The 57,671-nt window shown below is 32.9% G+C and carries 66 protein-coding genes and 1 pseudogene (1 of these 67 running past the window's edge); 2 read left to right on the top strand and 65 right to left on the bottom strand.

Translation table 11 applies throughout. The features are described 5' to 3' along the window. The 52 genes and pseudogenes from M663_RS0111925 to dprA form a co-directional block, all read right to left on the bottom strand. Positions 1-1,840, bottom strand: the 5' portion of a protein-coding gene (locus tag M663_RS0111925; protein ID WP_029689067.1) for a PolC-type DNA polymerase III. The gene continues 2,384 nt to the left of window position 1, outside the view; 1,840 of the gene's 4,224 nt are visible here — the first part of the coding sequence; the start codon lies at positions 1,838-1,840; the stop codon falls past the left edge of the window. Positions 1,841-1,853: 13 nt separating this feature from the next. Beyond that, positions 1,854-2,474 (bottom strand): glycosyltransferase family 2 protein, encoded by a 621-nt coding sequence (locus tag M663_RS0111920; RefSeq protein WP_029689066.1) that lies wholly within the window; start codon positions 2,472-2,474, stop codon positions 1,854-1,856. Then, positions 2,474-3,535 (bottom strand): flavodoxin-dependent (E)-4-hydroxy-3-methylbut-2-enyl-diphosphate synthase, encoded by a 1,062-nt coding sequence (gene ispG / locus M663_RS0111915; RefSeq protein WP_029689065.1) that lies wholly within the window; start codon positions 3,533-3,535, stop codon positions 2,474-2,476. The genes M663_RS0111920 and ispG overlap by 1 nt, the downstream gene beginning before the upstream one ends. A gap of 12 nt (positions 3,536-3,547) precedes the next feature. Continuing rightward, positions 3,548-4,546 carry an RIP metalloprotease RseP gene (rseP, locus tag M663_RS0111910; protein ID WP_029689064.1) on the bottom strand — a complete coding sequence of 333 codons (999 nt, stop codon included), beginning with the start codon at positions 4,544-4,546 and terminating at the stop codon, positions 3,548-3,550. 6 nt (positions 4,547-4,552) lie between these two features. After that, positions 4,553-5,701, bottom strand: a complete 1,149-nt coding sequence (locus tag M663_RS0111905) for a 1-deoxy-D-xylulose-5-phosphate reductoisomerase (RefSeq protein WP_004396209.1) — start codon at positions 5,699-5,701, stop codon at positions 4,553-4,555. Positions 5,702-5,716: 15 nt separating this feature from the next. Further along, positions 5,717-6,496: a phosphatidate cytidylyltransferase gene (locus tag M663_RS0111900; RefSeq protein ID WP_029689063.1), complete on the bottom strand. Its 780-nt coding sequence runs from the start codon at positions 6,494-6,496 to the stop codon at positions 5,717-5,719. A 19-nt stretch (positions 6,497-6,515) separates the two neighbouring features. After that, complete coding sequence (locus M663_RS0111895) at positions 6,516-7,265, bottom strand: isoprenyl transferase (protein ID WP_003866738.1); 750 nt, start codon at positions 7,263-7,265, stop codon at positions 6,516-6,518. Positions 7,266-7,312: 47 nt separating this feature from the next. Next, positions 7,313-7,498 carry a hypothetical protein gene (locus tag M663_RS0111890; RefSeq protein WP_003866737.1) on the bottom strand — a complete coding sequence of 62 codons (186 nt, stop codon included), beginning with the start codon at positions 7,496-7,498 and terminating at the stop codon, positions 7,313-7,315. Continuing rightward, a complete protein-coding gene (gene frr, locus M663_RS0111885; protein ID WP_003866736.1) occupies positions 7,495-8,049 on the bottom strand; it encodes a ribosome recycling factor in 555 nt (184 codons plus the stop codon). The genes M663_RS0111890 and frr overlap by 4 nt, the downstream gene beginning before the upstream one ends. Positions 8,050-8,051: 2 nt before the next feature. After that, positions 8,052-8,765 (bottom strand): UMP kinase, encoded by a 714-nt coding sequence (gene pyrH / locus M663_RS0111880; protein ID WP_004396202.1) that lies wholly within the window; start codon positions 8,763-8,765, stop codon positions 8,052-8,054. A gap of 117 nt (positions 8,766-8,882) precedes the next feature. Continuing rightward, entirely contained in the window at positions 8,883-9,497 is a 615-nt protein-coding gene (gene tsf, locus M663_RS0111875; RefSeq protein WP_003866734.1) for a translation elongation factor Ts, read from the bottom strand. Positions 9,498-9,582: 85 nt separating this feature from the next. Further along, positions 9,583-10,290: a 30S ribosomal protein S2 gene (gene rpsB, locus M663_RS0111870; RefSeq protein ID WP_003869145.1), complete on the bottom strand. Its 708-nt coding sequence runs from the start codon at positions 10,288-10,290 to the stop codon at positions 9,583-9,585. Positions 10,291-10,433: 143 nt separating this feature from the next. Beyond that, the gene (locus tag M663_RS0111865; protein WP_004396200.1) at positions 10,434-10,718 is read right to left on the bottom strand and encodes a hypothetical protein; all 285 of its coding nucleotides are present in this window, start codon (positions 10,716-10,718) and stop codon (positions 10,434-10,436) included. Between the two features lie 13 nt (positions 10,719-10,731). After that, positions 10,732-12,096 (bottom strand): FapA family protein, encoded by a 1,365-nt coding sequence (locus tag M663_RS0111860; RefSeq protein WP_029689061.1) that lies wholly within the window; start codon positions 12,094-12,096, stop codon positions 10,732-10,734. 15 nt (positions 12,097-12,111) lie between these two features. Next, positions 12,112-12,852, bottom strand: coding sequence for a FliA/WhiG family RNA polymerase sigma factor (locus M663_RS0111855; protein WP_029689060.1), 741 nt, complete (start codon positions 12,850-12,852; stop codon positions 12,112-12,114). Positions 12,853-12,870: 18 nt separating this feature from the next. Beyond that, positions 12,871-13,359 (bottom strand): chemotaxis protein CheD, encoded by a 489-nt coding sequence (locus tag M663_RS0111850; protein ID WP_029689059.1) that lies wholly within the window; start codon positions 13,357-13,359, stop codon positions 12,871-12,873. Then, the gene (locus M663_RS0111845) at positions 13,349-13,966 is read right to left on the bottom strand and encodes a chemotaxis protein CheC (RefSeq protein WP_042805366.1); all 618 of its coding nucleotides are present in this window, start codon (positions 13,964-13,966) and stop codon (positions 13,349-13,351) included. Before M663_RS0111845 ends, M663_RS0111850 begins: the two co-directional genes overlap by 11 nt. Before the next feature lie 5 nt (positions 13,967-13,971). After that, complete coding sequence (locus M663_RS0111840) at positions 13,972-14,397, bottom strand: chemotaxis protein CheW (RefSeq protein WP_029689057.1); 426 nt, start codon at positions 14,395-14,397, stop codon at positions 13,972-13,974. 15 nt (positions 14,398-14,412) lie between these two features. Then, entirely contained in the window at positions 14,413-16,395 is a 1,983-nt protein-coding gene (locus M663_RS0111835; RefSeq protein WP_029689056.1) for a chemotaxis protein CheA, read from the bottom strand. Further along, a complete protein-coding gene (locus M663_RS0111830; RefSeq protein ID WP_029689055.1) occupies positions 16,385-16,969 on the bottom strand; it encodes a CheB methylesterase domain-containing protein in 585 nt (194 codons plus the stop codon). Before M663_RS0111830 ends, M663_RS0111835 begins: the two co-directional genes overlap by 11 nt. Positions 16,970-16,972: 3 nt before the next feature. Then, the gene (locus M663_RS0111825; RefSeq protein WP_029689054.1) at positions 16,973-17,599 is read right to left on the bottom strand and encodes a PilZ domain-containing protein; all 627 of its coding nucleotides are present in this window, start codon (positions 17,597-17,599) and stop codon (positions 16,973-16,975) included. Further along, positions 17,596-18,450 (bottom strand): AAA family ATPase, encoded by an 855-nt coding sequence (locus tag M663_RS0111820; RefSeq protein ID WP_029689053.1) that lies wholly within the window; start codon positions 18,448-18,450, stop codon positions 17,596-17,598. Before M663_RS0111820 ends, M663_RS0111825 begins: the two co-directional genes overlap by 4 nt. Positions 18,451-18,453: 3 nt before the next feature. Continuing rightward, positions 18,454-19,479 carry an AAA family ATPase gene (locus M663_RS0111815; RefSeq protein WP_029689052.1) on the bottom strand — a complete coding sequence of 342 codons (1,026 nt, stop codon included), beginning with the start codon at positions 19,477-19,479 and terminating at the stop codon, positions 18,454-18,456. Beyond that, positions 19,469-21,491, bottom strand: a pseudogene (flhA, locus tag M663_RS14860) (flagellar biosynthesis protein FlhA). The gene M663_RS0111815 and the pseudogene flhA overlap by 11 nt, the downstream one beginning before the upstream one ends. 10 nt (positions 21,492-21,501) lie before the next feature. Further along, positions 21,502-22,593 (bottom strand): flagellar biosynthesis protein FlhB, encoded by a 1,092-nt coding sequence (gene flhB / locus M663_RS0111805; RefSeq protein ID WP_029689051.1) that lies wholly within the window; start codon positions 22,591-22,593, stop codon positions 21,502-21,504. Continuing rightward, positions 22,590-23,372, bottom strand: coding sequence for a flagellar biosynthetic protein FliR (gene fliR, locus M663_RS0111800; RefSeq protein ID WP_029689049.1), 783 nt, complete (start codon positions 23,370-23,372; stop codon positions 22,590-22,592). The genes flhB and fliR overlap by 4 nt, the downstream gene beginning before the upstream one ends. Positions 23,373-23,378: 6 nt before the next feature. Beyond that, positions 23,379-23,648, bottom strand: coding sequence for a flagellar biosynthesis protein FliQ (gene fliQ, locus M663_RS0111795; protein ID WP_029689048.1), 270 nt, complete (start codon positions 23,646-23,648; stop codon positions 23,379-23,381). 13 nt (positions 23,649-23,661) lie between these two features. Continuing rightward, positions 23,662-24,327 (bottom strand): flagellar type III secretion system pore protein FliP, encoded by a 666-nt coding sequence (fliP, locus tag M663_RS0111790; protein ID WP_029689047.1) that lies wholly within the window; start codon positions 24,325-24,327, stop codon positions 23,662-23,664. After that, positions 24,324-24,701 (bottom strand): flagellar biosynthetic protein FliO, encoded by a 378-nt coding sequence (gene fliO, locus M663_RS0111785; RefSeq protein WP_029689046.1) that lies wholly within the window; start codon positions 24,699-24,701, stop codon positions 24,324-24,326. Before fliO ends, fliP begins: the two co-directional genes overlap by 4 nt. 10 nt (positions 24,702-24,711) lie before the next feature. Beyond that, positions 24,712-25,071: a response regulator gene (locus tag M663_RS0111780; RefSeq protein ID WP_029689045.1), complete on the bottom strand. Its 360-nt coding sequence runs from the start codon at positions 25,069-25,071 to the stop codon at positions 24,712-24,714. A 22-nt stretch (positions 25,072-25,093) separates the two neighbouring features. Next, positions 25,094-26,218, bottom strand: coding sequence for a flagellar motor switch phosphatase FliY (gene fliY, locus M663_RS0111775; protein WP_029689044.1), 1,125 nt, complete (start codon positions 26,216-26,218; stop codon positions 25,094-25,096). Then, positions 26,211-27,209, bottom strand: coding sequence for a flagellar motor switch protein FliM (gene fliM, locus M663_RS0111770; RefSeq protein WP_029689043.1), 999 nt, complete (start codon positions 27,207-27,209; stop codon positions 26,211-26,213). Before fliM ends, fliY begins: the two co-directional genes overlap by 8 nt. A 15-nt stretch (positions 27,210-27,224) precedes the next feature. Continuing rightward, on the bottom strand, positions 27,225-27,632 hold the full coding sequence (locus tag M663_RS0111765) for a flagellar basal body-associated protein FliL (RefSeq protein ID WP_029689041.1): 408 nt from the start codon (positions 27,630-27,632) through the stop codon (positions 27,225-27,227). Continuing rightward, complete coding sequence (locus tag M663_RS0111760) at positions 27,629-27,838, bottom strand: flagellar FlbD family protein (RefSeq protein WP_029689040.1); 210 nt, start codon at positions 27,836-27,838, stop codon at positions 27,629-27,631. The genes M663_RS0111765 and M663_RS0111760 overlap by 4 nt, the downstream gene beginning before the upstream one ends. 47 nt (positions 27,839-27,885) lie before the next feature. Beyond that, the gene (locus tag M663_RS0111755; protein WP_029689039.1) at positions 27,886-29,127 is read right to left on the bottom strand and encodes a flagellar hook protein FlgE; all 1,242 of its coding nucleotides are present in this window, start codon (positions 29,125-29,127) and stop codon (positions 27,886-27,888) included. Between the two features lie 79 nt (positions 29,128-29,206). Beyond that, positions 29,207-29,575 carry a TIGR02530 family flagellar biosynthesis protein gene (locus M663_RS0111750; RefSeq protein ID WP_029689038.1) on the bottom strand — a complete coding sequence of 123 codons (369 nt, stop codon included), beginning with the start codon at positions 29,573-29,575 and terminating at the stop codon, positions 29,207-29,209. 9 nt (positions 29,576-29,584) lie between these two features. Further along, positions 29,585-29,977, bottom strand: a complete 393-nt coding sequence (locus M663_RS0111745) for a flagellar hook capping FlgD N-terminal domain-containing protein (RefSeq protein ID WP_029689036.1) — start codon at positions 29,975-29,977, stop codon at positions 29,585-29,587. 15 nt (positions 29,978-29,992) lie between these two features. Then, positions 29,993-31,366: a flagellar hook-length control protein FliK gene (locus tag M663_RS0111740; protein ID WP_029689035.1), complete on the bottom strand. Its 1,374-nt coding sequence runs from the start codon at positions 31,364-31,366 to the stop codon at positions 29,993-29,995. Positions 31,367-31,382: 16 nt separating this feature from the next. After that, a complete protein-coding gene (locus tag M663_RS0111735; protein ID WP_009052412.1) occupies positions 31,383-31,961 on the bottom strand; it encodes an MgtE intracellular region in 579 nt (192 codons plus the stop codon). A 10-nt stretch (positions 31,962-31,971) separates the two neighbouring features. Beyond that, positions 31,972-32,415: a flagellar export protein FliJ gene (gene fliJ, locus M663_RS0111730; protein WP_009052413.1), complete on the bottom strand. Its 444-nt coding sequence runs from the start codon at positions 32,413-32,415 to the stop codon at positions 31,972-31,974. A gap of 6 nt (positions 32,416-32,421) precedes the next feature. Next, complete coding sequence (gene fliI, locus M663_RS0111725; RefSeq protein WP_012268725.1) at positions 32,422-33,735, bottom strand: flagellar protein export ATPase FliI; 1,314 nt, start codon at positions 33,733-33,735, stop codon at positions 32,422-32,424. Then, a complete protein-coding gene (locus tag M663_RS0111720; protein WP_003866703.1) occupies positions 33,728-34,498 on the bottom strand; it encodes a FliH/SctL family protein in 771 nt (256 codons plus the stop codon). Before M663_RS0111720 ends, fliI begins: the two co-directional genes overlap by 8 nt. Continuing rightward, positions 34,491-35,498, bottom strand: coding sequence for a flagellar motor switch protein FliG (fliG, locus tag M663_RS0111715; RefSeq protein ID WP_003866702.1), 1,008 nt, complete (start codon positions 35,496-35,498; stop codon positions 34,491-34,493). The genes M663_RS0111720 and fliG overlap by 8 nt, the downstream gene beginning before the upstream one ends. A gap of 11 nt (positions 35,499-35,509) precedes the next feature. Continuing rightward, positions 35,510-37,021, bottom strand: a complete 1,512-nt coding sequence (fliF, locus tag M663_RS0111710; protein WP_029689034.1) for a flagellar basal-body MS-ring/collar protein FliF — start codon at positions 37,019-37,021, stop codon at positions 35,510-35,512. 27 nt (positions 37,022-37,048) lie between these two features. Then, complete coding sequence (gene fliE / locus M663_RS0111705) at positions 37,049-37,345, bottom strand: flagellar hook-basal body complex protein FliE (RefSeq protein WP_029689033.1); 297 nt, start codon at positions 37,343-37,345, stop codon at positions 37,049-37,051. Positions 37,346-37,351: 6 nt separating this feature from the next. Beyond that, entirely contained in the window at positions 37,352-37,795 is a 444-nt protein-coding gene (flgC, locus tag M663_RS0111700; protein ID WP_029689032.1) for a flagellar basal body rod protein FlgC, read from the bottom strand. Positions 37,796-37,800: 5 nt separating this feature from the next. Next, the gene (gene flgB, locus M663_RS0111695; RefSeq protein ID WP_029689031.1) at positions 37,801-38,208 is read right to left on the bottom strand and encodes a flagellar basal body rod protein FlgB; all 408 of its coding nucleotides are present in this window, start codon (positions 38,206-38,208) and stop codon (positions 37,801-37,803) included. A gap of 297 nt (positions 38,209-38,505) precedes the next feature. Next, on the bottom strand, positions 38,506-39,258 hold the full coding sequence (gene codY / locus M663_RS0111690) for a GTP-sensing pleiotropic transcriptional regulator CodY (protein WP_009052418.1): 753 nt from the start codon (positions 39,256-39,258) through the stop codon (positions 38,506-38,508). A gap of 29 nt (positions 39,259-39,287) precedes the next feature. Continuing rightward, positions 39,288-40,667, bottom strand: a complete 1,380-nt coding sequence (gene hslU, locus M663_RS0111685) for an ATP-dependent protease ATPase subunit HslU (protein WP_009052419.1) — start codon at positions 40,665-40,667, stop codon at positions 39,288-39,290. Positions 40,668-40,679: 12 nt separating this feature from the next. Next, complete coding sequence (gene hslV / locus M663_RS0111680; protein ID WP_003869177.1) at positions 40,680-41,210, bottom strand: ATP-dependent protease subunit HslV; 531 nt, start codon at positions 41,208-41,210, stop codon at positions 40,680-40,682. A 79-nt stretch (positions 41,211-41,289) separates the two neighbouring features. Then, positions 41,290-43,371: a type I DNA topoisomerase gene (gene topA, locus M663_RS0111675; RefSeq protein WP_029689028.1), complete on the bottom strand. Its 2,082-nt coding sequence runs from the start codon at positions 43,369-43,371 to the stop codon at positions 41,290-41,292. Positions 43,372-43,421: 50 nt separating this feature from the next. Beyond that, positions 43,422-44,510: a DNA-processing protein DprA gene (gene dprA, locus M663_RS0111670; protein ID WP_029689027.1), complete on the bottom strand. Its 1,089-nt coding sequence runs from the start codon at positions 44,508-44,510 to the stop codon at positions 43,422-43,424. A gap of 89 nt (positions 44,511-44,599) precedes the next feature. Here dprA and M663_RS0111665 point away from each other — a divergent pair, with 89 nt between their 5' ends. Both M663_RS0111665 and M663_RS0111660 read left to right on the top strand, forming a co-directional pair. Then, complete coding sequence (locus tag M663_RS0111665; protein ID WP_029689026.1) at positions 44,600-45,328, top strand: ribonuclease HII; 729 nt, start codon at positions 44,600-44,602, stop codon at positions 45,326-45,328. A 6-nt stretch (positions 45,329-45,334) separates the two neighbouring features. Continuing rightward, positions 45,335-45,706 carry a YraN family protein gene (locus tag M663_RS0111660; RefSeq protein WP_003866688.1) on the top strand — a complete coding sequence of 124 codons (372 nt, stop codon included), beginning with the start codon at positions 45,335-45,337 and terminating at the stop codon, positions 45,704-45,706. Here the strand turns inward: M663_RS0111660 and trpS are convergent. The 13 genes from trpS to smc form a co-directional block, all read right to left on the bottom strand. Then, positions 45,695-46,678, bottom strand: a complete 984-nt coding sequence (trpS, locus tag M663_RS0111655; protein WP_003866687.1) for a tryptophan--tRNA ligase — start codon at positions 46,676-46,678, stop codon at positions 45,695-45,697. The two genes, M663_RS0111660 and trpS, sit on opposite strands and share 12 nt — an antisense overlap. 81 nt (positions 46,679-46,759) lie before the next feature. Then, positions 46,760-47,626 carry a YitT family protein gene (locus tag M663_RS0111650; RefSeq protein WP_003866686.1) on the bottom strand — a complete coding sequence of 289 codons (867 nt, stop codon included), beginning with the start codon at positions 47,624-47,626 and terminating at the stop codon, positions 46,760-46,762. Between the two features lie 62 nt (positions 47,627-47,688). Further along, a complete protein-coding gene (locus M663_RS0111645; protein ID WP_029689025.1) occupies positions 47,689-49,221 on the bottom strand; it encodes a YifB family Mg chelatase-like AAA ATPase in 1,533 nt (510 codons plus the stop codon). 11 nt (positions 49,222-49,232) lie between these two features. Beyond that, positions 49,233-50,066, bottom strand: coding sequence for a ribosome biogenesis GTPase YlqF (ylqF, locus tag M663_RS0111640; RefSeq protein WP_003869185.1), 834 nt, complete (start codon positions 50,064-50,066; stop codon positions 49,233-49,235). A gap of 44 nt (positions 50,067-50,110) precedes the next feature. Beyond that, a complete protein-coding gene (gene rplS / locus M663_RS0111635) occupies positions 50,111-50,455 on the bottom strand; it encodes a 50S ribosomal protein L19 (protein ID WP_003866683.1) in 345 nt (114 codons plus the stop codon). A 22-nt stretch (positions 50,456-50,477) separates the two neighbouring features. Beyond that, positions 50,478-51,203: a tRNA (guanosine(37)-N1)-methyltransferase TrmD gene (gene trmD / locus M663_RS0111630; RefSeq protein ID WP_003869186.1), complete on the bottom strand. Its 726-nt coding sequence runs from the start codon at positions 51,201-51,203 to the stop codon at positions 50,478-50,480. Continuing rightward, complete coding sequence (gene rimM / locus M663_RS0111625) at positions 51,203-51,706, bottom strand: ribosome maturation factor RimM (RefSeq protein ID WP_003866681.1); 504 nt, start codon at positions 51,704-51,706, stop codon at positions 51,203-51,205. The genes trmD and rimM overlap by 1 nt, the downstream gene beginning before the upstream one ends. Positions 51,707-51,714: 8 nt before the next feature. Beyond that, the gene (locus tag M663_RS0111620) at positions 51,715-51,942 is read right to left on the bottom strand and encodes a KH domain-containing protein (protein ID WP_003866680.1); all 228 of its coding nucleotides are present in this window, start codon (positions 51,940-51,942) and stop codon (positions 51,715-51,717) included. 25 nt (positions 51,943-51,967) lie between these two features. Beyond that, on the bottom strand, positions 51,968-52,228 hold the full coding sequence (gene rpsP, locus M663_RS0111615) for a 30S ribosomal protein S16 (RefSeq protein ID WP_003866679.1): 261 nt from the start codon (positions 52,226-52,228) through the stop codon (positions 51,968-51,970). Positions 52,229-52,265: 37 nt separating this feature from the next. Next, positions 52,266-53,606: a signal recognition particle protein gene (ffh, locus tag M663_RS0111610; RefSeq protein WP_003866678.1), complete on the bottom strand. Its 1,341-nt coding sequence runs from the start codon at positions 53,604-53,606 to the stop codon at positions 52,266-52,268. Positions 53,607-53,619: 13 nt separating this feature from the next. Then, entirely contained in the window at positions 53,620-53,973 is a 354-nt protein-coding gene (locus M663_RS0111605; protein ID WP_003866677.1) for a putative DNA-binding protein, read from the bottom strand. A gap of 99 nt (positions 53,974-54,072) precedes the next feature. After that, positions 54,073-55,029 (bottom strand): signal recognition particle-docking protein FtsY, encoded by a 957-nt coding sequence (ftsY, locus tag M663_RS0111600; protein WP_004396174.1) that lies wholly within the window; start codon positions 55,027-55,029, stop codon positions 54,073-54,075. Then, positions 55,022-57,671 (bottom strand): chromosome segregation protein SMC (gene smc / locus M663_RS0111595; RefSeq protein WP_042805364.1); only part of this gene is annotated, 2,650 nt, incomplete at its 5' end. The genes ftsY and smc, both read right to left, overlap by 8 nt.

Below are 57,671 nucleotides of genomic sequence, written 5' to 3'. Positions count from 1 at the left end.
TCCTATGGAAATATTCCAAATTAGACTTAGAAATTATTTCATATAAATTTCTCAGTCCTTTTTGATCTTTTACCAAAATTGTAACATGATAGGCAGGAAGTTTTCGTATGTCAACTTCACTTTCTCTTAATATGGCATTTATATCTTTTGCTTTTTTTACTCCTAATTCTTTTAATCTATCAATAGTTTTTATAAATATTTCAGCTGTAGCTCTAGCATCGTCTACTGCTCTGTGGTGATGTTCCAATTTTACCTGCAAGTGTTCAGACAGTGTATCTAGTTTGTAATTTTTCAAATCTTTATATAAATGCCTACTTAGTTCTAAGGTATCTAAAACCGCATTGTTTACATTTAAATTAAATTTTTTAGCTTTAGATTTTATAAAAGACACATCAAAATTTGCATTATGAGCTACTAAAACACTGTTAGAAGCAAACTCTAAAAATTTAGGTAATATTTCTTCTATAGAAGGAGCATCTTTAACCATAGATTCGTCAATTCCAGTAAGTTTTGTAATAAAAGAAGAAATAGGGATTTGTGGATTAACAAAAGTTTCAAAAGTATCTATTATTTTGCCTTCTTTTATTTTTACTGCACCAATTTCAATTATTTCATCATTTATATTGGAAAGACCCGTCGTCTCTATATCAAAAACAGTAAATTCATCTTCTAAAGTAGCTTCTGTATCTCCTGTTACAATAGGTACACCATCATCCACCAAATAACCTTCTACACCGTATATGACTTTTACACCGTATTTAGAAGATGCTTCCATTGCTTCTGGAAATGCCTGTACAACTGCATGGTCTGTTATAGCAATGGCTTTGTGTCCCCATTTTGCCGCTCTTTTAATCACTTCTGTTGCAGAGGCTACTGCATCCATACTGCTCATTTGCGTGTGTAAGTGAAGTTCCACTCTTTTTTCTTCACTTAAGTCCTTTCTTTCTTTTGGAGATGTTAGCTGAAGGTCTTTTAAACTTATTACTAAGTCTCCTTCATATTTATCGTAGAAAACTTTCCCTCCTAATTTTACAAAACTGCCTACTTGGATATTCTCTTTTAAATAATTATACTTTTCCTCAGTTAAAAAAGCTTTTACAAGTATTGATGAAGTATAATCAGTTATATCAAAAGTCATTAAAATTTTGGACTTTAATTCCTTAAACTCGAGAGAAAAGATTTCACCTTCTATTATTGCTTCTTCTGTTTCTGCAGTGATATTTTTAATGGATATCGCTTCAGCTTTTATTTCCTTTCCTAAAAGTACTTGGGAATCTTCTTTATCCTCAATTTTTTCTGTTGTTTTGCTAGTTTCTTGCTTCTGCCCGCTTTTAGCGATTTCTTCAATATTTTTTATATCTTCTTCCATTATTATTTTTTCCATTGTATCTTCAAACTCTTCTAAAAGGACTAAATTTATTTCTGCTTCAAACCCATATTTATCACTTAAAAATTTCTTAAGAACAAAATCAATTTTATTGCTTTTTATAAATTGATAGACTACTTCGTTTGGAGCTTTAATTATTATCTTTTGATTTTCTGTTACTACATCACAGGTTTTTAAAAAACTAAGAGAAGTGGGATATTCTTCGCTTATTTTTAAAATTATTTCTTCAAAATTATCTACTATGTCTTGAAGATTATTAAATTTTTCTTTTTGTTCTATTACGACTTCTACTTCTTTAATTAAAGGAAATTTATTAAGCAAAAAATCCCGGAAGTTCTTTATTTGAGAACTTGCTTGATTGTTGGAGGATACACTTACAATTAGTTTTCTCTCTTTTTTTAACAGTTTTACTTTTTTTATTTCAATTTCCTGCAGGAAAAATGCTGGAATCATCAAATCCCTCTTTCTAAATCCACATTTTTAGAATATCAAAATACATTTTTAATCGTGCATAAAAGCCTTTAACTAATCCCAGCTTTTCTTCTTTCATGACATGACTCATATTCTCAAGAGGCACATTTACCACTCTTAACTTATTCTTTTCAGCATGTCTATTTAAAGCAATTTCTACTCCGAATCTACTGATTTCCATCTCTTCAATGTTTTCTAAAAATTGCCTCTTTATTGCCCTTTGTCCTGACAAAAAAGGTGCTATTTTTTGTGCAAAATCTGTAGATTTTCTTCCACCAGAAAAAATTCCAATTGTCATATCTGCTTCATTTTTTAATACAGGAGATACGAGATTTACAAAATGTTTTTCAGTAAGTCCAATCAAATCGGCATCTAACATAACAATAATATCACCTTTAGAATTATCTATTCCTGCTTTTAATGCTTTTCCTTTTCCTTGATTTTTTTCTAAATTGACAAGCTTCACATTGTATTTTGATGCTTGTTCTTTTGTATCATCAGTAGAACCATCATTTACAACTATGATTTCATCAATCAGGTCTATTGTTTCTAAGACTGACAAAACTCTCCCAATATTTTTTCCTTCATTAAAAGCTGGGATTACAACAGAAATCATTAAGAATCCTCCTCAAGTAATTTTTCAATTTCTTTCATCAATTCTTCTACTAACTCTTCTTCTTTAACTTTTTTATAAACTTTTCCTTTTTTAAAAACGATTCCTTCTCCATCTCCCCCTGCTATTCCTATATCTGCTTCTTTTGCTTCCCCCGGCCCATTTACAACACATCCCATAACAGCGACCTTTAAAGGCTTTTTAATATTCTTCGTCCTTTTTTCTACTTCTTCTGCTAACTTTATTAAGTTAATTTTTGTTCTGCCGCAGGTAGGACAGGAAATGACTTCGACTCCTTCTTTTAAAAGACCTAAAGAACGTAAAATCTGCTTTCCTACTCTCACCTCATGAACTGGGTCACCCGTTAAAGAAACTCTTATTGTGTCTCCTATTCCTAAATAAAGCAATGTTCCTATTCCTATAGCAGATTTTATAGTACCGGCTTCAATAGTACCCGCTTCCGTTATACCCACGTGCAATGGATAATCCACTTTTGAAGAAGCGAGTTTATAAGCCTCTATAGTAAGGGGTACATTTGTAGTTTTAAGCGAAATAACTATATCATAAAAGCCTAACTTTTCTAAAATTAAAACATTTTTTAAAGCGCTTTCCACAACTGCTTCGGCAGTTACTCCCTTGTATTTATGTAATATTTCTTTTTCTAAAGAACCAGAATTTACACCTATTCTAATAGGAATACCTTTTTCTTTTGCTATTTCTACCACTTTTTTGATATTTTCTTCTCTTCCTATGTTTCCGGGATTAATTCTTATCTTGTCTGCTCCATTTTCAATTGATTTTATAGCTAATCGATAATCAAAATGAATATCTGCTACCAAAGGAATATTTATATTTTTCTTTATTTCTTTTATTGCTTCAGCTGCTTCCATATCCGGAACAGCAACTCTTATAATATCACAGCCTTCAGCTTCTAGTCTTTTTATCTGCTCTATTGTTTTTTCAATATCGTGGGTATCCGTGTTAGTCATAGACTGAACTAAAATTGGATTATTTCCTCCAATTTTTTTATTGCCTATTTTGACTTCGCGAGTAATTTTTCTCATTTTTATCACCTTTTAAAAAATGCGTAGAATATCCCTATAGGTTGCAAAAATCAACAAAGCAATCAACAGTAAAAAACCTAAATAATGAATATAGCCTTCTTTTTCAGGTGGCAATGGTTTACCTCTTACTGCCTCTGCTAACACAAACAAAATCCTTCCACCGTCTAAAGCCGGTAGTGGCAATAGATTAAAAAGGCCTAAATTTACGCTTATAAGAGCGGAAAAAGCTAGTAAATTTATAACACCTGTTTTAGCGACTGTTCCAACAGCTTGAACAATTCCCACAGGTCCCATAATATCATTGACAGAGACTTTTCCGGTTACTAACATTACAAGAGACAAAATAATAAGTTTCGAAAAATATATTGTCTGATTGATGGCAGTTTTAAAGGCAAGAGAGATAGAACGCTCATAGTCTGGAACAATTCCTATCATTACCTTTGAAGCGTTTTTATCAAAAATTGGTTTTACTTGTTTTTGTAAAATTTGATTTCCCCTTTGAATTTCAATTGTCAATACTCGCTCTCCATTAGAACTTATGGCTTTCTCTAACTCCTCCCATGTATTTATTTTTGTATTATTTACCATTACAATTTTGTCCCCCGGCACAATTCCTGCTTTTTCAGCGGGATAGCCTTCCATTACGGATTTTACCTGTGGTATCGGACTTCCTATATTAAAAAATACAATAAAAAGCAATAAAAAAGCTAATAATATATTCATTAAAGGACCTGCAGCAAAGACAGCTAACCTTACAGGCCAAGGCTTATTTACTATAGCCCGCGGGTCATTAGATTTTTCATCTTCACCTTCTAAAGCAACATAACCACCGAATAGCAATGCTCTAAAAGAATACTCTGTTTCTCCGTATTTCTTCTTAAAAAGTCGTGGACCAAAGCCAATAGAAAATTCATTTACTCTAGCTCCAGAAAGTTTTGCAACGATAAAATGTCCAAATTCGTGAAACATTACTAAAACGCTTAAAACAATTATACTTATCAATATTGTCAAAATGTATCACCTCATATATTTTTTTGCTATTTTTTCCTTAACCTCTTTATCCACATTTATTATATCATCTAAAGTGGGATTTTGTATATTATTATGTTCTTTCATACTCTCCTCTATGATTTCAGCTATTTGTAAAAATTCTATTTTTTTATTTAAAAACAGTGACACAGCTATTTCATCAGCCGCATTTAACACTGTAGTCATCGTGCCGCCAATTTTTAAAGCCTCATATGCCAACGACAAACATCTAAAAGTTTCTAAATCGGGTTTTTCAAAAGTTAGTTGAGTTGTAAGAGAAAAATCTAAAAAATTTATTCCATTTATGTAATTGCGAGTAGGATAATTTAATGCATACTGAATAGGTATCCTCATATCGGCAGCAGCCAATTGTGCAATTACACTACCATCTATATATTCTACCATTGAGTGAATTATACTCTGGGGATGCACAATCACATCAATTTTATCTTCAGAAATGTCAAAAAGCCATTTTGCTTCTATTACTTCAAACCCTTTATTCATTAAAGTGGCAGAATCTATCGTGATTTTTTTCCCCATTTTCCAATTAGGATGATTTAGAGCCTCATTTACAGTTACTTTTCTCAAATCTTCTTTTTTCTTCCCCCTAAAAGGACCTCCAGAGGCTGTTAAAATCAATCGAGATACTTCTTTTTTGTCATTTCCTCTTAAACATTGGAGTATAGCAGAGTGTTCACTATCTACAGGTAAAAGAGTTATATCCTTCTTTTTTACCAAATCCATCACAATTTGTCCAGCTGTTACAAGTACTTCTTTATTCGCTAAAGCGATATCTTTTCCCCTCTGGATAGCTGTAACTGTTGGAATAAGGCCAGCAATCCCTTCTACAGCTACCACCACTAAATCGGCATCGTACTTCACAATTTCTTGAAGCCCTTTGCTGCCAGTTAGAATTTCGACATTTTTTTTTAGATTCTCCCTTAATTGGTTAGCTTTATCTTCATCTTTTACTGCTACAACTTTAGGATTAAATTCTCTAATTTGTTTCGATAAAAGTTCTACATTGTTATAAGCTGTAAGTCCTACTATTTCAAAATTTTCTCTAAAATTTTTTATTACGTCTAATGTTTGTGTACCTATAGAACCAGTTGAGCCGAGAATTATTACCTTTTTCATGAAGTACATCCCTTTCTAAATTAAGTACTGAAAAATAAAGTATATGAAAGGAGAAACAAATAAAATACTATCAAATCTATCTAAAATTCCTCCATGGCCAGGAATTGTATTCCCAAAATCTTTAATGTAACAATTTCTTTTTATAAAGGAAGCAATTAAATCTCCACATTGAGCGATTATACTTCCCAATAAGCCTATAATTACAGAAAGATATATACTGACATTCGATTGAGGAAATAGCCAAGCAAATACAGCACAGCTGATGGTAGAGCCTATGATTCCTCCAATCCCTCCTTCTATCGTCTTTTTGGGACTGATTGTAGGAGCAAGTTTGTGCTTTCCAAAAAATCTACCGGTAAAATAGGCAAAAGTATCCGTCATCCAAGAGACTATAAAAACAAACCATACTATGTACATTCCTTCAGGCATTTCTCTAAGTTTTTGTATGTACAAAAAGAAAAGAGGTATATAAATGATTCCCATCAAAGTCAAAGCGTAATCTTTGAGATTATATTTTTTATTAGTTAAAAACAGCAAAAAAAGCATCATTGTGATTATAACTAATACATCTACTTTTGCGATTTTACTTTCTAAAAAATATAAAAGGATTGCTGACAAATATCCAAAAATTTTTACAGGCCGTACCCCAATATTTTTTATAGCATTATAAAATTCATTAAGTCCTAATATGCTTACTAAAACTAATGCAATTTTAAGCATATTCCCCCCTTTTATTAAAATGAAAAATAAAATTGGCAAGCCTACTATCGCACTTATAACTCTTGTTTTTAGCATATTTATTTACCACTCCTTACTATACTCCCCCAAATCTTCTTTGGCGAGTTTGGTAATACAATATTGCTTCAATAAGATGTTCTTTGCCAAAATCCGGCCACAGTACCTCTGTAAACCAAAGCTCAGAATAAGCAGATTGCCATAATAAGAAATTGCTCAATCTTTTTTCTCCACTTGTTCTTATTATAAGATCTGGATCTGGCTGGTTTTTAGTATACAAATTTTCACTTATAGTTTGTTCTGTAATTTCCTCAATGGACAATTCTTTATTTAAAATCTTTGTGCAAATTTTTTTCACAGCCTTTACTATTTCATCTCTTCCGCCATAATTTAACGCTATATTAAGTACAAGTCCAGAGTTGTTTTTTGTTACATTTTGCGCCCTCTCTATTTCAATTTTACACTTCTGTGGTAAAACGGAAATATCCCCTATAAAGTTAATCAATACATTATTTTTGTTCAATTCGTCTATTTCTTTAGAAAGAAATTCAACGAGTAAATCCATTAAAAAATTTACTTCTTCTTTAGGTCTTTTCCAGTTTTCGGTTGAAAAAGCGTACAAAGTTAAATATTTTATCCCTAATTCTCTAGAGGCTTTTACAACCTCTCTTACAGCATTAACACCAGCTTTATGGCCATAAAATCTCATCATCCCTCTTTTTTGAGCCCATCTTCCATTTCCGTCCATGATAATCCCTATGTGAATAGGCAATTTATTTTTATCAATCTTGTCACTCAAATCTCTATTTTTTTGTCTAAAAAACACCATTTATTTTCCTCCTCATTTTATAAGGGCGCCCCCTCGTCAGAGGGGGATTAAATTCTAATAACAGTAATTTCAAGAATGTTATTTTGTTCTTTTATCCTGGCAACTTTTAAACGAGAACCCTCATATTTAAAAATAGATTTTGTCTCTACAACGTTAAATTTTAAGTCCTTAGGTAATTTTTCTATTATTTTATGTAAATCCATCCCTATAAAATTATTATAATAATCTGTCAAATTTCCATTATCTCCTTTTCTTTAGCTTCCACCACTTTGTCTATCTCTTTAATATATTTGTCGGTTAATTTTTGAATTTCTTCTTCTCTCTTTTTTCTTTCATCTTCCGAAATTTCGCCGTTTTTTTCCATCTTTTTTACAGCATCATTAGCATCTCTTCTTATTTGCCTTACTGCTACTTTTGCCTCTTCTGCTTTTTTATGAACTAACTTTACCAATTCTTTTCTTCTTTCTTCAGTCAATTCAGGAAAAACTAATCTTAACACTTTACCGTCAGAAACTGGATTAATTCCTAAATCTGATTTCTGTATTGCTTTTTCAATATCGCTTATTTTTGAAACATCCCACGGTTGTACAACTAGTACTCTTGGCTCCGGAGCTGTAATGGTGGCTAATCTGTTAAGAGGAGTTGGAGTACCATAATAATCTACCATAATTCGGTCAAGTAGTGCAGGATTTGCTCTACCTGCTCTTATAGCAGCTAATTCGTTTTTTAAAACGCTCAAAGATTTTTGCATTTTTTCTTCGCTAGCTTTTAAATAATCACTCATACTTAAACCTCCTTCACTATTGTACCAATATCTTTTCCTGTTACTACTTTCTTTATATTTCCGTAGGTAGTAAGGTCAAAAACTATGATTGGTATTTTATTGTCCATGCATAAAGAAGTTGCTGTTGAATCCATTACTCCTAAACCTTTGTTTAAAACATCTAAATAAGATAATTCTTTAAATTTTACAGCGTCTTTGTATTTATTTGGGTCTTTGTCATAGACTCCATCTACTTTTTTAGCTAATAGTATGACCTCCGCATCTATTTCTGCTGCTCTTAATGAAGCAGCAGTATCAGTTGAAAAGAAGGGATTCCCTGTCCCAGCAGCAAATATAACAACTCGTCCTTTTTCTAAGTGTCTTATTGCTCTTCTGCGTATATAGGGTTCTGCAATTGCTCTCATCTCAATAGCAGTCTGAACTCTTGTAGGAACTCCCCGTTGCTCTAAAGCATCTTGCAGTGCAAGAGCATTAATTACAGTCGCAAGCATTCCCATGTGGTCTGCAGTAGTTCTGTCCATCCCAATACCTTCTCTTCCACGCCATATATTTCCTCCGCCAACTACAAGACCAATTTGAACTCCCATTTCTTTCACTTCTTTTATCTCGTCTGCTATTCGATTAACTGTGTCAAAATCGATTCCAAATCCTTTATTTCCTGCCAAAGCTTCTCCTGAGATTTTCAGAACTACTCGCTTGTAAACAACTGACGACACAATAACACCCCATTCTTATAAGTTCTATAAAAATTTTGAAAATCCTTCTTAATCTTTTAAGTAATTTATAAAAATGGGACACAACCGTGTCCCTATGTGGTTGCCTATTTAATTTTATTACTCATTTGAGGAAGTTTCAATACCTTCTCCTCTTTCAAATCTGACAAATCTTCTTATTACAATGTTTTCTCCTAATTTTGCAATCGTCTCATTTAACAAATCTTTCACTGTTTTTTCTGGGTCTCTAATGTATTCTTGTTCTAACAAGCAATTCTCTTTATAAAATTTTTCAATACGTCCTTCAACTATTCTATCTACGACATTTTGTGGTTTCCCTTCATTTAACGCCTGTGCTTTTAAAATTTCTCTTTCTTTTTCCAAAACAGCTTGTGGCACATCTTCACGAGAAATATACTTTGGATTTGCGGCAGCAATTTGCATGCATATTTCTTTAACAAAATTTTTAAATTCATCAGTATTTGCAACAAAATCTGTCTCACAATTTACTTCTACTAAAACCCCTATTCTTCCACCACTGTGTATGTAGGCATCAACTAAGCCTTCATTAGCAACTCTACCTGCTTTTTTAGCAGCAGCAGCCAATCCTTTCTCTCTTAAAATATCTATGGCCTTTTCCATATCTCCATTTGCTTCCATTAAAGCTTTTTTACAATCCATCATTCCAGCGCCAGTTCGTTCTCTTAATTCTTTAACAGCTTGTGCTGATATCATTAGAAAAACCTCCTTAGATAATGATAAATGATATACAATAGTGGTAAGGAGCTTTGCCTTTTTCCTTACCACTAGACCAAAATTTTCACTCTTCTGAAGCAGCAAATTGTTCGCCTTGATTGCCTTCAATCACTGCATCTGCAATCTTTGAAGTAATAAGCTTGACAGCTCTTATAGCATCATCATTTCCTGGAATAGGATAATCGATTAGCTCAGGATCGCAATTGGTATCTACAATAGCTACAATTGGTATTTCCAAGCTTCGAGCTTCTGCCACAGCGATAGCTTCTTTTTTGGGGTCAACTATGAATAAAGCAGAAGGCAGAGACTGCATATTCTCTATTCCACCCAAAAATTTCTGCAATCTTTCCTTTTCTTTCCTAAGTTTTATTACCTCTTTTTTAGGAAGAACATCAAAAGTTCCATCTTCCTCCATTTTTTTGAGTTCTTTTAATCGTTGAATTCTTCCTCTAATTGTTTTAAAATTAGTTAGGGTTCCACCTAACCATCTTTGATTTACATAAAACATACCACATCTTTCTGCTTCTTCCTTAATAGAATCCTGAGCCTGTTTCTTGGTCCCAACAAAAAGAATAGTGCCTCCTTCCATGGCCAACTTTTTGACAAATTCATAAGCTTGTTCCAGTTTTTCTACCGTTTGTTGTAAATCAATGATGTAAATTCCATTTCTTTCTGTAAAAATATAAGGAGCCATTTTAGGGTTCCATCTTCTTGTTTGATGACCAAAATGTACCCCTGCCTCTAATAACTGCTTCATTGAAATTACCGACATACATCCACCTCCTATGGTTATTCCTCCGCCTAAATCCTCTTGCAAAAAGACCTTTTCAGGCACCCTTTTTGCAATCATTAGGCGTGTGTTATTGACTGACAATGAATACTATATTATATATTTTGCTAAATGTCAATATATTATCACACTTTTATGTCTAGATGGCCTATGTTTTTTTTACGTTTTTTATCCTTATCTTTTTCCTGCTTATTTTTTTGTTCAGAGTTTCGACGATCTTTTATAAGAGTTTTTTCTGTTTTCTCGAGTTCATTAGGCTTTGTCTTCTTTATTTCATTTTCTCTATTAGAAAGGGTTGTTATTTGCTGAGAATAAATGACAGGCTTTTGAAGGTCAATTTGTTTCAAATTTCCTACCTCTACAGTACGGGGTAGAATAGATTTTAAATCAATAGGGGCATTGGAGGACATAAAATTCATCTCCTTATTTTAGAGGAAAAAATTTTATTTCTTCCTCATTTTTTATAAACATAGCATATTTAATAGGTTCTTGTATTTTTAAAGTCACGTCATCAATGACGAGTTTAGTTCCTGGAAATATTGTATCAAAAACTTTTATAATTCCAATACTAGAACTTTTTATTTCCTCCTTTAAAGAATTTAATTCCTCACTTAGACGATGATTTAGAGAAATTAAATCTTGGAAAGATTTTTTAGCTTTATGATAAATCTCTTCTTTATCAGGAGGTAAGTTTTCGATTTTTTCTATGTACTTAAGAATTTTTCCTATTTTTTCTAATTGGGCATTGTTTTGTTCTATTTGACAAGTTAATTCCGCTATTTTCAGTCTCTTTTGAGGCAGTATACCTACTTGTAATTCTGTATACGTTCCCATTTTTGAACCAATATTTGCCGCTGAAATTTCTCTTGCAGCTACAATTTTACTGCCAATAATTTGGCTTTTATTTCCTAAAAGTTTTACACTTCCTCCTGCTTTTACATCGCAATAAATTATCGCTTCACTGTATATATCTTCTCCGGCTTCTACACTGCAGTTTTGTAAATACTTTGCTGTAATATTTCCTTCTGCAATAATTTTTGCCCTTCCAGCGCCCTGTACTCCTTTATGAATACTGATATTCCCTTTTGCTATTATAGTCGCTGCTTCCACTACTCCAAAAATTTCTATATTACCTTCACTTTCAACAGTAAAACCTGATTTAACATTTCCGGTAATTTTTACACTTGCTACCGTTTTTATGTTTCCTACAGAAGTGTCGACTTCTTTTACTTCCAAAAGAGTATGTACTTCTATTTTGTTGTTTAAAACCACGATATGACCATCTACAGAAGCTACAAGCTTATCATCATCAATATAAGTATTTTTCCCAAGAGGAAGTCTTACATCTTTCCCGCCTAGAGCATCAACTTTTTGTCCAAAAACATTAATTCCTGGTTGTCCTGCGGTAGGATTTATTTTTCGAGCTATTATTTGGCCTTTTTTAACGTTTTTAAACAAGTCTAAATTTTTATAATCTACACTTCCATCCTCCAAAATTTTTGGGGTTGCAGCCTTTTCTACGTCTATCTCAAAAATTATCTTTCCATCTTCTCCATTTATAGGCTTTTTACCTTCTGCAATTAATACACCTTTTGCATTTTTCAAATCTTTACAAATATTATCTATAACATCAAATTTTACTCCATATACTATATTATGTTTCGAGATTTCTTGTAATAAAACCTCTTTATTAATACTAATACCATTGGGGTCTTCAATTAAAGTCAAATAGGCTTGTTGTTTATCTCTCGATACGTCAATAAGTACTTTGTACTTTTTTTCATCCATTTTAAAGCCCCCATTTTAAAAGTATCCACTTAATATCTCCCTTATCCTTTTGATAGCTTTTGTATGAATTTGTGATATTCTAGATTCTGTTAAATTTAAAATTTTGCTTATGTCTTTGTAGTTTAAATCTTCATAATAATACAATGTTATTACTAATCTTTCTTTATCTGGTAAATTTTTAATAGCATTTGCTAGTTTTCTTTTCAGTTCTTTGTATAATACTTCCTCTTCTGGGTTTTTTAATTCGACGTCTGAAATAGCATGTAACTTAAAATTATTTTCAATAGCTTCCTCTAAAGAATTAACATTAGAAACATTGATATAGCTTAAAGTCTTTAAAACATCTGTTTCATTTAAGCCGCAAGCTTCTGTTATTTCTTCAACTGTAGGTTCTCTATTATATTTTTGTTGAAGTGTTTCTACGGTTTCTTCTATTTTTTTGTACTTCTTTTTGAGGCTTCGAGGCATCCAATCTTTTCTTCGCAAATAGTCTATTATTTCTCCTCTTATTCTTAAAGTAGCGTAAGTTTCAAATTTTACACCTTTACTAGGCTGATATTTTTCAATTGCATCGATAAGGCCAATTACTCCTTGATTTATTAAGTCTTCATACTCAGATTGAGTAATATCAGAAATGATGAGTTTTTTGACAATATGTTTGACAAGCGGCATATACTTGATTATTATTTCATTTCGTAGATTTGGGTCTTTACTAGAATTATAAGTTTTCCATATATCCTCCTCCACTAATGCCATACAAAATTCCCCCAATTTTTAAATATATTTTATTCCATAACCAATAGTTTTAACTAATAGTCTTCCATCCTCAGAATAAAACTCAATAGTTCTTCCATAATTTCCACCTATATCTTCCGCAACGACCGGTATACCAAGTTTTCCTAGTACTTCTTTAGTAGCAACTGCATTTCTTTCTCCTATGTTCATAATGTCAGAATTTATCTTCGAAGAAAACATTTGCGCTCCTCCAGCAATTTTACTAATTAACCTTTTAGGATTAGCGCCCAATTTTACCATCTCTTCAATCAAAACTTGGATACCGGTATCGGCAAACTTAAGTTTATTAGAATTATCAGATATTTTGTTACTATAAGGTAACATAATATGTACCAGACCTGATATTTTTGTAATTGGGTCATAAAGAACAATTCCGACACAAGACCCCAGCCCAATAGTTGTAAGAATTCCTGGGCTTTGTGTGACCTTTGCATCTGCCATTCCAACCCTATAAATCTTATTTTCCATTCACTTCAACTCCAAGCGCTTTTAGTATTAAATCAAAAGAGTTAATATCTGGTATTAAGAAGAAATCACCTTTTATAAGTTTTTCTCCCTCTATAAATTGGGTCTCAATAAACAAAATCTTATCAGAAATTTCTCCGTATTTAATAGCCGGAACACTCAAAATTGCTCCTGCCATGTCTATACTTATTGCGGGAGGTGAAATTTTCATATTTAAAGAAGTAAGAGTAGATAATGAGGCTACATAGCTACCTGCCATAATATTTCCTATTTCCTCTAAAGCGGATTTTTCTAACTCATCAAATTCTTCTTTTACTTCCAATCCCATGAGGCTCCAAATAAGAGAAGCAGCGCTTTTTATATCAAGTGCAAAAAGAATATTACCATTTACATCTCCATCTAGATCGAAATAAATACCAACAATGATCGTATCAGCAGAGCCAAAGATATCTGATACTTCTTGAAAATCTAGAATTTTTACCTTTGGCACTTGCATGTCCACTTTTTTGCCAATCATTGTTGAAAGAGCAGTTATAGCATTTCCTGCTCCAATATTTCCTAATTCTTTTAAAATGTCTAAGTACATTTCATTTAATCGGCTAATATCCACATTTCTCACACCCTGACATCTAATAATTTTTTTAAATCTAAAATGAGAAATACCTTATCTTTAATTTTTCCTACTTTGCTGACGAATTTTCCAAATTCATCAGAAGCCTCATTAAAAACCAGGTTATCAATATTTTCTTCCGCAATATCAACCACTTCATTAGCATTATCTACAATCATGCCTACTAACATATCGTAAGCCTTTAAAACCACAATTCTTGTATCTTCATCATACTCTTTTTCAACTAAACCCAATTTTACTCTTAAAGAAATCACAGGAATTATTTCGCCTCTTAAATTTATAACGCCTTTTACATGACTTTCAGTCTGAGGAACTCTTGTTATAGGCATTACTTTTTCTATAGTCTGCACTTTTTCTATGTTTATTGCATATTCTTCCTCATCAATTTTGGCGATAACATATAGGCTCAAAGTTCTCCCTCCCTGTTAAAACAAATTGTTGGCATCGACAATTAAGGCCACTTGGCCATCTCCCAATATTGTAGCTCCTGCAATAACTTTGACATTAGAAAGATACTTCCCTAATGGTTTTATGACTATCTCTTGCTGACCAATTAATTCATCTACAGTACAACATGCTAAATTTTCGCCTTTTTTGATAATTACACACACCAAATTTCCATTGTCAGAAGTCTTTTTGGTTTCTAATACTTCATTTAATCTTATTATTGGAATTACCTTTCCTCTAAAAAGAACTACTTCCTTCCCTTGAACATTGTGTATTTCATCCTCTTTTTTATGAACTATTTCTGAAATTGAATTAAGGGGAATTGCAAATTTTTCATCTCCCACTTTTACTAATAAAGCTTGTATAATTGCTAAAGTAAGAGGAAGTTTAATTATAAATTTTGTTCCCTTATCTATTTCTGATAATATTTCAATTGAGCCGTTTAAAGATTCGATTTTATTTTTTACTACATCTAATCCTACGCCTCTGCCAGAAATATCTGTAACTTTGTCAGCAGTGCTAAAACCTGGCCTAAATAAAAGGTCTAAAATTTTATCTTTAGAAAGCTCATTTACTTGCTCAGCGGTGTAAATGCCTTTCTCTACTGCTTTTGCTTTGACTTTTTCTATATCAATTCCTCTTCCATCATCACTAACTTCTATTATGACATTATTACCTTCATGATAAGCTCTCAAATTAATAGTACCTTGTTCTGGTTTCCCCTTTTGCAACCTTTCTTGTGGCATTTCGATACCATGATCGATAGAATTTCTTATGAGGTGAATTAAAGGGTCACCGATTTCATCTATAACAGTTCTATCTACTTCTGTATCTTGTCCATACATATTGAGAATAATTTTTTTGCCTAACTCGTAAGATAAATCCCTTACCATCCTTGGAAACCTATTGAATACTCTTTCAACCGGTACCATTCTTACCTTCATAACAGCATCATGTAAATTAGTAGTTATTCTTTCGAGATATTCAATAGCACTTGCAGTTTCAGAGTTTCTGTTATCTGCCTCTAATCCCTCAAGGCGGGTTTTTATGATTATAAGTTCACTTACTAAATTCATTAAATTATCCAATCTGTCTATATCTACTCTTACACTTTTTGAAGTTTTATTATTGCTTTGAGATTTTTTTATGTTCTCAAAACTTTGAGATTGTGAAGAAGATACCTCTTTGACAAATCTTTCCCCTTCTTTATTTAAATCAATGTTTATTAGTTCCACTTCCACGTTGTTGACCTCAGCAATATACAATAATCTTTTTTCAATACTTTCTTTATCCTCTTTTGTAATGATGTGAACAGTGAAACTATCCTCAAATTTTTCATCTTCAATGTCTTCTACAGAGGGAGAAGAATTTATTATGTCTCCTATTTCATCTAAACTATTAAATATTATAAAAGCACGAGCGGATTTCATAACACACCCTTTGTCAATATGTACTGTTATTTTATAGGCTTTGTAATTATCTTTTGCTGCCTCTCTTATTATATCTTCTTCGTATACATTTAGTAGAGTATCGCTCCCAGAAGCATTATTTTCCTTTTGTACAATATTTTCTTTGTTTCCAGATTTAGAACTCACACCCGAAAGTAAAAATATCAACTCATCAACAGATACATTATCTTCTCCTGTTTGTGATATTGAATCCAGCATCTCACTTAAGGTATCTACACACTTAAAGAGAATATCCATGATGGGATGAGAAATGTTTAATTCGCCATTTTTTACCTCTTGTAATACATCCTCCATTTTATGAGCTAATTTATTCATGTTTTCAAAGCCCATAGTAGCAGCCATGCCTTTTAAAGTATGGGCAGACCTAAAAATCTCATCGATTACTTGCCTATTTTCAGGGTCATTTTCCAAAAGCAATAAATTGCTATTTAAATTTTCTATATGCTCTTGTGATTCTTCAATAAATATATCGATGTATTGATTATTTTCCATAAAATTCCCTCACCTTCTCAATTATTTCTACTGGAATTTTATCCAAAGGAAGAACTTTATCAACAAATCCTGTTTTTATAGCATTGTAAGGCATTCCTTTTGCCAAAGAAGAATCAATATCCTGACATATAATAAAGCTTCCTTTCTCTTTTAAATATTTGAGTCCTTTTGAACCATCACTTCCCATACCTGTCAAAATAACAGCTATTATGCAAGCATTTATTTGGGAAGCACTTATGAAAGTAGCATCAATGGAAGGTTTATAAACAGATTCAAAATCAGTAGAAAGTTTAATTTTTACTTTATCATTCTCTTCAATTAATAATAAATTTTTATCGCCAGGTGCGATATAAGCTACATTTTTCAAAATTTCCTCTCCATCTACTGCTTCTTTTACTTTGAGATTACAACTTTGGTCTAATCTTTCTGCCATCATTTTAGTAAACTTTTCTGGCATATGTTGTACTACAATTACTGAAGCAAAAAGGTCCTTTGGTAAATTTGTCAATATATATTGCAGTGCTTTAGGCCCCCCAGTAGAAGCCCCAATTATAACAAGACAATCATTTCTCATAAATCATTCAATCCCTTTTTGTCTACTTTTTCTCTGTTCTTCAAAGATATAGCTTATAATCTTTTCTCTTACTTTTTCATCAATGTCCACATAACAAATACCAACTTCATATCCTTTTTCTAATGATTCATCATATCTCACTACTTTTCCGCTTACTGTTATCTCCTGATCTAATGTAAAAACACAATTTATGATAGTCCCTACCTCTAATTTTTTATCTACCTTACATTTTAATCCTCCACCACTTATATCTTGAATAAGGCCTTTATAAACTTTATCTTCTTCTTCACTAATGGTATAAGTAAATGGAATCACCTTCTCTAGTCTAAAATACTGTCTCCTTTGTAATCTTTCCACATTGCTTATAGGCATTATCTCTAAAAGAGCAAGTTTTCCAGAAAATCTATTTAGAACCTTAGCATAAAAGGTAAATAAACCTTGTTTTGTAAAATAAATTACTTGAACTATTGAACCTATTCTCACAGGAACTAAATGACCACTGTATACTGGAGTATCAATTAATATAGTCCCATTTTTAGAAATATCTTGTACTTGAGATGAGTACATGGTTTTACCATTGTTCAAACCTATCCTCAATTTTTGCCCCGGTAGTAAATTTATTTCATTCATTTAAATCCTCCTCTATTGATAAGTCTAGAAAAAATACCCCACAACCCCTTATTTTCTACAGGAGGAGGTTGATTAGCAATTTGAGCTGCAATTTGTAATATCTTTTTTGAGGTTTTACTATTTTCATATTTAAGGACAATGGGATTTTGCTCAATTATACACTCCATCATCTTTTCGTCATTTTCTAAATACCCTAAATCAATCAAAGATACACCTAAATAGTTTTTAACTACTGTTTCAAACCTATCGTAAATTTTTCTGTATTCACCAAAATTTTTTACTCTATTTATCACTACATTAATTTTTTTGCTTTCACCTACCAGCGAATACTTAGTGAGAGTATAAGCATCCATAATAGACGTTGGTTCAGGAGTTACTATCAGTAAAACTTCATCGGCTGCTTTTAAAAAATTGCTAACTACGTTATTGAGGCCTGCACCCGTATCTATAATAATAAAATCGGAATAATAGTCTAAAATTTTAATGTTGTTTAGAAAAAGACTTAAATCTACTCCTTCTTTAATAAGGTTGAAGTCTCCACCAGAAGATATGTATTTTACACCTAAAGGCCCTTCATTTATAACTTCTGTTATCATTTTGTTGTTGTACAAAACATCTAATAAAGTATACTTAGAAGTAACTCCTAATTCAATTTCAACATTTGAAAATCCCAAATCTGCATCAATAATCGTAACATTATAGCCCAATTTTTTAAGTCCCAAAGAAAGATTTACTGAGATACATGTTTTACCAATTCCGCCTTTTCCACCTGTAATTGTAATAACCCTGCTTTTTTTTATCTTCTTCTTTTGGGAAACCAATTTTCTTAAACTTTCAGCCTGGTCCATCATACACTAATTCCCCTTTACTATGCTTAAGACGATAATTTCGCTTTCTGCTAAAGTTATATCATCAGGAACAATTTGTCCATTTGTAAAATAAGAAATTGGTCGCCCTGAATAGTAAACAGCGTTTAAAATAGAACTATAATTATCAGTTTCATCTAATTTAGTAAAAATTAACTTATAATTTCCTGCAAATTCATATCTTTCTATTACTTCTTTTAAATCTTCCGATTTAGTTGTAGCACTCAAGCATAAAAAAGTTTCATCACAGTTTGCATATTTGATAAAAGTTTTTAATTCACTTATTCGCTTTTCATCTTTATGGCTTCTTCCAGCTGTATCTATTAAAACTACATCGTACTTTTCAAACTCTGGCTGAAGTTTATGAAGTTCAAAAATATTATTTACTACTCTTACTGGCACTCCTAAAATTTCTCCATAGGTTTTCAACTGGTCTACCGCCGCTATTCTGAAAATGTCTGCTGTAACGAGCATTATTTTTTTACCTTCATTCAATATCAAATTAGAAGCAATTTTTGCAATGGTTGTAGTTTTCCCCACTCCAGTAGGTCCAATGAACAAAATTTTTTTGCTTTTTTCAGAATTCAATTTTTGAGGAGGTCCCATAAAAGCATCTATTCGTTCCTTTAAAATTTTTATTCCTTTATTATCAAGTTCATCAATTCCTTCCCCCAATAACTGAGACACTTCCTTTTCTATTCCATAATCTATTAATTTAGAAATTAAATTTTTATCCCTAGCTTCTGTAACCGTTCCATTTTTATTGATAGTTATAGTTTTAATTAGATTTTTAAGTTCGTTTATATCATTTTTTGTAATATTTTCCTTAGGGATTACCGGTGGGTAATCTTCTACTGCTGCTATTACTTCCACTTTACTCTTCTTAAAAAGTCCTATGATCCCTCTTTCTTTAATTCTGTTCTGATGAAGTATTACAGCGTTACTTCCCATTTCCGCTTTTATCATTCGTAAAGCTTCTTGATAGTCATTAGCGATATATTTTTTAACTTTCATTTAATCTCACCGTCCCCACCGATGTAACTTCAATATTTGGTAAAAGCTCATTATATGACAAAACAACAATATCGGGAGAAATTTGTTCTACTAACTTCCTGAGATAAAATCGAGTTACAGGCGCTGTCAGAATTACAGGTTGTCCACCTTTTAAAGTTACCTTTTTTACTAATTCATGGATACTTTTTAAAACCCTTTGCGCCAAAGAAGGCTCCAATGCTAAATAAGAACCATGTTCTGTCTGAGTTATACTGGAGGATATTAACTGTTCAACACTTGGATCTAACGTTATAACTTCAATCTTACCACCTGCAGCATATTTACTGGAAATAGCACGAGCTAAAGCCTGTCTTACATACTCTGTTAAAACATCTGTATCTCGGATAATAGGAGCATAATCTGCTAAAGTCTCCAATATTGTAACTAAATCTCTGATAGATAACCCCTCTCTTAAAAGGTTAGAAAGTACTTTCTCTATTTCACCTATTGTTAAAATCTTAGGTACTAATTCTTCTATTAATGCAGGATTCGTCGCTTTTATATTGTCAATTAAACTCTGTACTTCTTGCCTTCCTAAAAGTTCATGGGCATGCTGTTTTATAATATGAGTGAGGTGTGTAGCAATAACAGAAGGAACATCTACTACTGTATATCCCCTTGCTTCTGCTTTTGACTTTTCGTTTTCATCTATCCAAATTGCAGGTAATCCAAAAGCTGGTTCTCTTTCTCGAATTCCAGAAATATCTTCATCTATTTCTCCTGCTGTCATAGCCATATACCTATCAATATATACCTTGCCTCTGGCAATTTCATTCCCTCTAATTTTTATAACATATTCATTAGGCTTTAATTGAATATTATCTCTTAAACGAATCATTGGGACCACAATACCCAAATCAAGAGCAATTTGTCTTCTTATCATGACAATCCTATCTAATAATTCTCCACTTGCAAGAGGAATCAATTCATAGCCAAATTCCAGTTCAATAGGGTCAATTTGCAATAATTCATATACTTTCTTAGGATCTCTTATATTCTCTAACTCTTTTATGTTTTCTTCTTGTTCTTCTTCTTTTACTGTTACTTTTTGAGTCCCTGCAAATCCAAGATATGCAAACAATGAACCCATTAAGATAAGTGGAAGTTTAGGTAAAAGAGGTACTAATACCAGTGCAAAGAGCAATCCAGCTGCTATTTTTAAAATTCTAGGCTGATTGAAGAGCTGCTTTATTACATCCCCTCCTAAATTTGACTCAGAAGCTGAACGAGTAACAATCATTCCAGTAGCCAGTTGATATCAAAAGTGCTGGTATTTGATTTACTAAACCCTCGCCTACTGTTAAAACAGTATAAGTATTTAAAGCCCTATTTATATCCATCCCCTTCATTACCATTCCAATAATGAGACCTGCAACAATATTTATAATTATAACAATTATAGAAACAATTGCATCGCCTTTGACAAATTTACTAGCACCATCCATTGCTCCATAAAATTTTGCCTCTTGCTGTATTTCCATTCTTCTCTCTCTAGCTTCTTTTTCTGTTATAAGGCCTGCGTTTAAATCAGCATCTATTGCCATTTGCTTTCCTGGCATTGCATCCAAAGTAAATCTTGCTGACACTTCAGATACTCTCTCTGCTCCTCTGGTTATGACGATAAATTGTACAATTGCAATTATCAAGAAAATAATGAATCCGACAACTGGATTTCCACCTATTACAAAACTTCCAAAAGCCTGTATTACGCCACCTGCATAGGCATTGCTTAAAATAAGCCTCGTACTCGAAATGTTAAGAGCCAGTCTCAAAAGAGTAGTTATTAATAATATAGAAGGAAATATAGAAAAATCTAAAGCATCTTTTACATACATAGTAGTCAAAAGTATTATTATAGACAAAGTTATGTTAAATATTAATAAAAAGTCCATGATAACGGGTGATACAGGAATTATTATGAGCAAGACTATTCCTACTACAAAAAGAGCTACAGTAAGCTCAGAGGATTTCAAATTATCCCTCCTATTCTCCCTTCAAGCTGTACACATAAGCCAAAACTTCAGCTACAGCTTGATAAAGCTCTGGTGGAATCATATCTCCTATTTCAGTAGACCTATACAGTGCCTGAGCTAATGGCTTATTCTCAACTATAGGAATATTTAACTTCTTAGCTTCTTCTTTTATTCTGAGGGCAATAATGTCTTGCCCTTTAGCTATCACTACAGGTGCGTCATTTACATTACTATCGTACATAAGAGCAACAGCAAGATGAGTTGGGTTTGTTATTACGACATCCGCTTTTTTTAAGTCTTGCATCATTCTTCTCATAGAAACTTGTCGCTGTTTTCTTCTTATCTCTGCTTTTATCTGAGGGTTTCCTTCCGTCTCTTTAAACTCTTCCTTTATATCCTCTTTACTCATTTTAAGGCTTGTTTCATACTCTCTCCACTGGAAGAAGTAATCTAATACTCCAAGAAAAATAAGTACAATTCCTATTCTGGTAGTAATTCCCAAAAGTATGTTTAAAGCGTATTTTAATATATCTTGAACTGACATATCAAGAAGCATTGGTATACCTTTATATTGAGAAGCTAAAAAAGAGTACATTATATAGAAAATAACTACCACTTTAGCAATAGATTTAGCTAATTCTACCAATGCTCTTTTTGAAAAAATTCTCTTGAAGCCCTCCACAGGATTTAATCTTTCCAACTTAAAGGCAAGGGGCTCAATTGTAAATACAAAGCCTACTTGGAGATAAGTTGATGCAAGAGAAACAATAAAAATCAATAAAATTATAGGCATAGTTATTGATATTGCTTGTTGCAAGAGGTATATAAACAGATTTTGTATACCTACTATATTAAAAACATCGTCATTAACTCCAGAATAGGTATAAAGCAAATACTTTGTTAAAGCCATCATTTTTCCTAAAAAAGGTATTGCGAGTATATTTACTGCCAAAAAACCTGCTACAATTACTAAAGCAGAAGTTATTTCTCTGCTTTGGAAGACCTGCCCTTTTTTTCTTGCATCTTGTCGCCTTTTAGGAGTAGCTGGTTCAGTTTTTTCTTCAGCAAACAATTGTAAATTTATTTTACTCAAAACTATCACCTTGTCATAAATTTCATTAATCTAAAAATGTCAGCATTCATTCCATTAAACATAAAATCTATAATTGCCAAATACATTGGCAACATAATAAGCAAAGTAAAGATTCCAACAAAAATCTTAGCTGGCATTCCTATCATAAAGACGTTAAGCTGAGGTATAGTACGGGAGATTATTCCCAAAACTAAATCTGTCAAAAGAGTTGTTAAAATTATAGGAGCACTTATTTTAAAACCTAATATAAACATATCAGAAACCATTTTTGTTAAGACTTGAGACATACCAGGTAAATTAAAGACAACTTTCCCAACAGGAATTATATCAACACTTTTAGCCAACATTGTAAATAATATATAATGACCATTCAAAAGCATGAAGATAAGGATTGTCAAAATATATATGAAATTTCCCATCAAAGGAACCTGGGTTTCGCTGTGAATATCTAAAATGTTTACCAGTCCAAACCCCAACTGATAATCAATCAGCTGACCGGCTAAATGTATAGCGCTAAAGGATATCATAGATGCCAGCCCTATCACAAGTCCTACAATGAACTCAGAGATGACAACGATAAAGTAATCAAAAACATTATTTGTTTGCAAATCTACCGGTTCCATGGTATCAAAAACAATTACTGCCGCAAAAAAACCTAAACCTATTTTAAAAATAGTAGGAACATTTTTTGTACCAAAAAAAGGCGTAAGTATAAAAATACCCAGCATTCTGACGAAAAGTAATATAAAAATTTGAACATTTTGAAGTAAATACTGAATTATATCCATTTTACATCACTTTATAAAATTATTAATATTTAAAAACAATCTTTGAGTGTAGTTGACCAACGTAGTAAGCATCCATGGCCCAAATAGAATTAGACTTATAAGTATAGCGACAATTTTAGGAACAAAAGATAAGGTTTGTTCCTGAATTTGTGTAGTGGCTTGAAAAATGCTAATTAAAAGTCCTACCCCTAATGCTATTGCTAATAATGGAGTAGCGATTGTTAAGGCAACAGTTAAAGCTTCTCTTCCTATATCTATAACCACTCCCGTATTCAACTTGTTTTGCCTCCTATCTAAAACCTAAAATCAAAGATTTGACAACCAAGTTCCATCCATCTACCAAAATAAAAAGTAAAATTTTAAAAGGAAGAGATATCAAAACAGGTGGCAACATAAACATACCCATTGACATTAAAACACTGGCAACTACTATATCAATTATCAAAAAGGGAATATATATTATAAAGCCAATTTCAAAAGCAGTCTTTAATTCACTGATGATAAAAGAAGGAATGACCACTTTCATAGGAAGGTCTTCTGGATTATTTACTTTAATTTTAGCTAAACTTACAAAAAGATTTAAATCATTTTGCCTTGTTTGCTTCAGCATAAAATTTTTCAATGGTTTGATAGCATTTTGATACGCTTCCTGTTGAGTTATTTTTCCTTCTGCATAAGGTTTAATAGCATTATTGTTGATATCTTGCCCCACAGGTGCCATTATGAATAAAGTGAGAAACAATGCCAAACCAATTAGTACTTGATTAGGAGGCATTTGCTGTAGTCCTAGTGCATTTCTTAAAAAAGATAATACAATCACTATCCGAGTAAAAGAAGTCATCATTATTAAAATAGATGGAGCTAATGTCAAAACTGTTAGCAGAAGAACTATTTGCAGGCTTGTAGCCATATTTGAAGGAGCTGTCACTGATGAAACCAAATCTCCTAAATTCATTTTTGCTCACCATCTTTTTTAGACAAATATCTGTTTTTTAGCTGTTTTAATCGTTCTATTGAAGTATTCAAATTTGTCACAAAATTTTTATCATTGGTTACAAATTTTAAGTCTTCTTTGTTTATCTCTGTAAGATAAGTTATATTGGTGTTGCTCACGCCTATAAGGAAAAATTTATTTCCTACCTTCAGTATGTATAAGCCTTTATCTCTACCCAACATTACGTAATCTATAACCTGTAAATTAGTAGAACGAGTATATCTTAAAGTACTTTGTCCTATAAATCGAGTTATGTAAAAAGCCACTCCAATTACTAAAAGAAAGACAATTAAATACCATATCAATTGAAAAACATATTCTGTGCCATTAGACACTTTAAGCGCCTCACTTCAACAATTTTTTAATCGCTTCTACCACCCTATCAGGTTGGAAAGGCTTTACGATGAAGTCTTTTGCTCCTGCTTGAATCGCCTCGATAACCATAGCCTGCTGTCCCATAGCAGAGCACATTATTATTTTTGCATTGGGATCCTTTGCACGGATTGCTTTCACTGCTTGTATTCCATCCATTTCAGGCATAGTAATATCCATAATGACCAAATCTGGATTTTCTTGGAAATATTTTTCTACTGCTACAGCACCATTCTCAGCTTCTATCACACTCCCCAAATTATTTTTTGAAATAATATCTTTAATCATCATCCTCATAAAAGCAGCGTCATCAACTATCATTATTTTGCTCACAAATGATTCCTCCTCATCTTTATTATATATTGCTAATTCTTTTGCTTTGGTGTACAATATCTATAATTCTAACCCCAAAATTCTCATCAATTACCACTACTTCCCCTTTAGCTATGTACTTTCCATTTGCTAAAATATCTACTGGCTCACCTGCCAATTTGTCCAATTCAATAATAGAACCCTCACCTAATTCTAAAATATCTTTTATAAGTTTTTTAGTCTTGCCTAGTTCAACAGTAATCGTAAGAGGCACATCTAGGATCAGCTCTAAATTTTCCTTCTCTTCCTTGCTTTTAGATGAAGGTTCTTCATCAAAACTTTGAAAAACTACAGGACTTGCGTTAATTTTTTGTTTCTTTTTGGTAGCTTTCTCATCTGTTGAGATATTGTTACCTGTCTCGACATTTTTTTCATCCCTTTCTATTATAGCACTGGAACTCTCTTCTTGGGAAGTCACCGCTGGTGATTTTTCTTCATTTTTCGACAAAACGCTTCGCACTAGTTCTTTAGCAAAATCAAGAGGCAAAAGCTGCATGATTTCGCTATCAATTATTTCTCCTACCTCCATTTTAAAGGCAATTTTTACTACATCGCCTTCTAGGAATGAAATATCTGTTGGTAAAGAAGCAGTAAAATCAACAACAAAAGCTTTAGGTGGTGAAATATTTATAGTTTTATTGAGAAGGGTAGAAAGAGAAGTAGCAGCAGAACCTATCATTTGGTTCATGGCTTCTCCTATTGCACTTAAATGCAGTTCAGTAATTTCTCCATCTTCTACTTTTCCTTCTCCCCCCATCATCAAATCTGTCATTTTAAGTACATCTTCTTTTTTTAAAATAAGAAGGTTATGACCTTTTAGTCCTTCCGTATACTCTACTTCAACTCCAATGTAAGGAATATTAAATTCTTTTTTTAACTCTTCCCAAGATAATACTGAAACTTTTGGAGTAGTAATAGTAACTTTGTTTCTCAATAACGTATATAAAGTAGTGGCTGATGTGCCAAAACTTATATTCCCAATTTCCCCTAGTATATCCTGTTCTTCTTCTGTTAAATCTTTTCCATTTTGGGACTGATTTTCTTTAGATTCTTCGGTTAAGCCTTTTAGTAGTGCATTTATTTCTTCTTGTGATAAAAAGTCATTCACTTTCTTCATCTCCTTTGTAAATAACTTCTGTTATTCTTACACTGTATTTGTTATTTTTGATTCCAGGTATACCTCGAAATTTGACTTTTTTATCGATTATTATATCTACAGGCTCTTTGAAATGTTTATCCAACACGATTATATCTCCTATTTCAAACTCCAAAAATTCTTTTACAGTAATGGTGGTAGAACCAAGTTGAGCAGTAAGAGGTATATATGTTTTGCTTATTTTACTCTTTATAAGCTCAGGATTTACTTTCTCTTCTTTTTTCATGCTAGAAAACCAAAATTTTGTCGTTAATTTGGGCACAATAGGTTCTAACGTTAAATGAGGCATACAAAAATTCATTATTCCTTCTGTTTCATTGATTTTTATAGATAAAGTACACAAGGCTGCTGTCTCATTGGGAGATATTATTTGAGCAAACTGGGAGTTAGTTTCCACTCTTATTAAAGAGGGGTTAATCGTTAATATATTGCTCCATGGTTCTTTGAAAAGTGGAAGCATTTGCTTTACAATCTTGGTCAAAAGGCTGATTTCAATCTCAGTATAATCTCTATCCAAAAGCTCGCCTTTTCCTATTCCTCCCAAAATTCTATCAAGTATTGCATAAGTAGTATTATTATTAAATTCCAAGAGAAAAGGGCCTTCTAAAGGAGCTGCATCAATAATAGCAATGAAAACTGGATTGTTTAAAGAATTACTAAACTCATAATAAGTTAGCTGGTCAACAGAGACCACTGTAACATCTACTATCGTTCTCAAATATCCTGACAAAAAGGAAGTCAAAGACCTTGACAAATTTTCAAAAATCATCTGAAGAGTTCGCAGTTGTTCTTTTGAAAATTTATTAGGCCTTCTAAAATCGTAATTTCTTATCTTTTTACTTTTGGTCTCTTCTACTTTTTCAATTTCTTGGATATCTAATCCGCCAGAGCTAAAAGCTTTTAATAGTTCATCTATCTCGCTTTGTGATAATATTTCAGCCAAAAAATCCCCTCCTCCCTATTGAACAATGAATTCATCAAAATATACATTTACAATTTTTCCTTCACCTATTATTTTATTTATTCCATTTTTTATATCGTTTTTTAACTTCTCCTGTCCTTCTGGTCCTTCCACATCTTGTTCTGTTTTCCCTCTTAAAATTTGGATTATCAAATCTCTAATCTGGGGATTTCGCTCTTCTAAGGTTTTTAAAATATTTTTATCTGCAACTTGCAATTCTATTGTTGCTTTAACAAATTTTCCATCTCCTTTTAAATTAGTTATAAATTCTCCGCCAGGAGAGTAATTATAATAAGTGATTTCTTGAGGCCTATTAGTAGAGGCAAAATTGTTAAAATACAAAAAAGCTACACCAAAAGACAAAATCACTGCAACAATAACTATTAAAATTGTCTTGTTATTCATTCTAACACCTCTTTATCTTTTACTATTGTGAAAATTTTCTTTTTGTAGGCAATAACTTTTTCTATAATTTCCTCAGGTGTTTCTTTTACTACTATCTTTTTACCTGTAGTAAGACTTATAACAGTGTCAGGAGTTTTTTCAATAAATTCAATTAAGTCTGCGTTCACCACAAATTCTTCATTATTAAGACGCGTAACATAAATCATAATACTCCTCCATCAAGTCTACTGGGCGAAAGCCCAGCAGACCGTAGTTATCTCTTCATATTCACAAGGTCTTGCAATATTTCGTCAGAAGTAGTTATAACTTTAGCATTTGCTTGAAAACCTCTTTCAGTAACAATCATATCAGCAAATTCATTGGCTAAATCTACATTAGACATTTCTAAAGTTCCAGGATTTATAGAACCCCTTGTACCTGTACCAGCTGCTCCTATCATTGGTTCCCCTGAGTTTACTGTATTAATAAACATGGTATTTCCTATTTTTTCTAGACCCATTGGGTTTTGAAAATCAGCTATTGCAATCTGTCCAATTATTTGCCTACGACCGTTGGAATAGATACCTGAGACAACTCCGTATTTGTCTATATTAATGCTCTCTAAAGAACCTGCTTCATTTCCATTTTTGCTGAGCTCTCTTAGGTCCGTCTCAGTTGAAAACATAGTAATACGCGAAAGGTCAAGAGAAACTGGCCCAATACTTGCATTTGTTACAGTGGTATTCATATTAAAAGTAAGTGTACCCGTCGCAGTTGTATTAGGTGCAATCTTTCCATCAGCACCAAAAGTAAGTGTACCCGAACCAGTTACAGAAGAAATGGCAGGATCTGAAGAAGATACGCTCCAATTCCATGTACTAGCATCAGTTCTCGTAAAAGTAAGTGTAGCTATGTGGCTTCCTCCTTGTGAATCATATACTAATATGTTATAACTTATGGTACCATTGATTGCTGTTGAAGCATTTAGATTTCCTCCTATTTCTAATTGCGTAGTCGTTGCCGGATTTATACTTGACCAATTTTTGAGGCTTATTGGTACTAAATTCCCTGTATCAGTGTTTACTGTTTTCCCATCTGTTGACATCCAACCTAAAACTTTATATCCATCAGGGGTTACTAAATCACCTTGAGAGTCAAAACTAAAGTTTCCTGCCCTTGTATACACATTTGCTCCTCCATTGGAGACTATGAAAAATCCGTTTCCATCAATTGAAAGGTCTGTAGGATTATCTGTCCTTTGTGCACCGCCTCTTGTAAACAATGTGTCAATTGAAGCTATAGCTACTCCCAGACCAATCTGTTGAGGATTAGTTCCACCACCATTTCCTTGAGGCGCAGAAGCCCCTTTTATCGTCTGGCTAAATATTTCTTTAAAAGTCATTCTGCTGGCTTTATATCCAACAGTGTTGACATTTGCTATGTTATTTCCTATTACATCCATCCTCGCTTGATGAGCTTTCAACCCTGAAACTGCAGAATACATTGACCTTAACATTTTTTCTCCTCCCTTTATTTTCGGTACTGCTCGCTTTATCCGTCAGTCAAAAGCGATAAGCCCCCTGTCAAGGTCCGGCTTAAATTATTACAGCACCGTCTATATTTGTAAAAACACTGTTTTGCAACATTTCCCCATCCATCGCCGTTATGACCGTTTTAGTTTTTAAATTAACCACAAAAGCCTTATTATTCATTATAATTAATGAATCTTTTATTCCCTTTTCACAAGCTTTATTCACTGCTTCTAATAGTTTTTGATATTCACCTTGAGTAATTTTGACGTTTCTCATTTCCATCCTCATGAGAGAATGTTTGGAAAATTTTATTTCGTCAATTTTTTCATTTAAAACCTCTTTAAAAGCCGTAGAGGTCCCATTGTTACTCGCTATCCTATGAGCTAAATAATTAACATTTAGATTTTGAGGGATTTTCACTATTTCAGACATTTTATCACCTCATTCTGAAACACTTGTGACAGCATCCAAGGGTACGTCCACATTACCAACTTCCAAAAAATATTCGCCGTTTTGCTTATATATAGTATCTACTTTCCCCATTACAGTACGAACATTCCCATTTTCATTGATATTAGCATTAATACTTTTTCCTATTAAATTTATAGCTCTTATCGCATTAAAACTGTTGTTCATGTTTTGCATTTGTTCTAAGGTTGAAAATTGAGCCAGCTGTGCAATAAACTCTTTGTCATCCATTGGGCTTAAAGGGTCTTGATTTTTTAACTGTGTGACCAAAAGTTTCAAAAAATCCTCTTTACCTAATTGATTTTTTGAAGTAATTTTACTGTTATTGTATATATTTGAGAAACTATAATTGGTATTTACGTTCACAAAATTCCCTCCTTTCTACGCCCTCACATCTATATGGTCTTGTGAGAGATTGTAAATTCTTTGTAAAGTTTCTGTCTCTTCTGCTTCTGCCAAATCATAGTGTAAATATCCACCATATGCTCTGTGCAAATTTTGTTCTTGTGAGTTGTCATTGTAACTTTGCTGTTGTCCATTGTATTGAGAAGTAAACTGCATGTTTTTATCCACAGTCACATTAAAACTGTCTATTTTAATTCCCTTTAAATCTAATTGAGTATTCAAAATTCCTATATTAGATTCAATTTGATGCTTCAATTTTTCGCTATCAGTTATTATAGTAGCGATAATATTTCCATCTATAGATTTAAGATTTATCTGAAGCTTTCCTAAAAATTCTGGTTTTAATTGTATACTTATGGTAGAAGATATGTCGTTTTTTGAAAAATTCATACTCTTTACTATTTGGTCAAAAATTTGCGATTCTGGAACCTCTTTTAATTTTGAATTTTGGTGGTTAATCAGTTGGTTTCCAAAAGTCTTCCCATCATTTTTCAAAAACGTAAAATCATTTTGTTGTAATTGCTGATTTTCCCCAAGATTTTTTTCATTTTTAATTGTCAAAATCTTGCTATTTGAGTCAGGTTGTGAATCCTTTGTTTTTGGTATGATTTCTTTATTTTCCTCAAGGATACGCTGATTGTCTATCAAAGATAAATTTTCATTTAATAGAGTTAAATTATCTGTCCCATCTTTTTTAATGGCTTGTTGTGAAAATACAATTGAGTCTGTTATCTGAATGTTCGTGTTGTTTATATCTACATTTTTATCGCTATAGACTTTTAAAACTTCCTTAAAGTTGTCACTTTTAATTGCCGTAGCTATTGCATCTGGTTGTAACTTAACACCAAGTTTTTCTTCTAGCAACTGGCTTATTTTTTGCGATAGTTTATCAACATTCAAAACCCCATTATTTAAAAAATCTTGTATCAGTTTTTGTACTTCCTTTTGCAATTCCACATAAAAATTTTGTTTTTCACTTAACTCCTTGCCATCATCCTTTTGAATTGCCACGTTTAATCCATTTATTAACTGCTGTAACCAATTGAAAACATCTGCTAACGATAAATCCTCTGTTTGGAAAGATTTTAAATTTTTTTCTTTTTTCAGTGATTGTGTAGTTGAAAAAAGACTATTTAACTCAACATTGCCATCAGATACCACTTTGTCCGTTGAATTTTCTTTATTTTCATTAATTGCCATCTGTTGCTGTAACATTTCTGAAAATTTATTTGCCTTATTATCTTTTGGGGAAGGGAATTTTTTGTAATCTACAACTGGTTTGGTTTTATCAGCCCTTGGCTGCTGTATCTTAAATGGTAATAAATCAGTATCCGGCACCACTCCTATCACTCTTTTCACCTCCTTTCTAAGGAATCATAGTAGCATTTTTCAATAAAATATTTGTTATTTTTGCTGCCTTTTCAGCTTTTAATGATTCTAATATCTTTGAAGCACTATCTTTATCCATGTACCTCAATATTTTTATTATATCTTCATCTGACATGTTATTGAGTATTTGCGCTGCATTTTGCGGATCCATATTTTGATAATAACTAGCTATGTCTTTCAAGTTAGTCTGCTTATTTTCTAACTGTTGCTTGAGTGAATCGCTCTCCTTTTGAACTTTTTCCAATTCGGCTTTTAAACTATTGATTTGGTCTTCTTTTTCTTTCAATTGAGTTTCGTACTCAGCAATCTTTTCATCTTTTGCTTTTAATTCGTCAGTTAATTTATTTATCTGAGTATTTTTGTCTTCTACTGGCACTGGAGAAATTAAACTACCTAAAACCGGAACATTAGCTAATTGCTTTTTCAAAAAAGTTTGACTTCCGAATAGATTAAAGTAAACAGCTGAGACTATTCCACCTACGAGTATCAAAAAAATTATTAAAATTATCAGCCAAATTTTGGAGTTTCTTTTTGTTTGTATATCTTGATTTTGCATATATATCCTCCTAATAGGATTTAGCCACTCTAAAACTTATTTGTTCATCTACAAATTTATTTTGTTCTATAGCCATTAAGTATTGGTACTCAGAAAACCTCTTTTCCTTGAGATTCTCTAATGCCTTTTTCTCTTTTGAAACTTTTAAAAGATTTTCTCTTATCAAATCAGCATCTTTTTCTAGCTTTTTTATTAAAAGTTTTTTGTCTTCAATCATCTGTTGAATTTTTTTTACATACACATCTGATTCAAGAATTTTATGTATAGTAGTTCCTTCTTTCATCTCCACTTTTGTTTTTTCTAAGATTTCATTTAAATGTTTAGTTAATTTATGTAATTCTTCTTTTTGAATATTTATCTCTGCCATGACCTTTGCTAATTTCTCTTTTTCAATCTTTTCTGACTGTTCTTTTAAATTTAATACTGGCTGCAAATTAAATTCGAATTTTTTCATATTTTATCACCTTTTAATAGATTCATATAGCAGTTGTTTTGTAGTTTCAAAGTCATAAGACTCGTCTATTCTCTGCCTAAGAAAATTGTTCATTTTGTCGTTTAGCTCAATGGCCTCATCAATTTTAGGATTACTGCCAAAATTATATGCTCCTATATTTATTAAATCCTCCGCTTCTGTGTAAGTCGCCAAAATATCTTTAAACCTCGCTATTAGTTCTTTATGTTCTTCTGTAATTATGTCATTTATCACCCTGCTAACACTTGCTAGCACATCAATAGCAGGATAATGGTTTTTATTAGCAAGTTTCCTTGACAACACTATGTGCCCATCAAGTATACCCCTTACTGCGTCAGCAATTGGTTCATTTAAATCATCTCCATCTACTAGCACAGTGTAAAGGGCTGTAATAGAACCTTTTTTAGAACATCCAGAGCGTTCCAAAAGCTTAGGTAAAACTGAAAAGACAGAAGGAGTATACCCTCGTGAAACAGGAGCCTCTCCTATAGAAAGTCCTACTTCTCTTTGCGCCATAGCAAAACGAGTTACTGAATCCATCATCAAAAGGACGTCTAACCCTTGGTCTCTAAAATATTCAGCTATGGCAGTTGCAGTCATAGCGCCTTTTACTCTTATAAGAGCTGGGGTATCAGAAGTAGCTACTACAACTACAGATTTTTTTAAGCCTTCTTCACCCAAATCTTTTTCTAGAAATTCATTTACTTCTCTTCCCCTTTCTCCAATGAGAGCTATTACATTTAAATCAGCTTTCGCGTTTCTTGCCATCATGCCTAACAGCGTGCTTTTTCCTACACCACTTCCTGCAAAAATACCAATTCTCTGCCCTTTGCCGCAGGTAAGTAGTCCATCTATCGCTTTTATACCAAGAGACATAACTTCTCTAATTCGCTTCCTTTCCAAAGGGTCAGGTGGCACATTATTAATAGGAATAGATTTTTCAAATTTTATCGGTCCTTTGCCATCTATAGGATTGCCTAAACCGTCTAATACCCTTCCGAGGAGTTCATTTCCTACGTTAACTCTAAGGGTTTGACCTGTAGCTATAACTTTGCTGCCAGCTCCTATTCCCTCCATATTTCCTAAGGGCATGAGATACACTTTTTCTTCTTTAAAACCTACAACTTCTGCCAAAATTGTATTTCCGTTAATAGTCTTGATATTACATATTTCTCCTATGTTGGAAAGAGGCCCTGTACTTTCGATTGTTAATCCTATTACTTGAGAAACTTTCCCATAATATTGAATTAGCCTTTTTTCTTGAAGAGCCTTTTTATATTTATTCAAAACAATATTACTCATTTAGCACACCCGCAAATAAGTTTTTTAAAGCTTTAAGTTGTGTACTAACGCCAGAGTTTATCACTCCAGAATTTGTTTCAATTACACAATCTCCTTTTTTTAATGATAAATCTTTTAAGATATTTACATCATCTAAAAACTCTATGTCTTTAAGAATTTTGTCTTTGTTTTTAATACAGTGTTCATAATCCTCTTCACTAACCCTTACCGTTACTTTGTCAAAAGCATTGTAGTTTTCCATTCCTTTTTTGATAAGGTTCAATATTATGTCTTTATCCTCTTCCACATATTTACCTACAATTTTTTCTACCGCCAGCAAAATTACATTTACAATATCACTTTCTGCTTCTTTATACATTCGTTGTTTTTCTTTAATAATCTCTTCTTTAATAGTCTTTGCTTCTTCTATTATAGCTTTAGCATCTTCTTCTCCTTTTTTGTATCCTTCTTGATATCCTGCAGTATATCCATCTTGATAGCCCTTTTCTTTATACTCTTCTTCAATCTTCTTAGCTTTTTTCTCTGCTTCTATTAAGATTTTTTCTACATCTTCCTTAGTCTTCCTAAGTATCTCTTGCTGGACTTGTCTCGCCCTTTCTATTATTTGCTTTGCTAAATCCGCACTTTCTTTTTTTATATCCTCTCTTTGTTCACTCAATTCAATTACTTTCTCCACTTTTTCTTTGTAATTGCCATTTTCCACAATTCTTAAAATCACGGGAGAGGAAAAGTTTATTTCTCCTTGTTTATATATCCTATACAATAATTTCGTCCCCTCCTCCTCGTGATATTACAATTTCCCCAGCATCTTCTAATTTTCTTATGATATTTACAATTCTTTGTTGTGCTTCTTCTACATCTTTTAATCTTACAGGTCCCATATACTGTATGTCTTCTTTTATCATATCAGCAAGTCTCTTAGACATATTACTATAAATAACCCTTTGCACTTCTTCACTAGAACCTTTAAGTGCAAGAGCAATATCGTGATTGTCTACTTCTCTCAATACTCTCTGTATAGACCTAGAATCCAATGTGACAATATCTTCAAATATAAACATCCTCTTCTTTATTTCTTCTACTAACTCAATGTTTATAGACTCAAGAGTATCCAAGATATTTTTCTCTGTACTTCTATCTACAGAATTTAGTATATCTACAATTGTCTGAATACCACCTGAAGAAGTATAATCTTGTGTGACTAAGGAAGACAATTTTCTCTCTAAAATTCTCTCAACTTCTTTTACTACTTCAGGAGAAGTGCTCTCCATTGTTGCTATTCGCATAGCTACTTCTGCCTGTAAGTTTTCAGGCAGTGAGGATAGAATTGCTCCTGCTTGTTGAGGCTTTAAATAAGACAAAATCATTGCAATAGTCTGAGGATGTTCGTTTTGTATAAAATTTAAAACTTGAGAGGGATCCGCTCTTCTTATAAAGTCAAAAGGCCTTACTTTCAAAGTAGAAGTCAATTTATTTATAACCTCAAAAGCTTCTTGAGTACCTAAAGCTTTTTCTAAAACTGCTTTTGCATATTCTATTCCACCTTCTATTATGTACTCTTGCGCTACGCACATGTTATAAAATTCATCTATAACTTTTTGTTTTTCTTCAGGAGTAAGATTTCTTATACTGGCTATTTCTAAAGTTAATTGTTCAATTTCATCTTCCCTTAAATGTTTATATATTTGAGCTGAAAGCTCGGGCCCTAACGCAATGAGAAGCATTGCACTTTTTTGCCTGCCTGTGAGTGCACCTCTCGCCATAACAACACCACCTACTCTTCATTAAGCCATGTCCTAATAATCTGAACAACAATATCCGGCTTTTCTTTTATAAGTTTTTCTATCTGTTTTTTCTTTTCGTCCTTATCAGAGAAATCTATCACATAAGTAGGCTCTACAGTAGCTAAGACCTCCTGTTCAGCTGTAGTTAAAGAGGTTTCTTTTTTCTTCCTTCTCATCATAATAAGGAACAGTCCGCCTCCTAACACTAAAGCCGCTAATATAGCCCACACATATACTGGTACTCCTTTTGAAGCTTTTGCCTGCTGCTGCATTGTTTTTAACAGGTCTTGGTTAAATTGCATTCCTTGAACCGATACTTTTACAAGAGAATCTCCGCCTGCAGCTTTTGTAACCAAGTCAGCAATTTGTTGTTTCATAGAATTATTGAGATTTTGATTTACAACAACCGCAACAGAAATACTTTCAATCTTACCTTCCGCTTGAACAAGACTTGTCTTAATCTGATTTATTTCGTAGTTTATAGTAGTTTCTGTTTTATTGTAATCAGAAGTATTATTGCTAGTTGTTGAAGTTACAGGAGGATTATTTGACGCAGTACCTGTTGGATTTGTCCCCTGTGTACCTGTAGCTTTTTCTTTAAGTTCTTGTACGCTTCTTACAATTCCTTTATTGTCATTACCTTGAACAGGAAAATACTCTATTTTGTCTTCCGTCTTTTTATCAAAATTTAAAGTTACGTTAGCTCTAACAACAACATTTCCAGGACCAAAAATTTGTTCTAAAAGAGTTTGAAGACTGTTTTGTAAATCTTCTTGAACTTTTTTTTGAAGAGCAAATTGAGTATTAGTATTTTCAGCAGTAGTATCACTTTCTGCAGTAAGGATTTTACCATTATTATCAATTACAGTAACATTTTCAGGTTTTAAACCTTCAACGCTTTTAGATACAAAATCTATAATTCCTTTAACTTGAGAAGAAGATAAAGTTACGCCTGGTTTTAAAGTCAACATTACAGCTGCTGTAGCTTGATTAGTAGTATTAGAAAGTACAAAGGCATTTTGGTCAGGTACCGCGATGTTGACAATAGCATCTTGCACTCCATCTATAGTTTTTAAAGAATTTTGTATTTCATTTTGAAGAAAATACAAATACTTTTGTCTTCTCTCTTGGTCTGTTGTTGCAAGAGAGTTATTCATAGCGTCTTGAAAGCTAAATCCCCCTTGTGGGATTCCTTCTGTCGCAAGTTTCATTCTCACTTCATCTTTGTATTGCACAGGAACTAAAATTGTCGTCCCATCGTTCGATATTTTATATGGAATCTTGAATTCGGTTTTTAATTTTTCAACTACCGCTCCCGCATCTTTTATACTTAGATCTGAATATAAAACTACATAATTAGGCCTATTAACTAGGTAAACTAATAAAGAAATGCCTATAAAAAGTAAAATAGCAATAATTCCTAACTGTATCTTTTGTTTTTTATCAAACTTATTCCAAAAGTCTGTCAGTTGCTCTCTAAAGTTGGCAATGAACTCTGGCATTAATTCACCTCATTTCAATTAAAGACATTACAATGGCATTCTCATTATTTCCTGATAGGCCTCCAACACTTTATTTTTTATTTGAATTGTAAGCTGCAGTGCAATATCAGCCTTCGCAGCATCTATCATCACTTGATTTATATCGTCAATTTCACCAGTTACAAGTTTTTGGTCATTTTTCATTGCCGTTAACTGTAAATCATTTACCTTATTAAGAGCTTCTTTTAAAAAGTCACTAAAAGTATTTATTTTACTGCTATTCTGTGTTGCTTCTAAAGTGCTATCCAAAGTTATTGGATTAACCGGTGTTATTTGATTAACCATTTATATCTACCCCCTACCGATTTCTAAAGACTTTTGAAACATAGCTTTTGAAGCATTAAAAGCTGTTACATTGGCTTCATAAGCACGAGTAGCAGAAATCATATCCACCATTTCAGAAACAATGTTTACATTTGGGTACTCCACATATCCATTTTGGTCAGCATCAGGATGTCCAGGGTCATAAACTTCTCTAAGAGGAGTTTGGACATCTTCTGATATTTGGACAACTTCTACACCTTTGCCACTGTATTTGCCTCTAACTTTATCAAGAATGCTCTGAAAACTATCAGGTTGTATTTCTTTTAAAACCACTAATTTTCTCCTATAAGGCCCTCCTTGAACTGTTCTTGTAGTATTTACATTAGCTATATTTTGAGATATTACATCCATCCTAACTCGTTCTGCAGTTAGACCTGAAGCGCTTATGTCCATCGATCTAAATAAGTTCATTTAAATTACCTCCCATCTTTTACAGCAGTCATGATAGAATTAAGCTCTCCGTTCACTCTTTGGACAAGGGCATAGTAATACAACTGATTCTTAGCCAAATTTGCCATTTCGGCATCTATGTCTACATTATTTCCATCTAACCTCATGGAAGTGTCATTTACTTGAACAATTTCTGGTTGTATGGAATCAATAGCAGGTGGGCCAATAGGAATATGCTTAGGGTTTGTAACATAACCTCTTAACTTTGTACCATTTATAGCATCTTTTAAAATATCCTCAAATTTGACTTCAGACCTTTTGAAATTAGGAGTATCCACATTAGCAATGTTATTGGCAATCACATTGTTTCTTACAGTGGCTGCGTACAATCCCTTTTGTAATAAATCTATATTTTCAATTCCTAAATCCAGCATTTTCTCGCCTCCTCTTATTCGACCACAATATACTTAATTCGATAAAAAAATCAAAAATCCTGCTAAAATAAGCCAAAAAATAAATATTTAACTTTGTTTTAATACTGCCTTTTTTGTAAAATAATATCAATTTTTATCGAATAATATTATATCATGCCGTAATAGTTTACACCATAAGAAAAAAGTCCTATTTTCATAAGACTCTTTTACATAAAATTAAGTCTCCTGCTTTCATGCTAAAGTACAACCCCATGCATAAAAGCGGAGACTTATATTTTTCAATAAGGGTTTAAATTTTTATCTTTTCATTTTCTCTAACTCTTCTAATAATTTATCGTTTAGTACCCTTATATGGGTACCTTTCATTCCTAAAGACCTTGACTCAATTATGCCAGCACTTTCAAACTTTCTAAGTGCATTTACAATTACAGACCTTGTAATACCTACTTTATCTGCTATTTTACTTGCAACTAATAATCCTTCTTTTCCATTTAGCTCTTCAAAAATATTTTTTATAGCTTCTAATTCGGAGTAAGAAAGTGTTCCTAGTGCCATTTGAACAACTGCTCTTTTTCTCGCTTCATCTTCTATTTCTTCATTTTTCGACCTTAAAATTTCAAGACCAACTACTGTAGCACCGTATTCCGCTAATATCAAGTCATCATCAGTAAATTCTTTTACCCCTCTTGATAAGACTAAAGTTCCTAATCTGTCCCCACCGCCATTGACAGGTACTATAGTCAAAATTAAATCTGATAAAATTTTATCCTCTTTAAAAAGATTACCTTTATCATTAGCCAGCGTCTCCGTCACTCGCAAAAGTTTGTCATTATATTCTTCAGGTATTATTTTACTTTGAGCAAAAATGTCATTTCCATAATCCTTTAATATACTGTAACCTAATACTTTACCCTTTCTACTCAAAATATATACGTTGGCCTCAATGACATCTTTTAGGATACTAGCCATTTCGTTAAAATCAACTGGTTGAATTCCTGTTTTTTGCAAAATCCGATTTACTTTTCTAGTTTTTTCTAATAGTGTGCTCATATTTTTAATCCTCCTATGTTTTTTTATTATCATAAAATGTATTTATTAACTTCGTATTTATTGAGACTATCCTTTAATTGCTCTTTTACATACTCTTCAGTTATCACTATTTGCTGTCCTTTCAGGTCTGGCGCATTAAAAGATAATTCTTCAAACAACTTCTCCATGACAGTGTGCAATCTTCTTGCGCCAATGTCCTCCGATTGTTGATTTATAAGATATGCTACTTCTGCAATAGCCTCAATTGCTTCATCAGTGTATTTAACTTCTATTCCTTCCGTTCTTAAAAGCTCTTGATACTGTTTTGTAAGAGCATTTTTAGGCTCCTTTAATATTCTTATAAAGTCCTCTTTTGTGAGAGGTTTTAAACTAACTCTTACAGGAAATCTTCCTTGTAGCTCCGGGATTAAATCAGACACTTTTGCAATGTTAAAAGCACCAGCTGCTATAAACAATATATGGTCTGTCTTAACAGGACCGTATTTTGTCATTACTGTACAACCTTCAATTATAGGAAGAATATCCCTTTGAACTCCTTCCCTTGATACATCTGGTCCTGCTGTATAACCACTGCTGGCAATTTTGTCAATTTCATCTATGAAAATTATTCCATCGTTTTCTGCTCTTTTAATAGCCTCTTCAATTACTTCATCCATATCTATAAGGTTTTGAGCTTCTTCAGACTCTAGAATTCTTTTTGCTTCATAAACAGGAACTTTTTTAATTTTTTTCTTTTTAGGTAAAATGTCAGCAAATATATCTTGCAAATTTATGTTCATTTCTTCGGACCCTAAATTAGTATACATCTCCATCATTGGTGTAGATGTATCTGTTACTTCTATTTCCACTACATAGTTATCTAGCTCGCCATTTCTTAACTTTTGCCTTATTTCTTCTCTTTTATATTGCATACTTTCTTCTTCTGTCTCTTCACTTTTCTCGGCTGCAGGATAATTAAACAACATTTCAAAAGGATTTTTAGCCTGTTTTTTTCTTTTTCCGACTATGTAATCAATTAGTCTATCTTCTGCAATTTTTTTCGCTTTTTCAGTAACTTTTTTTAATTTTTCCTCTTTTACCATTCTTACAGCAGCCTCTACAAGGTCTCTAACCATGGAATCCACATCTCGTCCTACGTATCCTACCTCAGTAAACTTAGTAGCCTCCACTTTAACAAAAGGAGCTTCTACTAATTTCGCAATTCTTCGAGCAATCTCTGTCTTTCCTACTCCAGTAGGGCCTACCATAATTATATTTTTGGGGGTCACTTCTTCTTTAAAATCGTCAGATAAAAGATTTCTCCTATATCTATTTCTTAAAGCCACTGCTACTGACTTTTTAGCTTCCTTTTGTCCTACAATATACTTATCTAATTCCTCTACAATCTCCTTGGGAGTATAATTCTTCACTTAAAGCACCCCCTATAAAGTCTCAACTGTTATGTTGTTATTAGTGTAAACGCAAATCTTTGAAGCTATCTCTAAAGCTTTTTTTGCTATATCTTCTGTATCTAAATCAGTATTATACCGTAGCGCTAAGGCTGCAGCCATAGCATAATTTCCTCCAGATCCTATCCCGATCACATCCTCATCTGGTTCAATAACTTCCCCAGTGCCAGAAATTAGTAAGGTATCCTTTTTATCTACCGCAATCAAAAGAGCCTCTAACTTTCTTAAAATCTTGTCTTTTCTCCATTCCTGTGCCAGCTCTACTGCAGCCCGCTTTAAATTCCCACCATATTGTTCCAGTTTTTCTTCAAATTTTTGCGAAAGAGTCAAAGCATCAGCTACCGAACCAGCAAATCCCACTATTACTTCTCCATTGTATAATCTTCTAATTTTTTTCGCGCCATGTTTTAAGATTGTATTTTCTCCAAAGGTAATCTGCCCATCACCAGCCACTGACACTTTATCGCCTTTTCTCACAGCAATTATGGTAGTACCCTTAAACATGTTTACACCCCTTTAGATAGTTTAATATTAACACATTTTTCACAATGCTTCAAGAATTAATTCAAAATTTTTGTTAAATTCATTTAACTTCTTTTTGATAATCACATTCTGGATTAGAGCATTTTAGTATATGACCATTTTTTGTATTTTTTTCTACTAACAAGCTACCACAAACAGGACATTTTTCATCAACGGGCTTATCCCACAATATGAAATCGCAATTAGGTGCATTTTCGCAAGCGTAATACGTTCGCCCTTTTTTGCTCTTTTTCTTTACAATTTCTCCACCACATTTAGGGCATTTCACACCAACCTTTTCGTACAAAGGTTTTGTATTTTTACATTCAGGAAAACCAGAACAAGCAAGAAATTTTCCATACCTGCCTTTCTTTACAACCATATTTCTCCCGCAAAGTTCACATTTAATGTCAGTTACTTCTACTTCTTCCTTTACGTCTATCTCTTCCATTTGTTCTTCAGCAATTTTCAAAGTATTATAAAAGTCTTCATAAAACTCTTGCACCACTTCATACCACTTCACTTGACCTTCTTCAATCTTATCCAGCTGCTCTTCCATCTCAGCAGTAAATTTTACATCTACAATTTTGGAAAAGAACTCCTTTAATGCGTCTGTCACAATAAAACCTAATTCTGTAGGTTTTAAATTCTTTTTATCTTTTACCATATATCCTCTTTCTAACAAAGTAGAGATAGTAGGAGCATAAGTACTGGGACGGCCTATTCCTTTTTCTTCTAATTCTTTAATCAAAGAAGCTTCTGTATATCGAGGCGGAGGCTGGGTAAAATGTTGCATTGGCTTTAATTCCTCTAAAAACAATTTGGTTCCTTCTTGAAGCACAGGTACAGTTTTTTCTTCCTCTTCTTGCATATCTGTTCCTTCTACATACACTGTCATAAAACCTAAAAATTTAATGCTAGAACCGGAGGCTTTAAAAACATATCCATTATTTACTATATCCATAGAAACAGTATCGTAAATCGCAGGTGCCATTTGACTTGCTAGGAATCTACTCCAAACTAGTTTGTACAATTTATATTGGTCTGGCGTTAGAGAATCTTTTATACTTTCCGGATCCCTATAAATAGAAGTAGGTCTTATAGCCTCGTGAGCATCCTGTACATTGGCTCTTTTAGAAGCATAATTTGCTTCAGGATTGGTATACTCTTTTCCAAACTTTTCAACTATGTATTTATAGACTTCAGCCTTAGCTTCATTTGCGACTCTTGTAGAATCAGTCCTTATATAAGTAATAAGACCTACACTGCCTTCTCCTTTGATTTCTACGCCTTCATATAATTGTTGTGCGATTAACATAGTTTTTTTTGCAGTAAATCCCAATTTTCTCGAAGCTTCTTGTTGCAAAGTACTAGTGATAAAAGGTGGAGAAGGATTCCTCTTTTTTACACCTGTTTTTACTTTATCTATAATGTATTCTTCAGACAATGCTGCTAATATTTTGTCTACATCTTCTTTTGTCTTTAACTCAACTTTATCCTCTCTGGTACCGTAGAATTTTGCCTCAAACTTGCCAGAGTTTTTCTCATCAGAGAGAATCGCGGTAATACTCCAATATTCTTCTGGCACAAAGGCTTCTATTTCTCTTTCTCTGTCGCAGATAAGCCTAGCTGCTACTGATTGAACTCTGCCTGCACTTAGTCCCCTCTTTATTTTTTTCCAAAGAAGGGGACTTATTTTATATCCTACCAATCTATCAAGAATTCTCCTGGCTTGTTGCGCATCTACCAAATTTAAATCTATAGAGCGAGGGCTTTTAAGAGCAGTTTGCACTGCATTTTTTGTAATCTCGTGAAATTCTATGCGACAAGGCTCCTCAATATTCAAATTTAACAATTGGGCAATATGCCAGGAAATTGCTTCTCCTTCTCTGTCAGGGTCAGTGGCCAAAAAAATTTTATCTGCATCCTTTGCTTCTTTTTTTAAATTCTCTATAATAGCCCCTTTTCCCCTGATAGTTATGTACTTAGGAGCAAAATTATTTTCAATATCGATACCTAATTGACTTTTAGGCAAATCCCTAACATGTCCCATGGAGGCTGCTACTTTAAAATTTTTGCCTAAAAATTTAGAGATGGTCTTAGCTTTAGCTGGAGATTCCACAATAACGAGAGATTTTGCCATTTCGACACCTCCAAAACAATTTATAATTATATCAAAGTTTTTGACAATTATCAAAATATTTTTTTCTCATATTTATTGCCAGGAAGTTTTTCAATCATACCTTTTAACATTAAAGAAGATAAAATTGCATTAACTTTTGAGATTTTTATTTTCACATAGCCTGCTATTTCTTCTATATCTCTTGGAGCTTCACAAATAAAATCGTACACTTCTTTCTCTTCCTCCGTAAGAGGAAATATAAGATTTTCTTCAATCTTTTGTTGTACATCCTCTCTTAAATTAAATTCTTCTAAAATATCCTCAACACCAATTACAATTTTCGCACCTTGTTTTATGAGCTCATTTGTTCCTCTGCTATAAGCACTCGTTATATTCCCAGGTACTGCAAAAACCTCTCTTCCTTGTTCTAAGGCAAATTGAGCCGTCAATAAAGATCCACTTTTTATTCCTGCTTCTATCACAACTACCCCAAGAGATAACCCGCTTATGATTCTATTCCTCAGAGGAAAATTTTGTGGCAGTGGAGGAGAATCAAGAGGAAACTCTGAAACCAGCAATCCCTCCTCACTAATTTGCTCCATCAGCTTTTTATTTTCTCTTGGATAAACTATGTTTATGCCATTTCCCAAAACAGCAATAGTTTTTCCTCTTCCCTTCAAAGCTCCTATATGAGAAAAACTATCAATTCCTCTTGCCATGCCACTTACAACTGTTATACCTCTTTCTGACAGCTCATATGCCAATTTTTGTGCCACTTGTTTTCCATAAAAAGTAGCATTTCTTGCGCCCACCATGGCAATGCGCAAATTATCTTTTAAATTTATATTCCCCTTCAAATATAAAACAGGAGGTGGATCATAAATATTTTTTAATTCTTTCGGATATTCCTCCTCTTCTAATGTATATACACTTATTTTTGAATTTTGCAATCTTTCTATATAATCAAAAGGGTTCAACTTCTGAGCTTCTATTATATTTTGTACTAATTTTCTATTTCCTATTGCTTTAAAAATATCAATTTCTTTTGCTTTATACACACCTTCCGCAGTTTTGAAAAATTCCATCAATTGAACAAAACTTTTATACCCTATTCCTTTGACAGTACTTAACCATATTTTAAAAATCTTTTCCCTTTCCATAATTGCTCCCCTTTAACATCGTTTTCCCTAATTATCTTTATTATAATACATAACCTGTGATAAAATAAAGAAAAAAGAAAGGTGATACAATGTCAAACTTATATAACCTACGCCAACTCAAAAACTATTTATACCAAAATCCCTTTTGTGACTTTCAATCTCTCAGCTTAAATGAAGCGGCTAAAAAGTGGCTTGAAAAAGAAACAGAAAGAATAAATAATCTAAAATACTATGAAAATCAATTATATCAATTAAATTTAAATTTCATTGCTGGAGTAGACGAGGCGGGAAGAGGTCCTTTAGTAGGACCAGTAGTTGCCGCCTGTGTAATACTTCCTAAAGAAGTTTTCATCCCTGAGATAAATGACTCGAAAAAACTATCTGAAGAAAAAAGAGAAGTATTGTCGGAGGTAATAAAAAAAGTAGCTATCTCTTATTCCTTTGGAATAGTTGATTGCGAAGAAATTGATAAAATAAATATATTAAATGCCACCTATAAAGCTATGCAGATTGCTATTTCAAAAATACAACAAAAAATTGATTACCTTTTAGTAGATGCTATTACCATTCCTCAAATAGAGATAAATCAAAAAGCTATAGTAAAAGGAGATTCAAAAAGTATCTCTATAGCTGCCGCCTCTATACTGGCAAAGGTTGAAAGAGATAAAATGATGAAAGAATACCACAAAATCTATCCTCAGTATAATTTTGAAAAAAACAAAGGTTATGGTACAAAAGAACATATTGAAGCTCTAAAAAAATATGGCCCCTGTCCTATCCACAGAAAAACTTTTATTGAAAAAATTCTGAAAGGATGAAAAACATTGAACAAAAAAATAATAGGCAGCTTAGGAGAAAAAATAGCTGCCCAATATCTATTAAAATCAGGTTATAAAATTTTAGAGAAAAATTTTAAATGCAAAATTGGGGAAATAGATATAATAGCTCTATTCAAAAAAGAAATAGTTTTTGTAGAGGTAAAAACAAGAACCTCTACCTCTTTTGGAACTGGAAGTGAAGCTGTAAATTTTCGTAAACAACAAAGAATATTGAAAATTGCCCAATTGTACTTAGCTACAACAGAAAAATTTCGAAATTTTCAGCCTCGCTTTGACGTGATTGAGATTTATTTAAATCCTGATACATTAGCCTTTGAAAAACTAAGTCATTTCCCCAACGCCTTTTTAATCTTTTAATATCAATCCCACCTTTTCTTTTACTTCTTTCAAAGTTTTTTCAGCAACAGCTTGGGCTCTTTCCGCCCCTTCCTTTAAAACCTTCAAAACATAATCTCTACTGAGGTCTTTATAATTTTTTTGTATAACAGTCAATTTATCTATTACGACCTCTGCTAATTCCTTCTTTAAAGTGCCATAACCCTGTCCGTTAAATTTATTTATAACTTCTTCTATTTCCATGCCTGTAAACAAACTATAAATAGTCAAAAGGTTGCTGACTCCTGGCTTATTATCCCAATCCAATCTTATTTCACTCTCAGAATCAGTTACTGCTTTCATTATCTTTTTCTTAATTGAAGAAGGCTCGTCCAAAAGATTGATTCTGTTATTTGGATCACTGTCACTTTTACTCATCTTTTTAGTAGGGTCAGTAAGACTCATTATTCTCGCACCAAGTTTTAAAATCATAGGCTCAGGAACTACAAAAGTTTCACCAAATCTGTTGTTAAAACGCTGCGCAATGTCTCTTGTCAGTTCTAAGTGCTGCTTTTGGTCTTCTCCTACAGGAACATAATGGGTATTGTATAAAAGTATATCTGCTGCCATCAAGTCCGGATATGTAAAAAGTCCAACTGAAACAGATTCCTTTCCTTTGCTTTTATCCTTAAATTGTGTCATCCTGCTCAATTCACCAAAATAGGTTATACATTGTAGCAACCATGCCAATTCTGCATGGGCAGGAACGTGAGACTGAATAAAAATGGTAACTTTTTTAGGATCTAAACCTATTGCAAGGTAAAGTGCTGCCAATTCAATAGTTTTTTCCTTTAAAACTTTAGGGTCTTGAGGAACTGTTAAAGCATGTAAATCAACGGCACAAAAAAAGCATTCATAATCATCTTGTAGCGCAACAAATTGTCTCATTGCACCCAAGTAATTACCTATGTGAATATCTCCCGAGGGTTGTACTCCTGAAAAAACTTTTTTCAAGCTATCAACTCCTTTTCAATTGAGTATTTTATGTCGTTTAGAAAAAATTATAAGAGAAAATTTCAAAATTTGCAATGAAATTTAAAATAATTCCCTCATAAATCCTTTTCCATGGACTTCGGCTACATCTAATATAGAGATAAAAGCATTTTCATCTATTTGGTGTACAATAAGTTTAAGTTGTGGAAGCTGTGTTAAAGACACAATGGAATATAAAACCTTTTTGTTCTCTTTGGTATAAGCACCCTCTCCATGAAGCAAAGTAACCCCTCTTTTTAATGTAGTCATTATTTCTTTGCTCACTTCTTCTACTTTATCAGTAACCACCAGCACCATTTTTTGTCTATTAAAACCTTTTATAGTTTTATCCACCATATAGGAAGTAATGTACATTGAGACAAGAGTGTAAAGAGCACTGGTTAAACCAAAAAATACTGCTCCGATAGCTACAATGAAAAAGTTAACGATAAAAGAAATATGCCCAATTTCAAAATTATCATATTTCTTTTTTACAATTACAGAAATTATATCTAACCCGCCAGTTGACCCGTGATTACTAAAAACTATTCCCATACCTAAACCATTTAACACTCCGCCGTATAAACTCAAAAGTAATGGATCATTTATATGTAAGATATTTTTTATTGAATAAGTAAGCACCAAAAACAAAGAAAGTGATACAGTACCTATAATAGTAAAAATTGTAAACCTTAAATTTACTTTTTTATAGCTCAAAATTAAAAGTGGGATGTTTAGCAAAAAAATAATGTATCCTGCAGGAAACTTTGTTAAATACTGTATAATAAGTGCAATGCCAGAGACTCCTCCACTTAAAAGTTTAGCATGAACAATAAACATGTTAATACCAATAGCAGACATTAAAGTCCCTATAAGAATAAAGAAAATATTTTTTATACTTTCTCTATTAAAAAAACTTGTTATCTCCAAGCTAACACCTTCTTATCACAATTGAGACTTAATTACTTTACATAAAATTTTTATTGTAATTTTTATTTATACCAATATTTGCTATCAACAATTCTATACTGTAATGCTTCTGCTACATGCTCAAACTTAATATTTTCTGCACCTTCTAAATCAGCAATTGTACGAGCTATTTTTAAAATTTTATTATATCCTCTTGCACTTAAATAAAACTTTTCGAAAGCCTCATTTAAAAATTTTTTAGTATCTTCATCAAGTTTGCAATATTTTTTCAGCATATTTCCTTTTAATTGAGAATTAAAGTATATACCAGTACCTTTATACCTTTTAAGTTGCATTTCTCGTGCTTTTATGACTCGTTCGCGAATTTCTTTGGAACTTTCCGATGGCGTTTCTTCTTCGAAATATTTATCTTTTTTAAGAGGTTTTACCTCCACATGTAAATCAATTCTATCTAACAAAGGTCCTGAAATCTTATTTTGGTATCTTCTTATTTCATTTACACTACAATGGCATTCGCGAGTATCATCGCCATAATAGCCACAAGGACAAGGATTCATAGCTAAAATCAAAATAAATTTGCACGGATAACTAAAACTACCATTTACACGAGTAATTGTAACCACTTCATCTTCTAATGGCTGCCTTAAAACTTCTATTGCATCTTTTTTAAATTCAGGAATCTCATCTAAAAATAACACTCCATAGTGGGCAAGGGATACTTCCCCAGGCTTAGGATATTTTCCTCCCCCAACTAAAGCAACTGTAGAGATAGTATGATGAGGGGCTCTAAAAGGTCGAGTAGTGATAAGAGGCGTACCTTTTGGAAGCAATCCTGCTATACTGTATATCTTGGTAACTTCTAAAGCCTCTTCAAAACTTAACTGAGGAAGAATAGTAGGAAAACGCCTTGCCAACATAGTTTTACCCGCTCCAGGAGGGCCAATCATTAGCACATTGTGGCCTCCGGCAGCGGCAATCTCAAGTACCCTTTTTGCATTTTCCTGCCCTTTTACTTCAGCAAAATCTACGTCGTATTCTACATTATCAAAAAAACTATTAATATCTAAAGTAAAAGATTCTATTTCCCTATCTCCATTTAAAAATTCAACCACTTCTTTTAAATTTTTCATAGGATATACTTTTATCCCCTCTACAACTGCCGCTTCATGTGCATTTTCATAAGGAACAACAATAGAGGAAATACCTTTTTCCTTTGCCCCTATTACCATTGGCAGTATACCATTTACGCCTCTTAGACTTCCGTCCAAAGAAAGTTCACCTACAAAGGCTATATCTTCCTTTTCCTCTTTTATCTCCTCTGTGCATTTTAAAATTCCTATTGCCAAAGGCAAATCAAAAGCAGTACCTTCTTTTTTAGTATCCGCTGGTGCTAAATTTACAGTAATTTTTTTGAGGGGAAATTCAAAGCCACTGTTTTTGATAGCAGACCTTACTCTGTCTCTTGCTTCCTTAACTTCTGTATCGCCCAAGCCCACAATATCAAAAGAAGGAATTCCTGTAGATAAATCTACCTCCACCTCTACCACATAGGCATTTATCCCTAAGACTGCCATACTTTTTACTTTAGAAAGCATAAAAATCCCCCTTATGGTCTTTCCAGAGAAATCTTCCCCAGTTTTCCCTTGCGAAAATCCTCCAGCAAAATATGAGAAGTTTTTAATGTATCTACTTCTCCACCTGCAATTAAACAACCTCTTTTTCTACCTATTTCTTTTAAAAGTTCAAAATCTTCATCTACTATTTTATCAATTTTATAGCGGGACATCAAATAATTAGGATAATACTTTTTTAAGATTGCTACTAAGTTTAATGCTATTTCTTCTATGTCTAATATTTCATCTTTTATAGCTCCAGTAATTGCTAACATAATTCCTACTTTTTTATCGTCAAATTTTGGCCAGAGTATGCCAGGAGTGTCCAAAAGGTCGAAATAAGGAGTTTTTATCCAATGCAAAGCCCTTGTAACCCCCGGCTTATCGCCAGTCTTTGCCCTTTTACTGCCAATTAATTTATTAATAAAAGTAGATTTACCGACATTTGGAACACCTACAATCATTCCTCTCAGCCTTGGAATCATTCCTTTTTGCTTTTTTTTATCCAAAATATCTTGACAAACTCTCTGAGTTGCTTCATTTATCTCTTTAAGGCCAAATCCTGTAATTGAATTAACTTTTACCGCTTCTATTCCCTTTTCTTTAAAATATTCTATCCATAAATCCGTAATTACATCATCAGCCAAATCAGCTTTATTGAGAAGAATGATCCTTTTTTTATTTTTTACAATATCATCAATATCTGGGTTTCTACTGCTTTTAGGTATTCTCGCATCTACTATTTCGTATACTACATCTACTAACTTAAGGTTAGAAACTATCTCCTTTTTAGATTTTGCCATATGTCCAGGATACCACTGTATCATGTCTAATTCCTCCACATATTTAAAAAAGGGGTTTTAACCCCTTTTTACATTAATTCCTTTATCTTTGTAGCAGCTTTTCCTACTCTCTTTCTCAAATAATACAATTTTGCTCTTCTGACTTTACCTCTCCTTATAACCTCTATCTTTTCAATTCTTGGAGAGTGAAGTGGAAAAGTCCTTTCAACTCCAACGCCATAAGATACACGTCTTACAGTGAAAGTCTCTCTTAAACCTGATCCACTCTTTTTAATTACTATCCCTTCAAAAGGCTGAATTCTTTCCCTATCTCCTTCAATAACCTTATAATGTACCCTTATAGTATCTCCTACATTAAAAGGAGTTAAGTCTTTTCTCATCTGCTGACTTTCAACTGCTTTTATTAAGTCCATTATTTTTCCCTCCTTCCACCTTCTAAATGTCAAATCCTTTTTCTCTTAAAAACTTTTTATCTTCTTCAGTCAAAACAGCCTTTTTAAGCAAATCAGGCCGTTTTAAAAGAGTTATCTCTAAAGACTTTTGCCTTCGCCATTTAGCTATTTCGGCATGATTACCACTTAGTAAAATTTCTGGCACCTTCATACCTCTAAAAACTTCTGGCCTTGTATACTGTGGATATTCCAATAAATTATTAGCAAAGGATTCTTCTATAGCGCTTTGAGGGTGTGAAAGTACTCCTTCAATAAGTCTTGTTACAGCGTCAATGATAGCCATGGCGGCTATCTCTCCGCCTGTCAATATAAAATCTCCTAAAGAAATTTCTTCATCAATAACAGAATAGACTCTTTCATCTATTCCTTCATAGTGTCCACACAAAAGGGCTATTCTTTCTAATTTAGACATCTTAACCGCCATTTCCTGATTAAAAATTTTACCTTTAGGACCAAGGTAATATACAGGGATATTTCCTTGACTTTTTACAAATTCAATTGCATCAAAGAGAGGCTGAGGCATCATCACCATTCCTGGCCCGCCTCCATAAGGATAATCATCTACTCTTTTGTGTTTATCCTTTGAAAAATCTCTTATATTTATCAAATTAACTTTTATTTTTCCTTTTTCAATAGCCCTTTTCAATATACTATAGGATAAAACACTATCAAACATTTCAGGAAATAGGGTTAAAACGTCAAAAATCATCATAGCCCCTCCAGAAGGTGGACCACCATTACTTTATTGTCAACATCAACTTTTTTAACCACTTCTTTTATAGCAGGAATTAGTATTTCCCTCTCCTCAGTTTTTATTACATACACATCATTTGCACCTGTCTTAAGTACCTCTACCAATGTACCCAGAAAACTTCCTTCTTCTGTATACACCTTCATCCCGACTAAATCTTTGATGAAATATTCATTTTCTTCTAACTCCAAAGCATTTTGAGAGTCAACTTTTAAAAAGGCCCCTTTTAATTTTTCTGCATCGCCTCTAGTATCAATTCCTTTTAATTTTACACAAACTCCTTTAGATATAATCTTGACATATTCAATGTCATATTTGTGGGGCCTTTGTTGGTCATCAAAAATCCATACATACTCAAGGTCATAAAACCTTTCGGGAACATTGGTAAGAGGATATACTTTAACTTCGCCCTTAATGCCATGGGCAGAAGTAACTTTTCCTACATTATAATAATCAGCCATACCACCACCTAAATTATCTCAACAATCACACGTTTCTTTTCTTTTAAGGCAGCAGCTTTAACCAACGTGCGAATTGCTTGAGCAATCCTTCCCTGTTTCCCAATTACTTTTCCCATATCTTCGGGAGCAACTTTAAGCTCTATGATAACAGATTGCTGTCCTTCAATTTCATTGACTTCTACAGCATCAGGATTGTCAACTAACGCCTTGGCTATAGTTTTAACCAATTCTCCCATTATTACACCTCCTCACAAGAGAGGATTATTGAGATGCACTATTGCCAATTATACCTTCTTTTTTAAACAGTGACTTTACAGTATCTGAAGGTTGGGCACCAACACTAAGCCACTTTTTAGCCTTTTCAACATCTATTTTTATTTCAGCAGGCTGGGCTATAGGATTGTAATATCCTATCTCATCAATAAACCTTCCATCTCTTGGTGATCTTGAATCTGCTACTACTATCCTGTAAAAAGGTCTTTTCTTAGCCCCAAACCTTTTTAATCTTATTCTGACTGCCACTTTCTCACCTCCTTCAAAAGTTGCCCACCTTCCGATATCATCTAAAGAAAGGCAGCCTCATTTTACCTTTCTTTAGGTCTTTGTCAATATCAGCAAATTTCTTCATCATCTTTTTAGTTTCTTCAAACTGTTTTAAGAGGCTATTTACCTGTTGGATGGTGGTACCGCTGCCTTTGGCAATTCTTTTCTTTCTACTGCCATTTATAATAGAAGGGTTTTGCCTTTCTTCTTTAGTCATAGATTGAATAATGGCTTCTATCCTCTTTAAGTCTTTTTCTGAAAAGTCCACATTTTTAAGCATGTTTTTGTTCATTCCAGGGATCATACTGAGAAGTTGGTCTAAAGGCCCCATATTTTTAAGACTCTGCAATTGTTCTAAGAAATCTTCCAGTGTAAACTGTTTTGTTAAAAGCTTTTGCCCTAGCTCTTGTGCCTTTTTCTCATCAATTGCTGCTTGGGCCTTTTCAATTAAAGTCAAAACATCTCCCATTCCCAAAATACGAGAGGCCATTCTATCAGGATAAAAGGGCTCTAAGTCTGTTAGTTTTTCACCTGTTCCAATGTATTTTATAGGTTTTTGTGTAACAGCCTTAATAGAAAGAGCTGCTCCACCCCTCGTATCTCCATCCAATTTTGTCAATATAACTCCTGTTATATCTAACCTTGCATTAAAGGAAGACGCTACGTTTACTGCGTCTTGACCTGTCATCGCATCTACTACTAACAAAATCTCATCTGGTTGTACTGCTTTTTTTATATTTACAAGTTCCTCCATTAATTCTTCATCTACGTGAAGCCTACCCGCAGTATCTATGATAATTACGTCAGAGTTATGAGACTTTGCATAATCAATAGAAGCTTTTGCAATATCAACAGGGTTTACTTTGTCCCCCATTGTAAAAACTGGTACATTTACATTAGCTCCTACAACCTGTAACTGCTTTATCGCAGCCGGTCTGACGACGTCACAGGCTACTAGTAGGGGATTTTTTCCCTGCTTCTTTAACAAGTTTGCCAATTTCCCACAAGCAGTGGTCTTTCCAGAACCTTGAAGTCCAACCATCATTATAACTGCAGGAACTTTATTCCCTATATTTAACCGGCTTTGAGTAGACCCCATAAGGGCTATAAGCTCATCATTGACTATCTTTATCACCTGTTGCCCCGGGGTCAGGCTTTCCATCACTTCTTGTCCTAAAGCTTTTTCTGTAACAGAGTTTATAAAGTCTTTTACTACCTTAAAGTTGACATCCGCTTCTAAGAGGGCAACTTTTACTTCCCTCATAGCTTCTTTTATATCTTTTTCTGTGAGTTTTCCTTTTCCTCTTAACTTTTTAAAGATTTCCTGCAGCCTTTCAGATAGGCTTTCAAAAGCCATTAAAATTTACCTCCTACAGATTTAGCTCTTCTATTTCACGAGCTATCTCCTCAATAATTTTTAAAATTTCTGGGTCTCTTTCTCTTTCCCGTATTATTTCAATGCCCTTTTTTATCTTATCCAGTTTATTCATTATTTCTTGATGTCTTTTTACCAACCCTAACTTTTCCTCAAAAAACTCTAACGAGCTTTCTGCTCTTTTTAAAGTGTCATAAACTCCCTGCCGTGAGATATCCAAAAGTTCGGAAATTTCTCCAAGAGAATAATCATTTAAATAATACATCTCAAAAATTTCTCTTTGCTTATCTGTAAGCAAAGCACCATAAAAATCATACAAAAGAGTCATAAATAAAAAATCATCATCCACAAAAATCCCACCCGTTAAGGTCCTAACCTTTACATTAAGATTTTATATGAAGGGCTGCTTTTTGTCAAGCTGTGTTTTTTCATTTTTTTGCGATTTAATTTACTGAAAAATAGCAGAAACGAAAGATTTTGCATCAAAAGCTTGCAAATCCTCTATTCCTTCCCCAATTCCTATATATCTTATAGGTACATTTAATTCTGATTTTATAGCTACAACAATTCCACCTTTTGCCGTTCCATCTAATTTGGTAAGTACAATACCGGTTATATCAGAAACTTCTTTAAATATTTTCGCCTGTTGAAGAGCATTTTGACCAGTTGTAGCATCTAAAACTAAAAAGGTTTCTACTCTCGCTTCAGGATATTCCCTATCTATAACTTTGCGTATTTTCCTCAATTCCTCCATCAGATTCTTTTTATTATGCAGTCTACCTGCAGTATCACAAATAAGTATATCTATTCCCCTTGCTTTTGAGGCTTGAATGCCATCAAAAATAACAGAAGCTGGATCTGAGCCTTCTTGGTGTTTGATAATTGGACAGTTAACTCTCTCTGCCCATATTTCTAACTGGTCAATAGCTGCAGCTCTAAAAGTATCACCTGCTGCTAGCATAACTTTTTTGCCTTCTTTTTTGTACAAATAAGCTAATTTTCCAATTGTAGTAGTCTTTCCTACTCCATTTACCCCAACGTTCAATATCACCATAGGAGAAGTCAAGGTAAAAGGTTCTACATCCTTTTGCAAAATTTCATAAACTTCTTCAGCTAAAAGTTCTTTTATTTGAGATGCATCATAAATCTTTCTTTCTTTTGCCTTTTGACGTATTCCTTCTATAATCTTAGAAGTAGTACTAATACCTATATCAGCTAAAATTAAAATCTCTTCTAATTCTTCCAAAAGTTCTTCGTCAATTTTTCTACCTATTGTAACAATACTATCTATTTTAGAAGTCAAATTTTCTCTTGTTTTTAAAAGTCCTTCTTTAATCTTTTGAAAAAAACCTTTTTTTTCAGCAGTTTCGGATTCTTTTTTAGATTTGTCAAAAAAATTAAGCATGTTTTACCAAGCCTCCTATTTTGTCGTCAGTATTTAGTTTAAGGGATAACAATTTGGAAACTCCTTTTTCTTGCATTGTTACACCGTATATCGCATCTGCCACCATCATTGTCCCTTTTCTGTGGCTTACAACTATAAACTGAGTATCTCTTGACAATTCTTTCAGAAACTCAGCAAATCTCTCCACATTTGCATCATCTAATGCTGCATCTATCTCATCCAATATACAAAAAGGAGTAGGTTTTATAATTAGCATTGCAAATAAAAGGGAAATAGCAACTAATGCCTTTTCTCCTCCTGAAAGAAGAGAAAGGGTTTGCAATTTCTTTCCTGGGGGCTGTGCTTTAATTTCTATACCTGTTTCTAAAAGATTGTCTTCATCAGTAAGTATTAACTCTGCATTACCCCCTCCAAAAAGTCGCCTAAACGTCTCCTTAAATTGAATCTGTAGGATTTCAAAACCATCTTTAAATTTTGTTTTGATAATTTTATTTGCTTCTTCGATTACAGAAATCAAAGATTCCTTTGCCTTTATAATATCTTCCATCTGAGATTTTAAAAAATCATACCTTTCCTTTACCTCTTTATATTCTTCAATAGCATCTATATTCACATTACCTAATCCTTTTATAGCCTTTGCCAAATGATCTGCTCTTTGTCTTAATTTTGAAATCTCGCCTTCTTCAGCTTCTTCAAAAGCTCTGTCTAAGGTCAATTCATATTCTTCCCAAAGCCTATTTTTGATATTGTCAATCTCTATCTGGAATCTTTGCATTTCCATTTCTACCTTATGAAATTCTTCATTAATATTAGTAAATTCTTGTTGTAAAATCGAAAATTTTTCTTTACGCTTTTGTAAATCCTCTTCTTCTTGGAAAATATTATCTTCTAAAGAAGAAATATCTTTTTGAATTTTTTTTACTTCTTGTTGTAATTTATATATTTCTCCTTGCAACTTTTCCCTATCTAAACTCAAATTGACCTTTAAGCTTTCTATTTCTTTAATATTCTTTTCCTTCTCTACTATATTGTTTTTTTCTCTATCAAATTCTTGCCGTTTATCTTTTAAGTTATGAAGTTCATTCTGGAGCTTTTGTTCGATTTTAGCGATTTCAATCTTCAAAGCAGTGATTTCTTTATCTAAAATTGCTAAATTTTCCTCTCCTTTATTGTTTTTTTCTTTAAAGCCATTGATCAAAGCATCCAATCGTTCTTTTTCTTTTTCTAAGCTTTCTAACTCTTTTAAAAACCGGTCAATTTCTTGTTGATAATTTCTAACATTTTCCTTTAATTCATCAATTTCTAAAGTATAATTTTCTAGTTGATTTAATAAATTTCCTATTTCTTTTTCTAATGAAATCCTCCTTTGCTCATTAGAAGTTATATTGTAGCTAATATCAAAAATTTCTTTGTTCAATAATTCTATTTGCTCCTCTTCATGAATTTTATCATTTATTTTTTGCCCAATTTCTTCCCCCAATATTTCTTGTTGATTTTTTAAACTATCAATATCTTTTTTCAGTTTAGTTATCTCTTCTTTTCTTTTAAAGATGCTTTGAAGTTTAGGTTTTAAACTGCCACCTGTTATTGCACCCCCTGGATTTATAACTTCTCCTTCTAATGTTACAATTTTATAAGCTTGATTATATTTTTTAGATAACCTCACTGCATTTTCAATGGTATCTACTATAATAACACGGCCTAACAAAAAATTAAAAATTTCTTCTAAATTATCGTTATACTTTATTAGCTTAGAAGCAACTCCAATTACGCCTTTCTCAGTCAAAATATTGCTTTCCTGTTGAGAAAGACCCCTCCCACGGATTAAATCAAGAGGCAAAAAAGTAGCTCTTCCTAAATCTTTTTGTTTTAACCTTTCAATTATTTCCGCTACTCCCTCAGAAGATTTTATAACTATATTCTGTATACTTGAGCCTAATGCTACCTCAATTGCTGTGCTATAAGTATTTTCAACCTCTAAAAGTTCCCCCACTACTCCTATTATATTTTCCTTAAAAGAAGGAATATTTTCAGAGAGTTTTAACAAGTTCCGCACAGTTCCACTATAGCCTTCGTAATTTTTATCCATCTCCTCTAAAATAGAAAGTCGTGACCTTTTTCTTTCAATTTCTTCTTTAATAACTTTTAAAGTATCTTCTCTCAAAATCAGCTCATTATCAATTTTTTGTAAAGCTTGCTGTTTAGTAATCCTTTGCTGATTCTTTTTATCCAGTTCTTTTTGTAAAATTTGTAATTCTTCAACAATTTTATTTTTTTCTTTATCCAAAATTTCTATTCGATTTTGAATTTCCTCTATATGCTTTTTTAAATTTTGCTGCCTACTTATTGCCTCTTCCTTTAGAGAATTGTTCAAAGACAATTTTCCTTTCACGTCTGCTATGCTATTTAAAATTTCAATTATATCTTCCTTAGCTTTTTCAACTTCTTCTATCTCATTCTTTTGTTTCTTTTGCAAACTTACATATTCTTCTTGAAATTGTCTTAACTTTTCTTCCAATTCTTCCTTGTTTGCATGTAAAAGGGCTACATTAGACTCTATCCTTTTAAGTTCTTCCTTTAAAACTCTTTCCCGTTTTGCAGCTTTTTCTAACTCCTCTCTGTAAAGCTCTGTGGTTTCTTCC

The organism is Thermoanaerobacter sp. A7A (assembly GCF_000445185.1).
Classification (GTDB): Bacteria; Bacillota; Thermoanaerobacteria; order Thermoanaerobacterales; family Thermoanaerobacteraceae; genus Thermoanaerobacter.
This window is presented reverse-complemented; position numbering and strand designations above follow the sequence as displayed.

What these genes read in the sequence shown, in the direction of transcription:
- M663_RS0111920 (WP_029689066.1), bottom strand. Translation starts at nt 2,474, where the DNA reads ATGATTTCTGTTGTAATCCCAGCTTTTAATGAAGGAAAAAATATTGGG.
- ispG (WP_029689065.1), bottom strand. Translation starts at nt 3,535, where the DNA reads ATGAGAAAAATTACTCGCGAAGTCAAAATAGGCAATAAAAAAATTGGA.
- M663_RS0111905 (WP_004396209.1), bottom strand. Translation starts at nt 5,701, where the DNA reads ATGAAAAAGGTAATAATTCTCGGCTCAACTGGTTCTATAGGTACACAA.
- M663_RS0111900 (WP_029689063.1), bottom strand. Translation starts at nt 6,496, where the DNA reads ATGCTAAAAACAAGAGTTATAAGTGCGATAGTAGGCTTGCCAATTTTA.
- M663_RS0111895 (WP_003866738.1), bottom strand. Translation starts at nt 7,265, where the DNA reads ATGGTGTTTTTTAGACAAAAAAATAGAGATTTGAGTGACAAGATTGAT.
- frr (WP_003866736.1), bottom strand. Translation starts at nt 8,049, where the DNA reads ATGAGTGATTATTTAAAAGCTAGCGAAGAAAAAATGCAAAAATCTTTG.
- tsf (WP_003866734.1), bottom strand. Translation starts at nt 9,497, where the DNA reads ATGATATCAGCACAAGCTGTTAAAGAATTAAGAGAACGAACTGGCGCT.
- rpsB (WP_003869145.1), bottom strand. Translation starts at nt 10,290, where the DNA reads ATGTCGGTAATTTCAATGAAGCAGTTATTAGAGGCAGGGGTACATTTT.
- M663_RS0111865 (WP_004396200.1), bottom strand. Translation starts at nt 10,718, where the DNA reads ATGTCCTCCAATGCCCCTATTGATTTAAAATCTATTCTACCCCGTACT.
- M663_RS0111860 (WP_029689061.1), bottom strand. Translation starts at nt 12,096, where the DNA reads ATGGATGAAAAAAAGTACAAAGTACTTATTGACGTATCGAGAGATAAA.
- M663_RS0111855 (WP_029689060.1), bottom strand. Translation starts at nt 12,852, where the DNA reads ATGGCATTAGTGGAGGAGGATATATGGAAAACTTATAATTCTAGTAAA.
- M663_RS0111850 (WP_029689059.1), bottom strand. Translation starts at nt 13,359, where the DNA reads ATGGAAAATAAGATTTATAGGGTTGGAATGGCAGATGCAAAGGTCACA.
- M663_RS0111835 (WP_029689056.1), bottom strand. Translation starts at nt 16,395, where the DNA reads ATGGAAAATAATCAATACATCGATATATTTATTGAAGAATCACAAGAG.
- M663_RS0111830 (WP_029689055.1), bottom strand. Translation starts at nt 16,969, where the DNA reads ATGAGAAATGATTGTCTTGTTATAATTGGGGCTTCTACTGGGGGGCCT.
- M663_RS0111825 (WP_029689054.1), bottom strand. Translation starts at nt 17,599, where the DNA reads ATGAATGAAATAAATTTACTACCGGGGCAAAAATTGAGGATAGGTTTG.
- M663_RS0111820 (WP_029689053.1), bottom strand. Translation starts at nt 18,450, where the DNA reads ATGATGGACCAGGCTGAAAGTTTAAGAAAATTGGTTTCCCAAAAGAAG.
- M663_RS0111815 (WP_029689052.1), bottom strand. Translation starts at nt 19,479, where the DNA reads ATGAAAGTTAAAAAATATATCGCTAATGACTATCAAGAAGCTTTACGA.
- fliR (WP_029689049.1), bottom strand. Translation starts at nt 23,372, where the DNA reads ATGGATATAATTCAGTATTTACTTCAAAATGTTCAAATTTTTATATTA.
- fliP (WP_029689047.1), bottom strand. Translation starts at nt 24,327, where the DNA reads ATGAATTTAGGAGATTTGGTTTCATCAGTGACAGCTCCTTCAAATATG.
- M663_RS0111765 (WP_029689041.1), bottom strand. Translation starts at nt 27,632, where the DNA reads ATGAATAACAAGACAATTTTAATAGTTATTGTTGCAGTGATTTTGTCT.
- M663_RS0111760 (WP_029689040.1), bottom strand. Translation starts at nt 27,838, where the DNA reads ATGATTTATGTTACGCGTCTTAATAATGAAGAATTTGTGGTGAACGCA.
- M663_RS0111755 (WP_029689039.1), bottom strand. Translation starts at nt 29,127, where the DNA reads ATGTTAAGGTCAATGTATTCTGCAGTTTCAGGGTTGAAAGCTCATCAA.
- M663_RS0111750 (WP_029689038.1), bottom strand. Translation starts at nt 29,575, where the DNA reads ATGTCTGAAATAGTGAAAATCCCTCAAAATCTAAATGTTAATTATTTA.
- M663_RS0111735 (WP_009052412.1), bottom strand. Translation starts at nt 31,961, where the DNA reads ATGCAAAATCAAGATATACAAACAAAAAGAAACTCCAAAATTTGGCTG.
- fliJ (WP_009052413.1), bottom strand. Translation starts at nt 32,415, where the DNA reads ATGAAAAAATTCGAATTTAATTTGCAGCCAGTATTAAATTTAAAAGAA.
- fliI (WP_012268725.1), bottom strand. Translation starts at nt 33,735, where the DNA reads ATGAGTAATATTGTTTTGAATAAATATAAAAAGGCTCTTCAAGAAAAA.
- fliG (WP_003866702.1), bottom strand. Translation starts at nt 35,498, where the DNA reads ATGGCGAGAGGTGCACTCACAGGCAGGCAAAAAAGTGCAATGCTTCTC.
- fliF (WP_029689034.1), bottom strand. Translation starts at nt 37,021, where the DNA reads ATGCCAGAGTTCATTGCCAACTTTAGAGAGCAACTGACAGACTTTTGG.
- fliE (WP_029689033.1), bottom strand. Translation starts at nt 37,345, where the DNA reads ATGGTTAATCAAATAACACCGGTTAATCCAATAACTTTGGATAGCACT.
- flgC (WP_029689032.1), bottom strand. Translation starts at nt 37,795, where the DNA reads ATGAACTTATTTAGATCGATGGACATAAGCGCTTCAGGTCTAACTGCA.
- flgB (WP_029689031.1), bottom strand. Translation starts at nt 38,208, where the DNA reads ATGCTGGATTTAGGAATTGAAAATATAGATTTATTACAAAAGGGATTG.
- codY (WP_009052418.1), bottom strand. Translation starts at nt 39,258, where the DNA reads ATGAGCACACTATTAGAAAAAACTAGAAAAGTAAATCGGATTTTGCAA.
- hslV (WP_003869177.1), bottom strand. Translation starts at nt 41,210, where the DNA reads ATGTTTAAGGGTACTACCATAATTGCTGTGAGAAAAGGCGATAAAGTG.
- topA (WP_029689028.1), bottom strand. Translation starts at nt 43,371, where the DNA reads ATGGCAAAATCTCTCGTTATTGTGGAATCTCCAGCTAAAGCTAAGACC.
- dprA (WP_029689027.1), bottom strand. Translation starts at nt 44,510, where the DNA reads ATGGAAAGGGAAAAGATTTTTAAAATATGGTTAAGTACTGTCAAAGGA.
- M663_RS0111665 (WP_029689026.1), top strand. Translation starts at nt 44,600, where the DNA reads ATGTCAAACTTATATAACCTACGCCAACTCAAAAACTATTTATACCAA.
- M663_RS0111645 (WP_029689025.1), bottom strand. Translation starts at nt 49,221, where the DNA reads ATGCTTTCTAAAGTAAAAAGTATGGCAGTCTTAGGGATAAATGCCTAT.
- ylqF (WP_003869185.1), bottom strand. Translation starts at nt 50,066, where the DNA reads ATGATACAGTGGTATCCTGGACATATGGCAAAATCTAAAAAGGAGATA.
- rplS (WP_003866683.1), bottom strand. Translation starts at nt 50,455, where the DNA reads ATGGACTTAATAAAAGCAGTTGAAAGTCAGCAGATGAGAAAAGACTTA.
- trmD (WP_003869186.1), bottom strand. Translation starts at nt 51,203, where the DNA reads ATGATTTTTGACGTTTTAACCCTATTTCCTGAAATGTTTGATAGTGTT.
- rimM (WP_003866681.1), bottom strand. Translation starts at nt 51,706, where the DNA reads ATGGCTGATTATTATAATGTAGGAAAAGTTACTTCTGCCCATGGCATT.
- M663_RS0111620 (WP_003866680.1), bottom strand. Translation starts at nt 51,942, where the DNA reads ATGGGAGAATTGGTTAAAACTATAGCCAAGGCGTTAGTTGACAATCCT.
- ffh (WP_003866678.1), bottom strand. Translation starts at nt 53,606, where the DNA reads ATGGCTTTTGAAAGCCTATCTGAAAGGCTGCAGGAAATCTTTAAAAAG.
- ftsY (WP_004396174.1), bottom strand. Translation starts at nt 55,029, where the DNA reads ATGCTTAATTTTTTTGACAAATCTAAAAAAGAATCCGAAACTGCTGAA.